The organism is Isoptericola sp. NPDC019693, from assembly GCF_044389085.1.
Taxonomy (GTDB): domain Bacteria; phylum Actinomycetota; class Actinomycetes; order Actinomycetales; family Cellulomonadaceae; genus Isoptericola.
Window position 1 is genome coordinate 104,664 of the sequence record NZ_JBIRXP010000008.1, and the last position, 57,671, is coordinate 162,334.

A 57,671-nucleotide genomic window follows, 5' to 3' on the forward strand; every position below is an offset into this window, starting at 1 on the left:
GCCCCCCCTGCGCCCCCCCCGGGCGCCCCCCCCCCCCCCCCCCCGGGGGGGGGGCGGTTTTGGGGGGGCACCCCGCCCCCCCCCCCCCCCCAACCCCCCCCCCACAACATGGTCGAGGGCGGCGCGGAGGGCGTCGGCGTCGTCGGGGACGGCGCCGACGCGCACGACGTCGGCCCCGGCGGCACGGGCGAGGGCGGCGAGCAGCAGCGAGTTGGAGTCCGGGATCCGTCCCTCGCCGGCCGCGCCGTCGTGGCTGGGCCGGCCGGCGGGCACCAGCTCGGACCCGGTCGACAGCACGGCGACGCGCGGGCGGCGGCGCACCGGCAGCGCCGTCAGCCCGGCCGAGGCCGCGACGGCGACGAGCGCCGGGGTGACGGCGTCGCCCTCCCGGCCGAGCAGGTCGCCGGGCCGCACGTCCTCGCCGCGGTGCCGCACGTGGGCCCGGTCCTGGCGCGCCAGGGTGACCTCGCGCTCCGTCGTCGGGCCGCCCGCGACGAACCGGCCCGTCGACGTGCGCTCCACCGGCACGACGGCGTCCGCCCAGCCGGGCACCGGGGCTCCGGTCATGATCCGCACCGCGGCGGGGTTGTGAGCGCGATTTCGGGGGGAATCGACCCTGGAATTGTCCCCGAAATCGCGCTCACAGCGGTCGGGGGGTGCGCCGGGGCGGAGGTCGCCGACGACGGGCAGGGTCACCGACGAGCCGTCGGCGGGCAGGTCGGCGCGGCGCACGGCGTAGCCGTCCATCGCGGCGGCGTCGAACGGCGGCACGAGCGCGGCGGCGTGCACGTCGGCGCCGAGCACGCGGCCGGGGCCCTCGAGGGCCAGCGCGGCCAGCGGCACCTCCTGCACCGGCAGCGGCGCGACCCGGGCCAGCACGGCGTCCACGTGCTCGGCCGTGGTGCGCGCCGTCGTGCGCGGGGTGCTGCGGGGCGTGCTCATGGGGCCACGCTAGGCCGACGACGTGTCGCACGTGCGGCGCGGACCTCACGGCCGGCCGGGGCACGGGGTGAGGGGGCGCGGGAACCGGGGACCGCTGTCATCCGGCGTTCGCCCGCACGCGCCTGCGCACCGGGCCGAGCGTGAACAGCAGGGTGAGCAGCGCCGTGAGGGCGAGCAGGCCGAACCCGATGCCGTAGTCGCCCCGTGCGCCGTACACGGCGCCCATGATCAGCGGCGGGATGAAGCCGCCCAGGCCGCCCGCAGCGCCGACGACGCCCGTCACGCCGCCGACCTTGTCGGGCGGCGCCATCTTCGCCACCAGGGCGAACGTCGCGCCCGACGACGCCCCGAGGGCCGCGGCCATCCCGAGGAACGCGATCGTGGCGCCCGGGATGAGCGCGGGCTGGAAGATGATGACCGCCGCGAACACCGTCACCACCGCGAAGCACGCGATCGACACGGGCACGCCGCCGATCTTGTCCGACAGCGTGCCGCCGATCGGCCGGCAGACCACCGCGAGCACGACGAAGCCGGCGGTGCGGAACGACGCGTCGCTGGCGCTGAGGTCGTACGCGTTCTGCAGGAAGGTCGGCAGGTACACGGAGAACGCGACGAAGCCGCCGAAGCCGATCGCGTACAGCCAGGACAGCTGCAGCGTGGCGGGGATCTTCAGGGTGGCCCAGGTGCGCGCCCACATGCCGCCGCCGGTGCCGGGCGACCAGGCCGGGGAGTCCTTCAGCAGGGCACGCGAGACCAGGGCGAACACCGCGAGGAACACCGCCACGATGATGAACGGGGCGCCGTCGCCCCACGCGTCGCGGATGGGCACCGTGGAGAACGACGCGATGGCCGTGCCGCCCATGCCCGCGCCGAAGATGCCGATCGCGGTGCCGCGACGGGCCGGCGGGTACCAGTTGTTGACGAAGGGGACGCCGATGGCGAAGGTCGTGCCACCCAGACCGAGGAAGAACCCGCCGATCAGCAGCCACGGCAGGCTGGTCGCGACGAAGCCGATGAACAGCACGGGGATGATCGTCAGCGCGCTGCACAGCGGGAACATCACCTTGGCGCCGAACCGGTCGGTGAGCGCGCCGATCGGGATGCGGCCGAGGGACCCGACGATCACCGGGACGGCCACCAGCACGGAGACCTCGAAGTCGGACAGGTGGTACAGCTGCCCGTAGCTGTTGCCCAGCGGGCCCAGCAGGGCCCAGGCCCAGAAGCAGATCGCGAACCCGGCCGTCGCGAGGGCGAGCTGCGTCGCGTTGCCCTGCACGGTCGGTGCGGCCGTGGCGTCGGCCGGTCCGGGCGTCGGTGCCGAGGTCATGGCGATCCTCCAGTCGTACGGGTGGTCAGCGGTGTCAGCGTGGTCAGCGGGGCGGCGTCGTCGGGTCCCACCCGGGCCGCGGCGCCCGCGACGACACCGACGCCTCGCGGGAGCGGTAGACCACGTAGGGCCGGAACGGGTACTGCACGGGGGCGGAGAACGCGTGCACCAGGCGGGTGAAGGGCCACAGCGCGAAGAGCAGCATCGCCGCCACGACGTGCACCTGGAACGCGGCGGGCACGCCCTCCATGAGCGCGGGCTGCGGCTGGAGGTACCAGAGCGAGCGGAACCAGGGCGAGATCGTCTCCCGGTAGTCGTACCCGTGCCCGCCCGCGAGGATCTGCGTCTGCACGGTCGCCCAGGCGCCCGAGAGCAGGGACGCGGCGAGGAACACGTACATCGTCTTGTCCATGCGGGTGGTCGCGAGGAACACCGGCCCGGTCGAGCGGCGCCGGTAGATGAGGATGAGCAGCCCCGCGACCGCGACGAGGGCCGCGAGCGACCCCATCGACGTGGCGATGAAGTGGTAGAACCCCTCGCTGACGCCCACGGCCTCGGTCCAGGTGTTCGGGATCACGAGCCCCAGGAAGTGGCCGAGCACCACGAACAGCAGCCCGAAGTGGAACAGCGGCGAGCCCCAGCGCAGCAGGCGCTTCTCGTAGAGCTCGCTGGACCGGGTCGTCCAGCCGAACTTGTCGTACCGGTACCGCCAGATCGATCCCACGACCAGGACGGCGAAGGTCACGTAGGGGAGCACGACCCAGAGGATGATCTTGTCGGCGGAGGCGTCCGTCAGGCCCATGGCAGGTCCTTCCCCTCGTTCGCGTACCCGGCGCCCGCGGTGCCCGGGTCTCCGTACCCGCTCAGCCCCACCAGCTCCGCGGGCGGCCCTGCGGCCACGAGGTCGGCGACGCGCTCGGCGGTGGCCGCGTCGACGGGCGGGAGGGTGAGGGTCACGGCCTCGACCGCCGCGGTCCAGGGCGAGCGTTGCGCGGCGAGGGCCGAGCGCAGCACCTCGATCCCGTCACGGTGGGCCGCGAGCAGCGCTCCGGCGATCCGGGCGCCGTCGGGCCCGCCGCGGGCGGACAGCTCCAGGACGGTCGGCAGGTAGTCGGGCAGCTCGTCGCCGGTCGTCTCGAACCCGGCGGCGCGGTACGCCTCGACGAAGCGCACCAGCGCGGCGCCCCGCTTCCGGGTGTCGCCCGCGGCGTAGTACGACAGGTACATGGCGCAGCGGCGCTTGAGGTCGAACGTCGCGACGTACTGGGCCTGCAGCGCGCCGGGGTCGCCGTCGAGCAGGGCGGCGGCGAGCCCGTCGAGGCGGTCCCGGACCGGCGCGGGCAGGTGCGCGACGGCGTCGCGCACGGTCGGCACCGCGGCGAGGACCGCGTCGTCGGGGTAGCCGAGCAGCACGGACGCGGCCATGTGCGCGACGGCGCGGTCGCCGTCGCCCAGCGGCACCGGCGCGAGCGGGTCGAGGCTCTTGGCGCGGACGCCGGGCCGCGGCAGGAACGCCAGGCGGCTCATCGCGCGCTCCCGTCGAAGCCGCCGGGCTCCTCGTTCGTCGCGTCCTGGCGCCCGCCGGGCAGGGTGCCCGGGTCGCCCGCGTCCTGGCCGCCGGCGTCGTCCGGCGGGAAGAGGCCCGACGGGCGGCCGCGGCCGTCCCAGTTGAGCAGGTTGACGCGGCTGGGCGTGGACGGCGTGTGCGGTGAGTCGGCCGTCTGCCGCGCGGCGAGCACGTGGAAGTTCTCCACCGCGACGGGGGTGGGCCGGCCCGACGACGAGCCGAACGGCCCGGCGCCGGTCATGCCCTGGCCGCCCATGCCGGGCCCGCCCTCGAAGTCGAGCGAGCAGGCCATCTCCTCCAGCTCGCGCGCCACCTCGGTGTGCGCGGTGGGGATGACGTACCGCTCCTCGTACTTCGCGATCGCCAGCAGGCGGTACATCTCCTGCACCTGGTCGCCGGTCATGCCGACGGCCGCGGCGTGCTCCTCAGGGAACTCGCGGCCCAGGTTCACCTCCCGCATGCCCGACCGCATCGCGGCGAGCCGGCGCAGCACCCGCTCGACGGGGCCGGTGTCGCCCGCGGTGAACAGCCCGGCGAGGTACTCCAGCGGGATGCGCAGCTGCGAGATGGCGGCGAACAGGGTGCGCCCGTCCTCGCCGTCGTTGCCGGAGCTGGCCACGACGTCGACGACGGGGGACAGCGGCGGGATGTACCAGACCATGGGCAGCGTCCGGTACTCCGGGTGCAGGGGGAGCGCGACCTCGTACTCCGAGATGAGCTTCCAGATCGGGGAGCGCTGGGCGGCCTCGACCCAGTCGTCGGGGATGCCCTCGCGGCGGGCCGCGGCGACCACCTCGGGGTCGTGCGGGTCCAGGAACACCGACCGCTGCGCGGCGAGCAGGTCGTGCTCGTCCTCGGTGGCTGCGGCCGCGCCGACCTTGTCCGCGTCGTACAGGACGAGGCCGAGGTAGCGCAGGCGGCCGACGCACGTCTCGGAGCACACGGTGGGCAGGCCCACCTCGAGGCGGGGGTAGCACAGCGTGCACTTCTCGGCCTTGCCGGTCTTGTGGTTGAAGTAGACCTTCTTGTACGGGCAGCCGGTGACGCACATGCGCCAGCCGCGGCACTGGTCCTGGTCCACGAGCACGATGCCGTCCTCGACCCGCTTGTACATCGCGCCCGACGGGCAGGAGGCGACGCACGACGGGTTGAGGCAGTGCTCGCAGATGCGCGGCAGGTAGAACATGAACGTCTGCTCGAGCTCCTCGGCCACGTGCTCGCTCATGTGCTTGAGGATCGGGTCGTCCTGCATCGTCGCGGTGGACCCGCCGAGGTCGTCGTCCCAGTTCGCCGACCACTGGATGCTCATGTCGTCGCCGGTGAGCAGCGACTTCGGCTTCGCCACCGGGGTGTGCTCGCCCTGCGGGGCGCTGAGCAGCATGTCGTACTCGTACGTCCACGGCTCGTAGTAGTCGTGGATCGACGGGAGCTTGGGGTTCGCGAAGATCGACGCGAGCTTCTTGGCCCGCCCGCCGGCGCGGAGCTTGAGCTTGCCCCGCTTGGTGCGCACCCAGCCGCCCTGCCAGGTGTCCTGGTCCTCGTAGGTGCGGGGGTAGCCGAGGCCGGGGCGGGTCTCGACGTTGTTGAACCAGACGTACTCCGTACCGGTGCGATTCGTCCACGCCTGCTTGCACGTCACCGAGCACGTGTGGCAACCGATGCACTTGTCGAGGTTCATCACCATCGACATCTGCGCCATGACCTTCACGAGTACCGCACCTCCTGGCTGCGACGCCGGATGACCGTGACCTCGTCCCGCTGGTTGCCGGTGGGGCCGAGGTAGTTGAACGCGTAGGTGAGCTGCCCGTACCCGCCCGCGAGGTGCGTCGGTTTGAGCAGGATCCGGGTCAGGGAGTTGTGGATGCCGCCGCGGCGGCCGGACGTCTCGGCGAGCGGCACGTCCACCGTGCGGTCCGTGGCGTGGTGCATGTACACCGTGCCCTCGGGCATGCGGTGGGAGACGACGGCGCGGGCGACGACGACGCCGTTGCGGTTCACCGCCTCGATCCACTCGTTGTCGGCCACGCCGATCTTCGCGGCGTCCGCGGGGCTCATCCAGATGTTCGGGCCGCCGCGCGACAGCGACAGCATGAACAGGTTGTCCTGGTACTCCGAGTGGATGGACCACTTGGAGTGCGGTGTCAGGTAGCGCACGGCGACGGCGGCGTGCCCGGTGCCGCTGCCGTCGGGGCTCCCGTCGTCGAAGGCGCCCGGCCGGGGCGAGTCGCCGAACAGGCGGTGCAGGTCCAGGGGCGGCCGGTACACCGGCAGCTGCTCGCCCAGCTCGATCATCCAGTCGTGGTCGAGGTAGAAGTGCTGGCGGCCGGTGAGCGTGTGCCAGGGCTTGAGCCGTTCCACGTTCACCGCGAACGCCGTGTACCGGCGCCCGCCGTGCTCCGACCCGGACCACTCCGGGGAGGTGATCACCGTCGTCGGCCGGGACTGCACGTCCGGGAAGGTGACGCGCTTGGCCTGGTCGTCGGCGGCCAGGTCCGCCAGCCGCTGCCCGGTGCGCTTCTCCAGGTGCTCGAAGCCCTGCACCGCGAGGCGGCCGTTGGTGGTGCCCGACAGGGCCAGGATCGTCTCGCACGCGTGGGTGTCGCGGTCCAGGCGCGGGCGGCCGGCCGCGGGGCCGGACGTCACCAGGCCGTTGACCTGCCCGAGCTTGCGCACCTCCTCGTCCGGCATGAACGCCACGCCCTTGGTGGCCATGCCCTTGGAGTCCGTGAGCGGCCCGAGCGCGGCCATCCGCGCGGCGAACGCCGGGTAGTCGCGCCGCACCACCTGCAGGCGCGGCATCGTCACGCCGGGCACCAGCTCGCGCTCGGTGACCGGCGCGCCCGCGTCGGTGAGCGTGCCGTGCGGCACCGCGAGCTCGTCGGGGGAGTCGTGCAGCAGCGGCGTGGCGACCAGGTCCTCGCGCACGCCCAGGTGCTCCTCGGACAGCTGGGAGACCAGCCGTGCCAGCATGTGGAACGTGTCGAAGTCGGTCCTCGTCTGCCACGGCGGGTTGATCGCCGGGTTGAACGAGTGCACGAACGGGTGCATGTCCGTGCTCGACAGGTCGTGCTTCTCGTACCAGGTGGCCGCCGGGAGCACGACGTCCGAGAACAGCGTCGTGCTGGTCATGCGGAAGTCCATCGTGACGAGCAGGTCGAGCTTGCCGCGCGGCGCCTCGTCGTGCCAGGTCATCGACGCGGGACGGCGGCCCTCCGGCGCCTCGTCGGCGAGCACGGAGGCGTCCGTGCCGAGCAGGTGCTTGAGGAAGTACTCGTTGCCCTTGCCGGAGGAGCCGAGGATGTTGGCCCGCCAGATCGTCAGCACGCGGGGGAAGTTCGCCGGGTCGTCGGGGTCCTCGCAGGCGAACTTGAGCGTCCCGGCCTTGAGCTCGTCGACGACGTGCTGCTCGGGCTCCTTGCCCGCCGCGCGGGCCTCGTCCACGAGGTCCAGCGGGTTGCGGTCGAACGTGGGGTAGCTCGGCATCCAGCCGCGCTGTGCCGACTCGACCAGGGAGTCCGCCGTCGTGCGGCCCTTGAGGACCCCCGGCGCGAGCGGGGAGGCGAGCGCGTCGGCCGGCATCCCGTCGTACCGCCACTGGTCGGTGGCGAGGTAGAACCAGCCCGTGCCGATCATCTGCCGGGGCGGGCGCACCCAGTCCAGGCCGCCGGCGTACTGCGCCCAGCCGGTGATCGGGCGGCACTTCTCCTGACCGACGTAGTGCGCCCAGCCGCCGCCGTTGACGCCCTGGCAGCCCGTGATCGTGGTGAGCGTGAGGAACGCGCGGTAGATCGTGTCCGAGTGGAACCAGTGGTTCGCGCCCGCGCCCATGATGATCATCGACCGGCCGCCCGAGTCCTGCGCGTTCTGCGCGAACTCGCGACCGATCTGCGCGGCGTCCGCGGCGCGCACGCCGGTGATCTCCTCCTGCCAGGCGGGCGTGCCGGGGGCCGTCGCGTCGTCGTAGCCGGTGGGCCACTCGCCCGGCAGGTCCAGGCCGATGTCCCGAGCCGTGCGCTCGACGCCGTACTGCGCCAGCAGCAGGTCGAACACCGTCGTCACCAGGTGCCCGCCCACGCGGCGGGTCGGCACGCCGCGCGTCAGCACCCCCTTGCCGCCGAGGTGCGCCTGCTGCGCGCCGTCGTCCGAGTCGGGGACGACGTCGAATCGGGGCAGCAGGACCGCCGCGGAACCCTCCGGGCCGCCCGGGGCGTCCGCCACCGACAGCACCGGGTCGACGTCGCCCAGGTCGAGGTTCCACTTCCCCTCGCCCGCCTCGCCGTACCGGTCGGCGAGGGTGCCGTTCGGCGCCACGACGGCGCCGTCCGCGCCCAGCAGCAGCGTCCGGAAGCTCGGGTTCGCCGTCGCCTGCGCGCCCGGCAGGACGGCGTCGTCCACGTCCGCGGCGGTGAGGAACTTGCCCGGCACGTACGCGGTCTCGCCCGACTCCGTGGCACGCTCGTCCAGCCGCACCAGGAACGGCGCGTCCGCGTACCTCTTGAGGTAGTCGACGAACGGCGCGGTGCGCTTCTCGACGAGGAACTCGCGCAGGATCACGTGCCCCATCGCCATCGCGAGGGCGCCGTCGGTGCCCGGCTGCGGCGCGAGCCACTGGTCGGCGAACTTCGTGTTGTCCGCGTAGTCCGGGGAGACCGAGACCACCTTGGTGCCGCGGTAGCGGGCCTCCGCCATGAAGTGCGCGTCCGGGGTGCGGGTCACCGGGATGTTCGAGCCCCACATGATCAGGTAGGAGGAGTTCCACCAGTCCGCGGACTCCGGCACGTCCGTCTGGTCGCCGAACACCTGCGGTGAGGCGACCGGCAGGTCCGCGTACCAGTCGTAGAACGACAGCATCGTGCCGCCCAGCATCTGCACGAACCGTGCCCCGACCCCGTGCGACACCATCGACATCGCGGGGATCGGGGAGAAGCCCGCGACCCGGTCCGGCCCGTGCGCCTTGATCGTGTGCACGTGCGCCGCCGCGACGATCTCCGCCGCCTCGTCCCACGTCGCCCGCACCAGCCCGCCCTTGCCGCGCGCGCCCTTGTACGCCCGGGCCGTCTCGGGGTCGGAGGTCAGCCGCTCCCACGCGAGCACCGGGTCGCCGCCCACCGCGGCCTTCGCCTCCCGGTACGCGCGCAGCAGGACGCCGCGCACGTACGGGTAGCGCACCCGCGTGGGCGAGTACGTGTACCAGGAGAACGCGGCGCCGCGGGGGCACCCGCGCGGCTCGTACTCGGGGGAGTCCGGCCCCACCGACGGGTAGTCCGTCTGCTGGGTCTCCCACGTGATGATGCCGTCCTTGACGTACACCTTCCACGAGCACGACCCGGTGCAGTTCACGCCGTGCGTGGAGCGCACCACCTTGTCGTGCGACCAGCGGTCCCGGTAGAAGACGTCGCCCTCGCGCCCGCCCTTGAGGAACAGCTGGCGCAGGTCGTCCGACACCTCACCCCGGCGCAGGTGGCTGCCGAGCCTCAGGAGGGCGTCGGCCGCCCCGGTCGGCGGAGCCGCCCCCGGGTGGGACGTCACGGGTGGGCGGGTGGTCGACATGCGCGCTCCTGGGGCTGGGGGACCGTAGAGTCACTGCTTCGCATCATGGGTCCGGACCTGCGACAGCGCATGTCGAAACCGCCTGCTCACAGGCGCCCCGGGCCGGCTGTGCGTTCGTGCTCACGCGCATTTCACGCCTCGACGACCCGCAGCGAAACACCTCCTTCCTAGCGTCGGGGTACCGGCCCGACGACGCGCCGGCGGTACTCACCCACCGCCCGCCTCGTCGGGCCCGCGCACAGGAGGACACCGATGGTTGCTCCGACCGCTGCCCCCGCCCCGGCGGCCGCACCCCCCGGCACGCACGCCCGCGCCGGTCGCTGGATCGACGACTGGCGCCCCGAGGACCCGGCGTTCTGGGCCGCCGGCGGCCGTCGCGTCGCACGGCGAAACCTGGCGCTGTCCGTGTTCGCCGAGTTCCTCGGCTTCTGCGTGTGGGCGCTCTGGTCGATCGTCGTGCCGCAGCTGCCCGCCGCCGGGTTCACGCTCACCACCGACCAGATGTTCTGGCTCATCGCGGTCCCGTCGTTGGTCGGCGCCACCCTGCGCATCCCGTACACGCTCGCGGTGCCGGTGTTCGGCGGCCGGACGTGGACGGTGGTCTCGGCGTCGCTGCTCCTGATCCCCACGCTGGCGCTGGCGTTCGTCGTGCAGCGGCCGGAGACGTCCTTCGGCGCGCTGCTGGCCGTCGCGGCGCTCGCGGGCTTCGGCGGCGGCAACTTCGCCTCCTCGATGGCGAACATCTCCTTCTTCTTCCCCGAGCGGGAGAAGGGTGCGGCCCTCGGGTGGAACGCCGCGGGCGGCAACCTGGGCACCGCCGTCGTGCAGCTCGTCGTGCCGCTGGTGATCGTCACGGGCGCCGGCGTGGCGCTGGAGCGCGCGAGCCTCGTCTTCGTGCCCTTCATCGTGCTCGCGGCCGTCCTCGCGTGGCGGTTCATGGACAACCTGTCCGCCGCGAAGGCCGACCCGCGGTCGTTCGCCGTGGCGGTGCGCGAGCCGCACACGTGGGTCATCTCGTTCCTGTACATCGGCACGTTCGGGTCGTTCATCGGGTTCTCCGGCGCGTTCCCCACGCTCCTGGCCGGCCAGTTCCCCGAGGTGAGCCTCTCGCTGGCGTTCCTCGGGGCGCTGGTCGGGTCGGTCGCTCGGCCGCTCGGCGGGATCCTCGCCGACCGCGTCGGCGGCGCCGTCGTCACCGTCGGCTGCTACGCCGTGATGATCGCCGGGGCGGTGGGAGCGATCTCCGCGCTCGGGAGCCACAGCTTCGGCCTCTTCTTCACGTCGTTCCTGATCCTCTTCGTGGCCACCGGTGTCGGCAACGGGTCGGTGTACCGGATGATCCCCGCGGCGTTCCGGGTCGCCGGGAAGGGGCGCGACGCCGCGGCGACAGCCCGCTCCGCCGCGGGCTGCATCGGCATCGCCGGCGCCGTCGGCGCGCTCGGCGGCTTCCTCGTGCCGCGCGGCTTCGCGATCTCGACGTCGATGACCGGGTCGCTGGTCGCCGCCCTGTGGGTGTTCGTCGGGGCGTACGCCGTGATGGCCGTGGTCACGTGGGCGGTGTACGCCCGGCGTGGCACGGCCATGCGGACGGCCCGCGTATGACGTCGACCCACGAGTTGTCAGACGTGCAGCGCACCGGGGTGGTCCCTGCGTCTGACAAGGTCGCGACCCACTGCCCCTACTGCGCGCTGCAGTGCGGCATGGACCTCGCACCGACCGGGCCCGCGGGCCCCGCACCGGAGGGCCGGGCGGCGCTGCCCGTGGCGGTGACGCCGCGGCAGTTCCCCACCAACGGCGGCGGGCTGTGCCAGAAGGGCTGGACCAGCGCGACCGTGCTGCGAGCGCCCGACCGGCTCACGACGCCGCTGGTGCGCGGGGCCGACGGCGCGCTCGCGCCGGCGTCGTGGGACGACGCGCTCGACCTCGTGGCCGCCCGGCTCACGGGGCTGGCCGCGGAGCACGGACCGCAGGCGGTGGCGGTGTTCGGCGGGGGCGGGCTGACGAACGAGAAGGCGTACGCCCTCGGCAAGTTCGCCCGGACCGTGCTGCGCACGCCGTTCATCGACTACAACGGCCGGTTCTGCATGTCCTCGGCCGCCGCCGCGGGGAACCGGGCGTTCGGCCTGGACCGCGGGCTGCCGTTCCCGGTGACGGACCTGGCCGGGGCGGACGCGATCCTGCTGCTGGGCTCCAACGTGGCCGAGACGATGCCGCCGTTCGTGCAGCACCTGGCGGGCGCACGGGCGGCGGGCGGCCTCGTCGTCGTCGACCCGCGCCGGTCCGCCACCGCCCGCCTCGCCGGGCCGGGCGAGGGGGTGCACCTGCAGCCTGTGCCGGGGACGGACCTGGTGGTGCTGCTGGCGCTGCTGCACGTGCTGGTGGCCGAGCGGCTCGTGGACCGCGAGTACCTGGAGGCGCGGACGACGGGGTTCGACGACGTCGCCCGGTCGGCCGCCGCCTGGTGGCCGGAGCGGGCGGAGACGGTGTGCGGCGTGCCCGCGGAGGAGCTGCGCCGGGTGGCGCGCCTGCTGGCCGCGGCGGCGCCGTCGCGCGGGGGCCGCGGGGCCTACGTGCTCACCGGGCGCGGCGTCGAGCAGTCGGCGCAGGGCACCGCCACGGTGACGGCGGCGATCGACCTGGCCCTCGCGCTCGGGCTCGTGGGCCGGGTGGGGTCGGGGTACGGCTGCCTGACCGGACAGGGCAATGGCCAGGGCGGGCGGGAGCACGGACAGAAGTGCGACCAGCTGCCCGGATACCGCAAGATCGACGACCCGGCGGCTCGCGCGCACGTCGCCGGGGTGTGGGGCGTGGACCCGGCCACGCTGCCCGGGCCGGGCGTGCCCGCCGTCGAGCTGCTGACCTCGCTCGGTGCGCCCGGCGGGCCGCGGGCGCTGCTGGTGCACGGCTCGAACGTCGTCGTGTCCGCGCCGAACGCCGACCGGGTGCGCGGGCGCCTGGCCGCGCTCGACCTGCTCGTCGTGTGCGACGTCGTGCCGTCCGAGACGGCGCTGCTCGCCGACGTCGTGCTGCCCACCACCCAGTGGGCGGAGGAGGAGGGCACGATGACCAACCTCGAGGGGCGGGTCATCCGCCGGCGCCGCGCCGTCGACCCGCCCGGCGACGCCCGGTCCGAGCTGTGGATCCTCGCCGAGCTGGCGCGACGGCTCGGGTCGGACGTCGCCTTCCCGACCGACCCCGCCGTCGTGTTCGACGAGCTGGCGCGCGCGTCGGCCGGCGGCGTCGCCGACTACTCCGGGCTCAGCCACGCCCGCCTCGACGCGCACGAGGCCGCCGACGGCGCCGGTCTGTACTGGCCCTGCCCCGCCACCCCCGCCGACCTGTCAGGACGAGCGCGGGCTATACCCTCCGCAGGCCCTGACAACTCGCGGGGGGAGCACCCCGGGACGCCGCGCGTGTTCCTCGAGCGGTTCGCGACGCCGGACGGCCGGGCGCGGATGGTCGCGGTCGACCACGCCGGCCCGTCCGACGACGTGCGCCCCGACGCCCCGACGTACCTGGTCACCGGCCGGGTGCTCCAGCACTACCAGTCCGGCGCGCAGACGCACCGCGTGCCGGAGCTGGAGCGGCTGGTGCCCGAGCCGTACGTGGAGCTGCACCCGCTGCTGGGCCTGCGGGTCGGCGTGCCGGACGGCGGACGCGCCCGTCTGACCTCGGCGCGCGGCGTCGTCGAGGCGACGGCCCGCTGGACGGACGCCGTCCGCCCGGACACCGTCTTCATGCCCTTCCACTGGAGCGGCGCGGGCAGCGTCAACCGCCTCACCACCGACGCCGTCGACCCGGTCTCCGCCATGCCCGAGTTCAAGGTCTGCGCCGTGTCCGTGACGCCGGCCGACCCCGCCGTCGCCGCGGCGGCGCAGCACGTCGAGACCGTGGAGGTCCCCGCATGAGCGACCCGCAGCTCGACCCGCAGCGTGGCCTGCGCGTACCGCACCGGGTGGTCGTCATCGGTCACGGCATGGTGGGCGCGCGCCTCGCCGACGAGCTCTCCCGGCGCGACGCCGACGGCGCGCTCGACGTCACCGTGCTCGGCGCCGAGCCCTACGAGCCGTACAACCGCGTGCTGCTGTCGGACGTCGTCGCCGGGCGCACGGACGTGGCGGCGATCGGCATGCCCATGGTCGACGACGGCCGCACGCGCGTCCTGCGGGGCACGGCCGCGGTGAGCGTCGAACGGGACGCCCGCGTGGTGCTGGCCGACGACGGCACCCGCCATCCCTACGACCACCTGGTCCTCGCCACCGGTGCCGCCGCGCGCCTCCCGGACGTGCCCGGCCTGGGTGACGACCCGGCGTCCCTGCCGGCCGGGGTGCACGCTCTGCGGACGCTCGACGACGCGCGCGAGGTCGTCGCCGCCACGGTGAACACCCCGCGCGCGGTAGTAGTCGGCGGCGGGGTGCTGGGGGTGGAGGTGGCGCTCGGGCTCGCCGGGAGGGGGCTGCCCACCACGCTCGTGCACGGGGCGGGCGCCCCGATGGACCGGCAGCTCGACGACGAGGCGGGTGCCGTGCTGCGCGCGGGCCTGGAGGCGGCGGGCGTGAGCGTGCGCACGCGGGTGCGGCCGCAGGAGGTGCTCGTCGTCGGCGGCCGGGCCGTCGGGGTGCGGCTCGACGGCGCCACGACCGAGCCGGGGGAGTCGCTCGGCGCGAGCCTGGTCGTGCTCGCCTGCGGCACGGAGCCGGAGACGTCCTTGGCCCGCCGGGCCGGGCTCGCCGTCGAGCGGGGCGTCGTGGTGGGGCCGGATCTGGCGTCGGTCTCGGACGGCCGGGTGTTCGCCGTCGGGGACTGCGCCCAGCCGCCGGAGGGCTCACGCGGGCTGGTGGCCGAGGGCTGGGACCAGGCGCGGAGGCTCGCCGAGCACCTCGTGGCGCTCGCGGCGCGGCCGCGGCCGGCCGCGGAGGAGTCGTCGGGGCCGCGCGAGCACCTGCGGCTGCCGGGCGACGGCACGGCGCCGTCGATGGCGGTGCGCCTCGGCACCCTGCTGTCCTCGCGGGCGCCGGGGGCGGGCGACGGGGCCGTCGACGCCCGGGGTACCGACGTGGTCAAGGTCAAGGCCGGGCCGCTGAGCGTGGTCGCGATGGGCCGTAGCGGCTCCGGCCGGGTCCCGGTGCCGGGCGAGCGGGCCGTGCGCCTGGGCGACCCTGTGGCGGGCCGCTATGTCGAGGCCGTCGTGGCGGACGGCGTCCTGGTGGGCGCCACCTGCGTGGGTGACGCCCGCGTGGCCGCCGACCTGACGGCGGCCTACACCCGCCGCACCCCCGTCCCGGCGGACCCGGCGTTCCTGCTGCTCACGCCCGTCATGCCCGCCGCGGAGCCGGCGTCCAGCCCCGAGCACATGCCCGACGACGCCACCGTCTGCCGCTGCAACGGCGTCACCAAGCACGACATCGCGGCCTGCGTGGCGGACGGCGCGACGTCCAAGGACGACGTCGCCCGCGCGACCCGCGCCACCACCGGCTGCGGCAGCTGCACGGAGGCCGTGTGCGGCCTGGTGGACTGGCTGGCCGGCGCGCGGACGGCGGGGGAGGCGGTGCCCGGGGCGATGACGACGTCCGCCCACGCCTCGTAGGGGTCCCGCGTGAGCGACGACGCCTGTGCGTTCTGCGAGGTACACCGGCGACCTGACAGCGCGTTGTCCACAGGCTTTCCGAAACCCTAGAACAGGTGTTCGAATCTCGCTAGGCTGGGGTCATGACGTCGCGCCAGTCCACCGCAGCCTCGCGGCTGGACGCTGCGCTGGATCGGGCGGCGGACGAGCAGGTCGCGGCGAACGCGGCGGCGGGACGGCGGACGGTCGCGTTGGCCGAGGTACTCGAGGTGGCGACGGCGGCGCCGGAGTCGATGCTGGACGTCACGGTCGGACGGGTCGAGTCGGCGACGGCGGAGCGGCGGGGTTCGGTCGCGCACCGGGCCCTGGTCGCGGAGGTCTCGTGTGCGCTCGGGGTGAGCGAGCATGTCGCGCAGGGGTGGCTCGCGGACGCCGGGGTGCTGGCCTCGAAGGCGACGGCGACGCTGGATGCGTTGTGCTCGGGGTCGATCTCCTACCGGCATGCGGCCAAGCTCGCGGACGTGGTCGCGGACCTGCCGCCCGCGGTGGCCGCGCAGGTCGAGCGGGCGGTGCTGGGCCGGGCGGAGACCTTGACGGCGGCACGGTTCGGGGCGCTGGCCCGGGCGGCGCGCGACCGGCTGCACCCCGTGCCGGCGGAGGTCCGCCAGGAGGCCGCCGCGTTGAAGGCCGATGTCTGGGTCGACGACGGCGCCGACGGGATGTCCTGGCTGACCGCGCACCTGCCCACCCCGGTCGCCCGCGCCGTGCACGACCGCCTCACCCGGACCGCCACGCGAGCGAAGGGCTCCGGCGATCCCCGCGGTGTGGGGCAGCTGCGCGCCGCCACGTTGACCGCCCTCCTGCTGGACGGCGACGCCATGAGCAGCTCGCACCACCCGGGCGACCAAGGTGACCCGTCGGGCCGGGACCCAGATCCTCGGCGCGCACCATCAGTCAACCCAGAGCCGCCACCCGACGTGCCACCTGATCCGTTGGCCGTCCTGGCCCGCATCGTCCGGCCGGTGGTGCACGTGACCGTGCCGGTCAGCACTGTGACCGGTGCGGGCGAGGGCTCAGGCCAGCTGGACGGCGCGACCCCGATCGACGCGGAGACGGCACGCCACCTCGTCGCGCGCGCCCCGACGCTGCGGCGCGTGGTGACCGACCCGGTGACGGGGGCGATGCTCACCGTGGACCGGCGCAGCTACGTCGTGCCTGCGGACCTGCGCGCCTTCCTCACCCAGCGTGACGTGACGTGCCGGTTCCCCGGCTGCCGCGTGCCCGCGCGCCGCTGCGACGTCGACCACACCACCGCGTGGGCCGACGGCGGCGCCACCGACGCCGCCAACCTGGCCCACGTGTGCCGCAAGCACCACACCCTCAAGCACGAGTCCCGGTGGCAGGTCGAACAGCTCGACGCCGGCGTCCTGGCCTGGACCTCACCCCGCGGCCGCACCTATCTCACTCGTCCCGGCACCGCCGACCACACCCTGACCCAGCTCGACACCTGGGCCACCGAGGCTGAGCACCTGGCCCGCGTTCTGCCCCCTGAGGCCGCACCCCCGCTCGGTCCGGCACCCGTCAGCACACCGGTCAGCCCCCACGACGACGGCGATCCGCCGTTCTGACAGACGGCGGCCGGCGGCGTGTCAGACGTTCAGGTCGTACGGCACCCCGAGGGCGGCCCTGAGCTGCCCGCGCATGGCCGCCGTCGCGCTACGCCTCCGCCGGTCGGGTCCACTCGAGCGTGTAACGGAAGAACAGACGCTGGCGGAACCGGGCGCCCGGCAGCACGCGCCGGGCGGTGTCGCGCACCTCGCCGTACGTCTCGCGCGAGTCGCGCAGGGGAACGACCGGGCCGTGGTCCGCGTCCCGCGCGGCGTCGGGCCCCGTCCGTCCCCGGCGCGCGTGCTTGACCATGCCGACGACGGGGTTGGTGAAGGACGAGACCAGGTCGACAGCGAGGTCGCGCGGCGCGCCGATCCGGGCCAGTCCGACGACCAGCAGCCGCCCCCCGGGCGCCAGGACACCGGCGGCGTGCCGCAGCGTGGGCTCGAGGTCCATGTGGTGCAGCGACGCGACCATCGTCACGACGTCGAACGAGCCGTCGGCGGGGACGTCCTCGAACCGGCCGTGGCGGGCGGTGACACCGGGGTCGTCGGCGAACCGGGCGCGGGTGGCCTCGACCATGGGCTCGTCCACGTCGAGGCCCACCACCGTGGCGCCCGCGGCCCGCAGGCGGCCGACGAGGGTGCCGAGGCCGCAGCCCACGTCGAGCGCGCGGCGTCTGCGGCGCGGCAGCCGGCGCAGGATCCAGCCGTGGAAGTGGTCGTTGTGGTTCCACGGGTACCTGCCGTTGATCCGGCCGAGCCAGCGGCCGACGGCGCGCACCACCGGGTTCGTCGTCGTGCGCGGGTCGAGCCGCGTCGTCGGCTGTGTCGTCGGCTCCGTCGTCGGCATGGACAGCGAGGGTAGCGTCACGACCGTGCCGAGCCTCGTCCTGCTGTGCGGCCCCGCCGGGGCGGGCAAGTCCGCGCACGCCCGCCGCTACGCGGCCGACGGTTTTGCGGTCGCCTCTGTCGACGAGATCGCGTGGGCCGCCGGGCACCCCGCGGTGCACCCGCTGCCGGACGACGCGGCACGCCGGGTGGCGGACGCCCTGCGGTCCCGGGTCGAGACGCTCCTCGCCGAGGGCCGCGACGTCGCCGTCGACTCGTCGTTCTGGTCGCGCGCGTCGAGGGACGAGTACCGGGCGCTCGGCGCGACGCACGGCGCGGACACCCTCGTCGTCTACGTGGAGACGCCCCGCGACGTCGCCCTCGCCCGCGTGGCCGCGCGCACCGCCGCCCACCCGCACGACGTCGTCCTGGCACCGGAGACGGCCGCCGCCTTCCACGACGGCTTCGAGGTCCCGACTCCGGACGAGGGGCCGCTGCAGGTGGTCCGGGGCTGGTGACCGTGCTCCTCTCGCGCGCCATGTTTCGCGCGTGAGGCAGATGTTCCCGTGAGGTAACCCCGGCCTGACGGCCGCGACACGGCGGTTTCCTAGCGTCAGGGCCATGAACGAGACGCAGGGCACGCACCCCAGCTCCCGGCCGGACCCGCGGCACGTCGTCGTCGTGGGCGGCGGCATGGTCGCCCAGCGGTTCGTCGAGGCCCTGCGGGCCCGGGACGACGCCGGCGCGTGGCGGGTGACCGTCTTCGCCGAGGAGCCGCGCAAGCCGTACGACCGCGTGGGCCTCACCCGCTACTTCGAGGTGCGCGACGCCGAGGAGCTCACGCTGGGCGACCCGGCGCTGTGGGACGACCCGCTGGTCGAGCTGCACCGCGACTGCGCCGTGGCGTCGATCGACCGCACGGCGCGCACGGTCACCGACCGCCTCGGCCGGGTGCACGCCTACGACGAGCTGGTGCTCGCCACGGGGTCCAGCGCGGCCATGCCGCCCATCGACGGCAACGACCTGCCCGGCGTCTTCGTCTACCGCACGATCGACGACGTCGCCGCCCTGCGCGGCTGGGTCGAGGCCAAGCGCGAGGCGGGCCGCGTCGAGACGCGCGGCGGCGTCGTCGAGCGGCCGGTGCGGGGCGCCGTCGTCGGCGGCGGCCTGCTGGGGCTGGAGGCCGCGGGCGCGCTCAAGGCGCTCGGCGCGCAGGCCACGGTGATCCAGTTCGGCACGCACCTCATGGACGTGCAGATCGACCTGGGCGGCGGGCACGCGCTGAAGCGGCTCATCAACGACAAGGGCATCTCGGTCCGCACCGACACGGCGACGAAGGCGATCCGGCCGCACCGCCGCACGGGGCACGTGGGCCGGATGGACTTCGCCGACGGCGGGCGGCTCGACGTGGACGTCGTCGTGATGGCCACCGGCGTGCGGCCCCGCGACGAGCTCGCCCGTGCGGCGGGCCTGGAGGTCGGCGCGCGCGGTGGCGCCGTCGTCGACCTCTCCTGCCGCACCGCCGACGAGCATGTGTGGGCGATCGGCGAGGTCGCGTGCATCGAGGGCCGCTGCCTCGGCCTGGTGGCCCCCGGCAACACGATGGCGGAGGTCGTGGCCGACCGGCTGCTGGGCGGCGAGGCGACGTTCCCCGGGGCGGACACGGCCACCAAGCTCAAGCTGTCCGGGGTCGACGTCGCGAGCTTCGGCGACGCCCACGGGCGCACCGAGAAGTCGGTCGAGATCGTGTGGGCCGACCCGCTGCGCGGCATCTACAGCAAGCTGGTGATGGCCGACGACGCGCGCACCCTGCTGGGCGGCGTCTTCGTCGGCGACGCGACACCGTACGCGTCGCTGCGGCCGATGCTCGGCGCCGAGCTTCCCGGCGACCCCAGCGCGTTCCTGCTGCCCGAGGGTTCCGGCGGAACCCCCGCCCTCGAGCTGCCCGACGACGCCCAGGTGTGCTCCTGCAACAACGTCTCCGCGGGCACGATCCGCGGCGCCGTGAACGGGTCGTTCGAGGGACACGCGTGCACCGACGTCGCGGGCGTCAAGGCCTGCACCCGCGCCGGCACGACCTGCGGCGCGTGCCTGCCGCTGGTCACGAAGCTCACCAAGGCAGAGCTCACCAAGGCCGGCGTCGAGGTCAGCAACGCCCTGTGCGAGCACTTCGAGCTCTCCCGCGCCCAGCTCTTCGACGCCGTGCGCGTGGCCGACCTGCACACGTTCAGCGAGATCATCGCCCGCTTCGGGCGGGTGCCCGACGGCGCGAGCGACGCCGGCCGCGGCTGCGACATCTGCAGGCCGACCGTGGCGTCGATCCTGGCCAGCCTCGGCAACGGGCACATCCTCGCGGGCGAGCAGGCCACGCTGCAGGACACCAACGACCACATGCTCGCCAACATGCAGAAGGACGGCACCTACTCGGTGGTGCCGCGCATGCCGGGCGGCGAGGTGACGCCCGAGGGGCTCATCGTCGTCGGGCAGGTCGCCAAGGACTTCGGCCTCTACACGAAGATCACCGGCGGCCAGCGGATCGACATGTTCGGCGCCCGCGTCGAGCAGCTCCCGGAGATCTGGCGGCGGCTCGTGGACGCCGGCTTCGAGTCGGGGCACGCGTACGGCAAGTCGCTGCGCACGGTGAAGTCGTGCGTCGGGTCCACCTGGTGCCGGTACGGCGTGCAGGACTCCGTGGGCATGGCCGTCGAGCTGGAGCTGCGCTACCGCGGCCTGCGCTCGCCCCACAAGCTCAAGCTCGGCGTCTCCGGCTGCGCCCGCGAGTGCGCCGAGGCGCGCGGCAAGGACGTCGGCGTCATCGCCACGGACAAGGGGTGGAACGTCTACGTGGGCGGCAACGGCGGCCAGACGCCGAAGCACGCCCAGCTGCTCGCGGAGGACCTCACGTCCGCGGAGCTGCTGCGCACGATCGACCGGTTCCTCATGCTGTACATCCGCACCGCCGACCGGCTGCAGCGCACCGCCCCCTGGGTGGAGGAGTACGAGGGCGGGCTCGAGGCGATCCGCCAGGTGGTGATCGAGGACTCGCTCGGCATCGCCGCCGACCTCGACGCCGCGATGGCCCAGCACGTCGAGGGGTACGAGGACGAGTGGAAGGCCGTCCTGGAGGACCCGGAGAAGCTGGCCCGCTTCGGCTCGTTCGTCAACGCCCCGACCACCCCCGACCCGACGCTCGCGTACGTCCCCGAGCGCGGGCAGAAGCGGCCCGCGACGGCGCAGGAGATCGCCTCCGGCAGCGCCGTCCCCGAGCTCGTCTCCGCCCTCACCAGCCCCGTCCTCGTCGCCGGCCCCACCCTGGAGGTGCGCGCATGACCGCCCTGACCCCGAGCCCGACCGGCACCGCCCTCGTGGATGGCCCCGGCTGGACCGCCGTCTGCCCGCTGGGCGCCCTGGCCCCGGAGCGCGGCGCCGCCGCCCTGGTCACCGGCTCCGACGGCGAGGAGCTGCAGGTGGCGCTGTTCCGCCTGCTCGACGGCACGGTCTGCGCGGTGCAGCAGCTCGACCCGTACTCGGGCGCGCACGTCATGTCGCGCGGCATCGTCGGCACCCGCGGCGGCACGCCCACCGTGGCCTCGCCGGTGTACAAGCAGGTCTTCGAGCTGCACACGGGCCGCTGCCTCGACTCCGCGGGCAAGGAGCCGCGCGCCGGGCTGGCCGCCGACCTCGCGTCCTACCCGGTGTCCGTCACGGACGGCGTCGTGCACGTGGGGATCGGATGACGACGCCCGGTGGCGCGACCGGTCGCGTCACCCTCGTGGGGGCGGGGCCGGGCGCCGCGGACCTGCTCACCTACCGGGCCTGGCGCGCCCTGACCACCGCCGACGTCGTCGTCACCGACCGCCTCGTGCCGCGCGAGGTGCTCGACGACCTGGACCCCCGGGTCGAGGTCGTCGACGTGGGCAAGACGCCCGGGCGGCACACCCTGCCGCAGGGGGAGATCGACGCCCTGATCGTGGCCCGCGCCCTCGCCGGTCAGCGGGTGGTGCGGCTCAAGGGCGGCGACCCGTTCGTGTTCGGTCGCGGCGGGGAGGAGGTCGCGGCCTGTCGCGCGGCGGGGGTGCCTGTCGACGTCGTGCCCGGGGTGTCGTCCGCGCTCGCGGCGCCCGCGCTGGCCGGGGTCCCGCTCACGCACCGGGGAACGACGACGGCGTTCCACGTCGTCACGGGGCACACGCGGGAGGGTGTCCTCGGCGACGGGGCGGACGTGCTCGACGACGTCTCCGTCGCGTGCGTGACCTCCCGCGCGGCGACGCTCGTCGTGCTCATGGGCGTGGCCGCGCTGCCGGGGATCGTGGCCCGCCTGCTGGACGCGGGCGCGGCGCCGGGCACCCCCGTCGCTATCGTGGAGCGAGGTTCGCTGCCCGACCAGCGGGTCACGCGCGTCGCCCTCGACCTGGCCGCCAAGCGTGCCGAGGAGGTCGGGGTCCGCGCGCCGGCCGTGGTCGTGATCGGCGACGTGGCGGACGAGCAGCTGCTGGAGGTCGTGGGTGACGCAGGAGGAGCCGCAGGGCGGGCCGGTGGATGATGCTGCCGGGCGCAGGGCCCGGCCGTCGCTGGGCCAGGTGATGGCCGGCTGCACGGTGCTGGTGACCGCCGACCGCCGGTCGGGGGAGCTGGCCGCCGCGCTGGAGCGCCGGGGTGCCGCCGTGCGGCACGCGCCGGCGCTGAGCATGATCCCGCACGTGGACGACGACGCCCTGATCGCCGCGACGCGTGCCCTCGTCGCCGACCCGCCGGACGTCGTCGTCGCGACCACCGGCGTCGGCTTCCGCGCCTGGATCGAGGCGGCCGACGCGCACGGGCTCGCCGACGACCTGCTCGCCGTCCTGGGCCGCTCGCGGATCGTCGCGCGCGGCCCGAAGGCGCGCGGCGCCATCCAGGCCGCGGGGCTGCAGGCCGACTGGGTCGCGGAGTCGGAGACGTCGGCCGAGGTCGCCGAGGTGCTCCTCAGCGAGGGCGTGAGCGGCCTGCACGTCGCCATCCAGCACCACGGCGCCGGGGCCGACGGGCTCGACGCGGTCTTCGAGAAGGCGGGCGGCCGCGTCTCCGCGCTCGTCGTCTACCGCTGGGGCCCGCCACCCGACCCGGCCGCGGTCGAGTCCTCGGTGCGCGCCGCCGCGGCGGGGGAGATCGACGCCGTCGCCTTCACGTCCGCGCCCGGCGCCGAGGCGTGGCTGCGCGCCGTCGAGGCCCAGGGGCAGCGTGACGAGGTCGTGGCGCGCTTCGCGGACGGATCGATGGTCGCCGCCGCCGTCGGGCCGGTCACCGCGCGGCCCCTGGAGTCGCGGGGCATCCCGACGCTGCAGCCCGAGCGCGGCCGGCTCGGAGCGCTGGTGCGCTCGATCGTGGGGCACTACGAGCACCTGGAGTCCGTGGCCCTCGCCACCGTCGCCGGGCCGCTCGTCATCCGCGCCCGCGTCGCCGTCCTGGACCAGCAGGTGCTGCCCCTGTCGCCCACGGGCGTCGAGGTGCTGCGGCTGCTCGCGTCCGCGGGCGGCGACGTCGTGGCGCGCGACCGCGTGCTCGACGTGCTGCCCGGCTCCTCCCGGGACCCGCACGCCGTCGAGGTCGCCGTCGCGCGCCTGCGCGACGCGACCGGCCGCCGCGACCTGATCAAGACCGTGGTCAAGCGCGGCTACCGCGTGGAGCTCGCGCACTCGTCATAGACGCTGAGCGCGTCCGATGGGCAGTTCTGCCCGTGGTGCATCAGGAGTGACCCTGGCTACTCTCTTCGGGGCGAGACAGGGTGAGAACCGGTGGCTGACCTGCGGGGGGACCTGGACATGAGGCTGGACATCAGCGTGGCGACGGCATGAGGCCGGCGGACTGGTCGCCGGTGGGGCTGGATGCTGATCCGACGCCGGGGGATCCGGTGCTGGTGCTGGCCGGGGGTCAGGACTATCTGGAGGTCGCGGGCTCGATCGACGACGCGGCGGGGGCGATGTCGCGCCTGGACGTGGCGGGCACGATCTCGCAGGCCGTGGACGCGTTGATGGAGACCAAGGAGGACACGGTCTCGCAGATCCGGCGGGCCCATTCGCGGTATCAGGCCACGGGTGAGGCGCTGGTGGACTACGCCCAGGCCCTGGAGCGCGTGCAGGCCGAGACGCTGGCCGCCCTGGAGCAGGCCCGCTCGGCCAAGGATGCGGCGGACTCGGCCGCGGGGTCGCGGGACCGGTACCAGGACCTGGCCTACGGCGCCACGGACGCCGAGGAGAAGCGGGAGTTCCAGCAGCAGGCGGACGCGGCCGGCGGGAACGCGGACGACGCGAACGGCCAGGTCGCCGCCGCAAGATCCGACATCGAGTCCGCGGTCGCGGACCGGGACCGGGCCGCGAACGACGCGGTTTCCCGGATCGAGGACATCACCTCCGGTGACGACCTGAACGACTCCTGGTGGGACGACTGGGGCTCCAAGGTGGTGGCCGCGATCGCGGACATCGCCGACATGGTCTCGATGGTCGCGGGGCTGCTCGCGATCGTGGTCGCGTTCATCCCGATCGTGGGCACCGCGCTGGCCGGGGTGCTGATCGTCGTCGCGGCCGTGGCCGCGATCGTGTCGGCGCTCGCGAACATCACCCTGGCCGCCACCGGGGAACGGTCGTGGGCCGAGGCGGGCATCGCGATCGCCGGCGCCGCCCTGTCCGTGATCGGGCTGGGCGGTGCGGCCAAGGCCGCCACCGGGCTGTCGAAGGCCGCGTTCAAACAGGGCATGAAACAGGGTGCGAAGAAGGCGTGGTGCAAGGTCGGGTTCGGCACCTGCTTCACCGCGGGCACCCTGGTGCGCACGGTGGATGGTGACAAGCCCATCGAGGAGATCCGGGCCGGGGACAAGGTCTGGGCGCACGACCTGGCCACCGGCCTCGACGAGCTGCAGCTCGTCATCGAGACGTTCGTGCGCACCACCACCACGCTCTACCACCTGACCATCGGCGGGCACACCGTGACGACCACGGACGAGCACCCGTTCATGGTGGCCAACATGGGCTGGATCCTGGCCCGGGACCTGCAGCCCGGCGACATCCTCGTCACCAGCGACACCACCAGCGGCGCGGGCACCGTGACGCTGGACCGGATCGACGTCGAGCACCGCGACGAGCATGACCCCGACGGCCCCGTCGCCGTCTACAACTTTCACGTCGAGACCCACCACAACTACTTCGTCCTCGCCGGCGACCTGCCCGTCCTGGTCCACAACGCCGGCGCGCACGGCGGCCCCGGTGGCTGGCCCGACGAGGTGATCGCTTCGCGGGCTGCCGCAGGGAGCCCATTGCGCAAGGTGCCGGACGACGCCGAGATGCTTCCGTTCGCACCGCACGCCGGGGGCGGCGCGCAGAAGGGCGTGAACTTCAAGTGGACCGATGCCGAAGGAAAGACTCACCGCTTCCGTGCGCACGACGCCGACGGCACAGCGCCGCCTGGGTCGAACGCCGCTGAGGGCCCCATCTACCGTCACAGGGTCGGCAACAAATGGGAGATGGAGAACGGCGAGTTCGCCCACCCGCAGGCTCACAACCAGAACAGCCCCAACTACAACCCGGAACAGGCCAACGCGACCCACATCCCGTGGCCGAGCGACGTCCCGCTCCCGTGGTCGTGAACATAGAGGAGAAAGCCACGATGGCTCTTGAAACGCAGCACATCCGTGAGCTCGCGGCAGAGCTTGCCGCGCCCTTGCCTCGAGGTCGCGAGCTCGCGGCGGAGAAGGCCGCGGCATGGACCTCGGAGACCATGCCGTCCGCACTGGCCGCAGCTCTTGCTCGTCTGCTCGAGGTCTCCCTCTCCCTCGAGGACGACGAGACGGCCATGGAAGCGCAGCTCAACGCGCTAGGCGAGATGTCGGGCTACGGACTCGTCCCCAAGGACGTCATCAGTCGAGTGCTCTCGAGCCGGGAATGGGCGTTTCCCTGGGCCACCGACCTCGTCGACGGATTGCGCGAGGACCTTCCCGTCGCGCCCGAGGCGGAGTAGACCGCTGGAACAGCACGCTGACGTGACGACTCTGCACGACGAGCGCCCGAGCAGCCTGCTCGACCCGCAAGAGATCGCGCTCCTGTCCCGAGCGCTGTTCGAGTGGGGCGGCCCTGCTCACGCCAGCGACCTCGTCGGCTCCGGGACGGACTGGCGCACGACGACCGGCATGGACGACGACGAGACGATCCGGCTCCTGCGCACGATCCAGCGCAAGCTCGGTCGGGTCGTCCGGCCCTTTTACGGCACGACGCCCGGGTCGCCGTCCTGACCCGTCCCTCGGCGTGCGGGCTCAGGACGAGGCGTCACCCCGGGTAGACGTCCACCTCCGCCGCCTTGACGGACAGCCACACCGACGTGCCGGGCGTGAGCGCGAGCTCGGCGGCGGCCTGCGGCGTGACGTCGGCGGCGAGGTGGTCGGTGCGCACGCGCACCAGGTCCCCGCGGGGCTCCAGCGAGCGCACGGTGCCGCGGAAGATGTTGCGCGGCGAGCCGTGCCGCTCGTCGAGGTAGACGGAGACGGCGGCGGGGCGGAAGACGGCGGTCATGGGTGCGCCGATGGGGGCGTCGGGGGCGCCGTGGCCGTGCGCCACCTCGCCCGCGGACGTGCGGACGCCGTCGCCGGTCCACGACCCGGTGAGCAGGTTGAGCCCGGCGATCTTCGCGGCGAACGCGCTGCGCGGGCGGCTCAGCACCTGCGCCGTCGGGCCGCGCTCGACGACGCGCCCGCCCTCGATCACGGCCACCTCGTCGGCCAGCAGCAGGGCGTCGAGCACGTCGTGGGTGGTGATGATCGCGGTCTGGTCGGCGAGGAGGCGTCTCAACGCCTGCCGCAGCTCGGGGGTGACGTCGACGTCCAGGGCGGCCATCGGCTCGTCGAGCAGCAGCAACCGGGGCTCGGCCGCGAGAGCGCGCGCGACGGCCACGCGCTGCGCCTGCCCTCCGGACAGGGTCGCCGGCGGGCGGTCGGCGAGGTGCGCGAGCCCGATCTGGTCGAGCCAGCGGCCCGCTGCGACGTCCGCCTCCCGGCGCCGGGTGCCCTGGGAGCGCGGCCCGAAGGCGACGTTCTGCCGCACCGACAGGTGCGGGAACAGCAGCGGCTCCTGCGCCAGGAGCGCGACCTGCCGGGCGTGCGGCGGCACCCAGCCGCGGGTGCGGCCGCCCTCGGCACGCACCAGCGGCCGCCCGTCGAGGGTGACGTGCCCGTGGTGCGGGTGCAGCGTGCCGGCCATGATGCCGAGCGCGGTGGACTTGCCCGCGCCGTTCGGGCCGAGCAGCGCGAGGGTGCGACCCTCGGCGACGTCCAGCTCGACGTCGAACCCGCGGGCGGGCAGCGTGGCAGCGAAGGAGAGGGTCACAGGGCGCTCCTGCCGAGCTGCCCCCGCCGGGTGGCCACGATGACGAGGACGGCGACCACCACGAGCAGCAGGGACAGCGCCACCGCGGCGTCGGGGTCGGTCTCGCGCTGCAGGTAGATCTCCAGCGGCAGGGTGCGCGTGACGCCCTGCAGGCTGCCCGCGAAGGTGATCGTCGCGCCGAACTCCCCGAGCGCGCGGGCGAAGGACAGCACCGCCCCCGACAGCAGGCCCGGCCACACGAGGGGGAGGGTCACCCGCCGCAGCACCGTCGTCGGGCGGGCGCCGAGCGACGCCGCCACGACCTCGTACCGGGCGCCCGCGGTGCGCAGCGCGCCCTCGAGGCTCATCACGAGGAACGGCAGCGCGACGAACGTCTGCGCCAGCACCACCGCCGTCGTGGAGAACGCGATCTGCAGCCCCGCGACCTCGAGCGTCTCGCCGAGCAGCCCGCGTCGCCCGAACGTGTACAGCAGCGCGATGCCGCCCACCACGGGCGGCAGCACCAACGGCACCATGACGAGCGATCGCAGCAGGTCGACGCCGGGGAAGCGGGCCCGTGCCAGCACCAGGGCCATCGGGACGCCGAGCACGAGGCATACCACCGTGCTCGCCGCCGACGTCTGGAGGCTCAGCACCAGAGCCGCGCGCGCCGACTCGCTGGTGACCAGCGACCAGTAGCTCGACCAGTCGACCCGCGTGGCCATCGCCACCAGCGGCAGCACCACGAACAGGCCGCCCACCGCGGCGGGCACGAACGCCCACCGCGGCAGGCTGACGGCGGTCTCGGTGCGGGTCACGACCGTCAGGGTGCCGCGAAGCCGAAGCCGGACAGCGTCTGCTGCCCGTCGTCGGACAGCACCAGGTCGACGAACTGCTGCGCGAGGTCGGCCTGGTCGGTGTCGGCGACCGTGGCGACCGGGTAGGTGTTCACCGCGCTGGAGGACTCGGGGAACGCGATGCCCTCGACGTCGTCGCCCGCGGCGGCGACGTCCGTGACGTAGACCAGCCCGGCGTCCGCCTCGCCCGCGATCACCTTGCCGAGCACGTCGGTGACGCTCTGCTCCTCGCTGACGGGCTTCAGGTCGAGGCCCGCGGCGTCGGCCACCTTGGCGGACGCGGCGCCGCACGGCACGGCCGGCGCGCACAGCACCAGCTTCATGCCCGGGGCAGCGAGGTCCTGGAGGGACTCGACGCCCGCGGGGTTGCCCGGCGGGACGGCGATCTCGAGGGTGTTCGTGGCGAAGTCACGCGGCTCGCCCACGAGGCCGTCGGCCGTCAGCTTGGCCATGTTCGCCGTGTCGGCGGAGGCGAAGACGTCGGCGGGCGCGCCCTGCTGGATCTGCGCCACCAGGTCCGACGACCCGGCGAAGCTCAGCCGCACGTCCACCCCGTCGTGCGTGGCCTCGAACTGCTCGGCGAGGTCCTCGAACGAGCCCTGGAGCGACGCCGCCGCGAACACGGTCAGCGTCGTCCCCTCGTCCCCGGACGCCGCGGAGCCGCAGCCCGCGAGCCCCCCGACGGCGAGCGCCGCCAGCCCGGCGGCGAGACGCCGCCTCATGCCTCCGCCTCGATCACGACCGTCGTCGACTTGATGACCGCCACCGCCACGGAGCCGCGCTCGAGCCCGAGGTCGCGCACGGCCTCGGTGCTCATGAGCGACACGACGCGGAACGGCCCGCACTGCAGCTCGACCTGCGACATGACCTCGTCGCTCCGGATGTCGGTGACGAGCCCGACGAAGCGGTTGCGCGCCGAGCTCTTCATCCCGCCCGGGAGCGCCGGGACGGTCGCGTGCTCGCGCGCCACCATCGCCACCTCGTACCCGTCCACGACCTTGCGTCCCGACGCGTCGGTGGTGGACCCGAGCAGGCCCCGGTCGATCCACCGGCGCACGGTGTCGTCGCTGACGCCGAGGTACACGGATGCTTCCGAAACTCGCATGTGCGGCACAAGGGGAAGCATAGACCCGCAACTGCGGGATGGGGGTGGCGTCGCGCCTGGTGGGTCGTGCACACCCTGAGTCCGGAGGGGGACGTGAACCCCTACGCCCGACGGCGGGAGCGCGGACGTGGAGCTCTGCCGGGAACCAGGGGCGACGGGGGACATAGGCTGGCGCCCGTGCATGACGACGTGACGCAGCGGCGGTCCGTGGCCGACCATGCCGCCGCGGTGGCGGAGCTGGTGGCGCCCGCCCTGGCCGCGGCGCGCGGGCGGGCGTCCGCGCGGGTCGACGTCGCGACGCTGCTGACGCAGGTCGGCGCCGGCGCCGGGCTCTCGCCGCGCGTGCTGGCCCGCGACGCCGTCGCGGCCGTGGCGCTGCCCGGCTTCGACAACTCCCAGATGGACGGGTACGCGGTGCGCGCGTCCGACGTCGCGACGGCGACGCCGCAGACCCCGGTGGTGCTGCCCGTCGTCGCGCCCGTCCCCGCAGGGACGCTGCCGCCGCCGCTGGAGCCCGGCACGGCGGCGCCCGTGATGACCGGGGCGCCGGTGCCGGCCGGGGCGGACGCCGTCGTCAGGATCGAGGACGCCGACCCGCCGTCGTTCCCGGTCCCCGAGACCGCCGCGACGGTCCGCTTCGCCGCCCCCCTCGACCGGGGCACCTTCGTGCGCACCGCGGGCTCCGACGTCGCGGCAGGGGACGTGCTGGTCCCCGCCGGGGCGCCGCTGGCGGCGCCCCAGCTCGGCGCGCTCGTCGCCGCGGGCGTCACGACCGTCGAGGTCGCCGCACCGCCCCACGTGCTGCTCGTCTCGACGGGCTCGGAGCTGGCGCCGGCCGGCGCGCCGCTCGGCCCGGCGCAGGTGCACGACGCCAACGGTGCCGCCCTCACGGCGGCGCTGGCGCAGGCGGGCGCCCACGTCACGACCCGCGTGGTGCCCGACCGGCCCGACGCGCTGCTCCGCGTGCTCGCCGACGCCCCCGGCGACGTCGCGCTCGTCGTCACGACCGGCGGCGTCTCGGCGGGGGCGTACGAGGTGGTGCGCCAGACCCTCACCGGCGCCTGGTTCGGCCACGTCGCCGTGCAGCCCGGCGGGCCGCAGGGCCTCGGCACGGTCGCCCTCGGGTCGGGACAGGACGTGCCGCTCGTCGCGTTCCCCGGCAACCCGGTGAGCGCGTACGTCTCGTTCGAGCTCTTCCTGCGCCCGGTGCTCGCCGCCGCGACGGGGGCCTCGCCGGCCCGCCGGGCCACCGGCCGGGCACCGCTCGCCGAGCCGCTGGACTCGCCGCCCGCGCTGCACCAGGTGCGGCGCGGTGCCCTCGACGCCGACGGCCGCGTGCGCATGACCGGCGGGCCCGGCTCGCACCTGCTGACGCACCTCGCCGCCGCCACCGTCCTCGTGCACGTCCCTCCCGGCGTCGCGCACCTCGACGCCGGCGACCTCGTCGACTACCAGGAGCTCCGTTGACCGACCCGACCGACCCGACACAGGGCCTGTCCCACTACCGCGCCGACGGCGCGGCGCACATGGTCGACGTCTCGGCCAAGGACGTGACGAGGCGCGAGGCCACCGCGACCGGGGTGCTGCGCACGCGCGCCGACGTCGTCGAGCGCATCGCGTCGGGCGACCTGCCGAAGGGGGAGGCGATCGCCACCGCACGCGTCGCCGGGATCCTGGGCGCCAAGCGCACCCCCGACCTCGTGCCGCTGTGCCACCCCCTGCCGATCTCCGGCGTGGAGATCGACGTCGTGCCGGCGGGCGACGGTCCCGGCACCGTGGGGATCACCGCGACCGTGCGCACCACCGGCCGCACCGGCGTGGAGATGGAGGCGCTCACCGCCGTCACCGTGGCCGGGCTGACGCTGTACGACATGATCAAGGCCGTCGACAAGGCGGCTGTGCTCACGGACGTGCAGGTCGTGGCGAAGTCGGGCGGGAAGTCGGGCGACTGGACGCGCGAGGCGACAGCCTCCGGGACGGACGGGGAGGGCGCATGAGCGAGAGCGAGCGCGTGTCGCGGCACGGGCACGACGGCGGGGGGCGGCCCGAGCGCCGCGTCGCCGTCGTCGTCGCCTCGGACCGCGCGGCGGCGGGGGAGTACGAGGACCGCTCCGGCCCGGCGGCGGTCGCGTGGTTCGCGGCCCGGGGCTGGCGCACGTCGCCGCCCGTCGTCGTGCCCGACGGCGAGCCCGTCCGCGAGGCGCTCGCGGCGCTGCTCGTGTCGGCGCCCGACGAGGTGCCGCACCTCGTGGTCACGAGCGGCGGCACCGGCCTGGGCCCCCGCGACCGCACCCCCGAGGCGACCCGCGCCGTCCTGGACCGCGAGGTGCCGGGGATCGCGGAGCTCGTCCGCGCGCGCTCGCTCGCGCCGGTCGACCCCGCGAAGCGGGCCGTCCCCGCGGCGGCGCTGTCGCGCGGCGTGGCGGGCGTGGCCGGCCGCACGCTGGTGGTCAACCTGCCCGGTTCCGTCGGCGGCGTGACCGACGGCCTCGACGCCCTCGCCGACGTGCTCGAGCACGCCGTCGACCAGCTCTCCGGCGGCGACCACCCCGCGCCGCCGGTCGAGCCCGCCGGGGCGCCGGAGGCGGTGGTGCTGCGCGCCGACGTCGTCGACTCGCCCCTGGACCCGCTGGTCGCGGAGCTCGGGGCGCTGGTGCGTGACGACGCGTGCGGCGCGGTCGCGACGTTCTCGGGCTACGTGCGCGACCACGACGGCGGGCGCGGGGTGCTGCGCCTGCACTACGAGGCGCACCCGGACGCGGCGGCGGTGCTGCGGACGGTCGCGGAACGGGTCGCGCGTCGCACGCACGCGGCCACCGGCGACCGCGTGCGCGTCGCCGTCGTGCACCGCACCGGAGACCTGGGGATCGGGGACGTCGCCGTGGTGGCCGCCGTCGCCGCGGGGCACCGGCAGGCGGCGTTCACCGCCGCGTCCGACCTGGTCGAGGAGCTCAAGGCCGAGGTGCCGATCTGGAAGGAGCAGGGCTTCGAGGACGGCACGTCGGAGTGGGTCGCGTCGCTGGGCTGAGCCCGTCACCCAGGCCGCTGCGGCGTGCTGCGCCAGCAGGTCACCGGCTGTTCACCTGCGGGTCGGTGTCGCGACGGCCGCCCGCCATCGGTGCTCCCTACGTTCGGGCAGGTCACCCCCTGTCCCGACACTGCTCATCCTCAGGAGTGCCCGATGACGATCGCCCCCGAGTCGCGCCCGCTGCTGGAGCTCGCGGCCACGCCTCACGACCCTCACTACGCGCGCGGCAAGCGCAGCCCGGTCACCTGCCGGCTCAAGTGCGCCGACGCCTGCTCGCACCCCGCGCCCAACGCGTCCGCCAACGAGTACTTCCGCGACGTCGCGGCGCGCGCGCTGTCGCGTCGCGTCATGCTCGGCGGGCTCGCCGCCGCGGCCGCCACCGTCGTCGTCGGCGCCCAGGTGGCGGGCGCCCCCGGCGCGAGCGCCGCGACCGCCGCGGGCCGCGGCCACGGCGCGGGCAAGGGCCTCGCGTTCGGCGCCATCGCGCCGCAGGACGCCGCGGTGGACGCGTTCGTCGTCCCCGAGGGCTACGAGTGGTCGCCGATCATCCGGTGGGGCGACCCGATCCTGCCCGGCGGCCGCGCGTTCGACGCCGCGCACCAGACGCCGGAGCAGCAGGCCAAGCAGTTCGGCTACAACGTCGACTACCTCGACATCCTCCCGGCCGACCCCGACGACGTGCAGCCGCGCGGCGGCAAGACCAAGCGCGGGCGGCGCGGCCTGCTCGTGAGCAACCACGAGTACACCAACGCCGGCATCATGTTCGACGACTCGTACGACGCCGCCACCCGCCGCGCGATCGAGCGCGCCGCCTGGGGGCTGTCGGTCGTCGAGGTGCGTCGTGACCGCGAGGGCTCGCCGTGGACGTACTCGCGGATCAGCCGCTACAACCGCCGCATCACCGTGGACACCGAGTTCCGCGTGGACGGCCCGGCCGCGGGCTCGTACCTGATGAAGACGGTCGAGGACCCGAGCGGCACCCGCGTGCGCGGCACCCTCAACAACTGCGCGGGCGGCACGACGCCGTGGGGCACCGTCGTCTCCGGCGAGGAGAACTACAACGCGAACTTCCGCGTCAACGGCAAGGACCCGCGCGACGCGCGGTACGGCCTCAGGGACGCGGCCACCAGCTACGGCTGGGAGCTCGACGACCCGCGCTTCGACGGCCGCAACCCGGGCTACGAGTACGAGAGCCACCGCTTCGGCTGGATCGTCGAGGTGGACCCGTACGAGCCCGACGAGGCCCCGGTGAAGCACACCGCGATGGGCCGCTTCAAGCACGAGGGCGCGAACGTCATCCTCTCGAAGCGCGGCCACGCCGTCGCGTACATGGGCGACGACGAGCGCTTCGACTACGTGTACAAGTTCGTGTCGAAGAACCGCTTCCGCGAGGGCAGCAGCCGCTGGGCCCGCCGGCACAACAAGACCCTGCTGTCCGAGGGCGACCTGTACGTGGCGCGCTTCACGGGCGACTCGCCGGCGTCGGAGATCGACGGTACGGGCGCGGTCCCGTCCGACGGCGCCTTCGACGGCACGGGCGAGTGGGTCCCGCTGGTCAAGGACGGCGAGTCGCAGGTGCCCGGCATGACCACCGAGGAGGTGCTCGTCTTCACCCGCCTCGCGGCGGACGCCGTCGGCGCCACCAAGATGGACCGCCCGGAGGACGTGGAGCCCAACCCGCTCACGGGCCGCATCTACGTGGCCTGCACCAACAACACCGACCGCGGCAAGGCGGGCAAGGAGGGCGCCACCGAGCCCAACCCGCGCACCACCAACCGCGACGGCCACTTGGTCGAGATCATCGAGGACCGGGGCGACCAGACCGCCACCACGTTCACCTGGAACCTGCTCCTCGTCGCGGGCGACCCGGCCGTGAACGGCTCGACGTACTTCTCGGGGTTCCCGGCCGACAAGGTGTCGCCGATCTCCTGCCCGGACAACCTCGCGTTCGACGCCGACGGCAACCTGTGGATCTCCACCGACGGCCAGCCGTCGACGATCCAGAAGTGCGACGGCCTGTTCAAGGTCACGCTCACCGGGCGCGAGCGTGGCCGTGTGGAGCAGTTCCTGTCCGTGCCGCGCGACGCCGAGACGTGCGGGCCCATCGTCGACTCGCGCGACGGGATGGTCTACGTCAACGTCCAGCACCCGGGCGAGGACGGCACCTTCGCCGCTCCGAACTCCTACTTCCCGGACTACCTCGCCGAGGGCGAGCGGGCCCCCGCCGGCGCCTGGCGCGGCCCGCGCCCGTCCACGGTGCAGGTCTACAAGGCCGGCCGTGGCGAGCACCCGGGCAAGGGCAACGGCAGGGGGAACGGGAAGGGCAACGGGAACGGCAGGGGCGACGACGGCTGGGACGGCCCCGGGCCGTTCCCGTGGCCCCGTCACCGCTGACGCCGAGGTAGTCCAGCCCCCGCCGAGGTAGTTCAGCTCCCGCCGAGGTAGTGGTCCAGACCACTACCTCGGCGGGAGCAGAACTACCTCGGCGGGGGCTGGACTACCTCGCGGTGTGTGGAACTACCTCACGGGGCCCGGGGGAACAGTTCGTAGACTGGGGGATCGTGACCACCCCCGAGGCGCCCGCCGGCGCCTACCTCGACCACGCCGCCACGACCCCCATGTCGCGGGCGGCGCTCGAGGCGTACGTGGCCGAGGCCGGCCGCACCGGCAACGCGAGCTCGCTGCACTCCGCCGGACGCGCGGCGCGGCGGGCGGTCGAGGAGTCGCGCGAGTCCGTCGCCGCCTCGCTGGGCGCCCGCCCCAGCGAGGTGATCTTCACCGGCGGCGGCACGGAGTCCGACAATCTGGCCATCAAGGGCATCTTCTGGGGGCGGCGCCGCACGGACCCGCGCCGCACCCGGGTGCTGGTGTCCGCCGTCGAGCACCACGCTGTGCTCGACCCGGCGTTCTGGCTGGCGGGGCACGCGGGCGCGGAGATCGTGCTGCTGCCCGTGGACGGCGACGGGCGCCTCGACCTCGCGGCCCTGAGGGCCGAGCTCACGGAGCACGGCGACGAGGTCGCCCTCGTGTCGGTCATGTGGGCCAACAACGAGGTCGGCACGCTGCAGCCGGTGCGCGACGTCGTCCGGCTGGCGCACCAGCACGGCGTCCCCGTGCACACCGACGCGGTCCAGGCGGTGGGCCAGGTCGAGGTCGACTTCGCGGCCTCGGGCGTGGACGCCATGACGGTCACGGCGCACAAGCTGGGCGGCCCGCTCGGCGTCGGCGCGCTGCTCGCCCGCCGCGACCTGCCGCTCGAGGCGGTGCTGCACGGCGGCGGGCAGGAGCGCGGCGTGCGCTCCGGCACGCTGGACGTGCCCGGGATCCGGTCGTTCGCCGTCGCGCTGGCCGAGACCGTCGCCGCGTGGCCCGAGCGTGCCGCGGCCCTGGGCGCCCTGCGCGACCGGCTCGTGGCCGACGTGCGCGCCGCCGCACCGGAGGCGGTGCTGCGCGGACCCGACCCGACGTCCGCCGAGGGCGCGGCCGCGCGGCTGCCCGGCAACGCGCACTTCACCTTCCCCGGCGCGGAGGGCGACTCCCTGCTCTACCTGCTGGACTCCGCCGGCGTGCAGGCCTCCACCGGGTCGGCCTGCCAGGCGGGCGTGCCGCAGCCCTCGCACGTGCTCCTCGCGATGGGCGTGCCTGAGCTCGAGGCCCGCGGCGCGCTGCGCTTCTCCCTCGGCGCGACATCGACCGAGGACGACGTCGCGCGCCTCGTCGCCGCGCTGCCGCAGGTGGTCGAGCGGGCGCGCGCGGCCGGGCTCGTCTCCGCGCCGGCCCGGGCCGGGGGTGCGGCATGAGGGTGCTGGCCGCCATGTCGGGCGGCGTCGACTCCGCCGTCGCCGCGGCGCTCGCGGTCGAGGCCGGCCACGACGTCGTCGGGGTGCACATGGCACTGAGCCGCAACCGCGACCAGTTCCGCACGGGCTCGCGCGGCTGCTGCTCCATCGAGGACGCCGGCGACGCGCGCCGGGCCGCGGACGTCCTCGGCATCCCGTACTACGTCTGGGACCTCTCCGAGCGGTTCGAGGAGACCGTCGTCGCCGACTTCCTGTCCGAGTACGAGGCAGGCCGCACCCCGAACCCGTGCGTGCGCTGCAACGAGCACATCAAGTTCGAGGCCCTGCTCGACAAGGCCACCGCGCTCGGCTTCGACGCCGTCGCGACAGGGCACTACGCGCAGGTCGTCACGCGTGAGGCGCCCGACGGGACCGTGGTCCGCGAGCTGCACCGTTCGCCCAACGACGAGAAGGACCAGTCGTACGTGCTGGCCGTCATGGGCCCGGACCGGCTGGCGCGCTCGATGTTCCCGCTCGGCGGCTTCGCCTCCAAGGCGGAGGTCCGGGCGGAGGCGGAGCGGCGCGGGCTGTCCGTGAGCGCCAAGCCGGACTCCTACGACATCTGCTTCGTGGCCGACGGCGACACCCGCGGCTTCCTGCGCGACCGGCTCGGCTCGCGCCCCGGGGAGGTCGTCGACACCGACGGCACCGTCGTCGGCGAGCACGACGGCGCGTACGCGTTCACTGTCGGCCAGCGCAAGGGGCTGGGGCTCGGCCGCCCCGCCGCCGACGGGCGCGCGCGGTACGTGGTGGACGTGCAGACGTCGACCAACACCGTCGTGGTGGGCCCGGCCGAGCTGCTGAGCGTGGACCGGATCGGGGCCGGGAAGGCCGTGTGGCTCGCCGCCCCCCACGAGCGTGCCGACGGCGTGTGGATCGACGACGTCGAGGTACAGGTCCGTGCCCACGGCGCCCCCGTGCCCGCCCGCGTCCGCTCGACGACGGCGGACGGCGTCCCGGCGATGGAGGTAGAGCTCACGGGCCGTGCGCTGCGCGGGGTCGCCGCCGGCCAGTCGCTGGTCGTGTACCGCGGCACCCGGGTGCTCGGCCAGGGGACCGTCGCGCGGGCCTGGCGCGCCTGACGTCGCGCCCAGCGGCTCAGCCCCGCGCGAGCCGCTGCCGGTGCGCCTCGTAGAGCACGATCGACGCCGCGTTCGAGGCGTTGAGGGAGCTGGCGGAGCCCGCCATGGGGATGGCGACGGTGACGTCCGCCGCCTCGCGCCACCCCTTCGACAGCCCCGCCGTCTCGTTGCCGACGGCGAGCAGCACCGGGCCGGTGAGGTCGACGTCGGCGGGTGCGGCGTCGCCGTCCTCGTCGGTCGCGACGACAGTGACCGGCGTCCCCGCGTCGCGGCGCGCGCCCACCCAGTCCAGGACCTCGCCGTGCGAGGCGGCCCGGACCACGGGGAGCGCGAACAGGGAGCCGGTCGTGGCGCGCACGGACTTCGGGTCGTAGGGGTCGGCGGCGTGGCCGGTGACGACCAGCCCGTCGGCGCCGAACGCGTCGGCCGACCGCACCACGGCGCCGATGTTGCCCGGCTGGGTGGGCCGGTCGAAGACGACGCCCAGGAACGCCGGCCCCACGGGGATGCGGGCCAGGTCGTCGGCCGGCATCGCGACGACCGCCAGCAGCTCGCTGGCGCCCTCGTCCTTCCCGGAGAGCTCGGCGAGCAGGTCGGAGGACATCGCGATCGTCTCGGCGCCCGTGGACTGCAGCACCTCCTGGGCCCACGACGACAGCCGGCGGTCCGTCTCGTGCAGCAGCGCGCGCACCTGCCAGCCGTGCTCGACCGCCATCGTGATCGGGCGCACGCCCTGCACCAGGAACTCCCCGGCGCGGCCCCGCTTGGTGCGGTTGGTGAGCAACGTCTGCAGCTGCTGGAAACGGGCGTTGCGCACGGTGATCCGCATGGGCGCAGTCTCCCACGCGCGGAGCCGGGTCAGCGGCGCAGCTCGTGCTCCCACCACACCTGGTCGCGCATCACCCAGTGCTCGGCCTCGAGCCCGTCGGCCACCCGCACCAGGTGCATCTCGCGCACGGTGAAGCGCCGGTGCGACGGCGCGACGCCGAGGAAGAACCCCGAGTGCAGCGCGCTGAACGCGACGTGCAGGGCCACCAGGTCGCCCTCGGTGACGGCGTGCAGCACCTCGACCCGCTGCTCGTCGAACGCGTCGTGGAACCAGTGCATGGTGGCCACGAGCGCGTCGGGGCCACCCGCGCAGCCCGGCAGGACGTCGTGGTTGCGGAAGCCCGGCGCGAGCTGCCTCCGCAGCACCGCCTCGGCGCCCGAGGGCATCGCGTTCGCGTGGACGCGCGTCGCGACCGCGCGCGGGGTGGACAGCACCGGCCGCGACCCGCCCGCGGGTGGCCCGGGCGGCGGCGTGATGACCCGGCCCGCGGGTGCCGCGGGCGCCTGGTCGAGGATGACGGACATCGGGACTCCTTCGTCGGACCGTTACCGTGCTCCTACCCTTCGAGAGCAGCGAGCCGTCGCGTCGTGACGCGGTGGGAGAGGTGACACACGTGGTGAACTTCGCGGACGGACCCACCGGGCACGGGAGCCGGGCGTGACGGCGGTCTCCGGGCACGGCCCGTGGCCCGGCGGCCCGCGCGACGAGCTCGTGGCGCAGCAGACCGTGCTGGACGACCTGGCGTCGCTGCCCACCGGCGTCGACGCGGTGCCGTTCCTGGTCCAGCTCACCGGGCGCGGGCCCGGGGCGGACGCCGTCGGGCGGACGGCGTCGCTGCTGGCCGAGATGCCGGTCGAGCTCGGCCCGCACGGCTGGAAGCTCACCGACCACCCGGGCGCCGACGTGCGTCGCGCCGAGGCCCTGCTGCGGGAGGACCTGTCCGCCCTGGCGGTGGCGGCCGTCGGGCACGAGGGCCCCGTCGCCGTCGAGCTCACGGGGCCGTGGACCCTCGCCGCGCAGCTCTGGTCGGCGCGTGGCGACCGCGTCCTGGCCGACGGCGGCGCGCGCCACGACCTGTCGCTCGCGCTCGCCGAGGCCGTGCGCGCGCACCTGGCGGACCTGCGCGTGCAGGTTCCCGGCGCGACGCCGGTCGTGCAGCTCACCGAGCCCCTGCTCGGGCAGGTGCACGCCGGCGTGCTGGCCAGCTTCTCCGGCTACTCCCGCCTGCGGGCGGTGCCCGGGCCCGATGTCGTCGAGGGGCTGCGGCCCGTGATCGACGCCGCGCACGACGCCGGCGCACGCGTCGTCGTGCACCTCGGCGCCACGTGGGTGGGGGTGCCACCCGTCGCCCTCGCCGGGGCGGACGCCGTCGGGCTGGACCTGGCGGACGTCGGCGGTGCGGGCAGTGCGGGCGGAGCACCCGGCTGGAACGAACGCGCCTGGGAGCTGCTCGCCCGCGCCACCGAGCGGGGCATGGGCCTGTGGGCCGGGCTGCCGCCCGCCACCGTCTCGCAGTGCTCCGGGCCGCAGCTCGGCGAGCTCGTGCGCCTGGTCGCCGAGCCGTGGCGCCGCATCGGGCTGCCCGCGTCCGGGCTGGCGGACGTCACGCTGCTCGCCGCGCCGCGCCGGGACCTCGCCGACGCCGACACGCACCGCGCGGAGCTCGCCAACCTCGGGCGGGTGGCGGAGGCGCTCGCGGAACGGGCGGGGGACTGAGCCCGCCCCGAGCCCGCCCTGAGCCCGCCTTGAGCGGGACGAACCCGGGACGGTCGTGGGACCGATCCGCGAAGATCTCGCCGAGGCGCGGCGCGTGCTCCCGGAGGCCCCCCGCGACTGCGTAGGCTGATCCTCGGCGTCGGCCCGCAGGGGGAAGGCGTCCGCGACCCGACCCCGACCCGCGAAGGACGCCCGTGACCAGCCTCCGAGCCGTGCTGTTCGACCTCGACGGCGTGCTCACCCCGACCGCCGAGGTGCACATGCGGGCGTGGGAGCGCCTGTTCGCGCCCTGGTGCGAGGCCCGCGGCCTCGCGCCGTACACGTCCGCGGACTACTTCGCGCACATCGACGGCAAGCCGCGGTACGACGGCGTGGCCACGTTCCTCGCCTCGCGCGGCGTCGAGCTACCGCGCGGCACCGCCGACGACGCGCCCGGGGAGGACACCGTGTGCGCGCTCGGCAACCGCAAGGACGCGATCGTCAACCGCATGTTCGACGAGGAGGGCATCGCGCCCTACCCCGGCTCCGTGCGCTTCCTCGACGCCGTGACCGCCGCGGGGGCGCAGGTCGCCGTCGTCTCGTCGTCGCGCAACACGCCCGCCGTGCTCGCCGCGGCCGGGCTGGCGCACCGCTTCGCCGTGGTGGTGGACGGCAACGTCGCCGCCCGCGAGCACCTGGCCGGCAAGCCCGCGCCCGACACCTACCTCCGGGCCGCCGCCCTGCTCGGCGTCCCGGCCTCCGAGGCCGTCGTCGTCGAGGACGCCCTGTCCGGGGTGCAGGCCGGCGCGGCCGGGCCGTTCGGGCTGGTGCTCGGCGTCGACCGCGGCGTCGGGGCCCAGGCCCTCGCGGCGCACGGCGCGGACCGCGTGGTCGCCGATCTCGGCGAGCTGGACGCGTCGATCCTCGACGAGCCCGCCGACCGGCAGGGGGGCCGGGCATGATCCGCCGCACCGCCGACGAGCAGCGTTCCATCGACCGTCTGCGCTTCCCCGCCGAGCCGTGGCGTCTCGTCGAGGCCGAGTTCTCCGCGGAGGACCTCGGCGTGACCGAGTCCCTCTTCGCGGTGGGCAACGGCTACCTCGGGATGCGCGGCAACGTCGAGGAGGGGCGCGAGTCCCACTCGCACGGCACCTTCGTCAACGGATTCCACGAGACGTGGCCCATCCGGCACGCCGAGGAGGCGTACGGCTTCGCCAAGGTGGGCCAGACCATCGTCAACGCGCCGGACACGAAGGTGATCCGGCTGTACGTGGACGACGAGCCGCTGCTGCTCCCGGTCGCGGACCTCGTCGACTACGAGCGGTCGCTCGACCTGCGTGACGGCGTCCTGCGCCGCGAGGTGCTGTGGCGCACGCCGTCGGGCAAGCGGGTCAAGGTGAGCTCGCAGCGCATGGTGTCGTTCGTCGAGCGGCACCTGGGCGTCATGACGTTCGAGGTCACGCTGCTGGACGCCGACGGGCCCGTGGCGATCTCGTCGCAGATCCTCAACCGGCAGGACGGCCAGGACGAGTACCACGTGCCCGCCGCGTCCCTGGGGGAGGGGTTCGACCCGCGCAAGGCGGAGGCGTTCGCCGGCCGGGTGCTGCAGCCGCAGACCCGCTGGGGCGACGACGAGCGCCTGGTGCTGTCGTACCGCTGCACCAACTCGGGCATGACGATGGCGGTCGCCGCCGACCACCGCCTGGAGACCGTGGACGAGTGGGACGTGCGCACGCAGGTCGACGACGACCTCGCGAAGCACGTGTTCCGGGTCGACGCGAAGGCCGGGCACACGATCCGCCTCACCAAGGTGGTCACGTACCACACGTCCCGCGGCGTCCCGACGCGCGAGCTCGTCGACCGCTGCCGCCGCACCCTGGACCGCGTGCGCTCCGGCGGCATCGAGGAGCAGTTCACCCACCAGCGCACGTGGCTGGACGACTTCTGGGCCCGGTCGGACGTCGAGATCGCCGGCCGCCCGGAGATCCAGCAGGCGGTGCGCTGGAACCTCTTCCAGCTCGCGCAGGCGACCGCGCGGGCGGAGGGCTCCGGCGTCCCCGCCAAGGGCCTGACGGGCAGCGGGTACTCGGGGCACTACTTCTGGGACACGGAGATCTACGTGCTCCCGTTCCTCACGTACACGAGCCCGCGGTACGCCCGCAACGCCTTGCGGTTCCGCTACCAGATGCTCGACGCCGCGCGGCGCCGGGCCAAGGAGCTGTCGCAGAAGGGCGCCCTGTTCCCGTGGCGCACCATCAACGGCGAGGAGGCGTCGGCGTACTACGCGGCGGGCACCGCGCAGTACCACATCGACGCCGACATCAGCTTCGCGCTGGTGCAGTACGTCCGGGCCACGGGGGACACCGACTTCCTGCGGCGCGAGGGTGTGGACGTCCTCGTCGAGACGGCGCGCATGTGGGAGGACCTCGGCTTCTGGCGCGCCAACGGCGACGACAACTTCCACATCCACGGGGTCACCGGCCCCGACGAGTACACCACCGTGGTGAACGACAACCTGTTCACCAACGTCATGGCGCGCTTCAACCTGCGCGCGGCGGCGTTCGTCGTCGAGCGCATCCGCGAGGACTTCCCGGACGACTACGCCCGCCTCGCCGACCGGCTGTCGCTGGGCGTGCACGAGACCACCGAGTGGACCCGCGCCGCCGACCACATGTCCATCCCGTACGCCGAGGGCATCGGGATCCACCCGCAGGACTCCCACTTCCTGGAGCGGGAGATCTGGGACCTGGCCGCCACCCCGGTCACCAAGCGGCCGCTGCTGCTGCACTACCACCCGCTGGTGATCTACCGGTACCAGGTCCTCAAGCAGGCGGACGTGGTGCTCGCGCTGTTCCTGCAGGGGCAGCACTTCTCGGCGGAGCAGAAGCTGGCCGACTTCGAGTACTACGACCCGCTGACCACCGGTGACTCGACGCTGTCCGGCGTCGTCCAGTCGATCGTCGCGGCGGAGGTCGGCTACCACGAGCTCGCGCTCGAGTACTTCGTGTCCTCGTTGCTCGTGGACCTCGCCAACCTGCACGACAACGCGGCCGACGGCGTGCACGTCGCGTCGGCCGGGGGCACGTGGTCGGCGCTCGCGTTCGGCTTCGGCGGCATGCGTGACCACGACGGCGTGCTGTCGTTCGACCCGCGCCTGCCGCAGGGGTGGTCGGCGCTGACGTTCCGCGTGCAGTGGAACGGCTCGCGCCTGCGCGTCACGGTGCGGCCGGACGAGCTCGAGCTCGCGGCCGAGACGGGTGACGGGGCGAAGGTGCTGGTGCGCGGCGAGCAGGTCACGGTCACCGCGGACGAGCCCGTCGTCGTGGCCCTCGACGGTCAGGGCCCGGTGCGGCCCGGCCGTCCCAGCCTGCGCGCCCTGTCCGGCAACCGCCGCGAGGACGGCACCCTCATCACCGCGACGGTGCCCCACTCCTGACGCCACGCCCCCGGGAGCTCCGGTCCGGTCGGAGCCCCCGGGGGTGACGTTTGTCGCGCCCGGGGACGGCGGGTACATTCGTCGTCGATGCGCATCGATGCGCATCGACGACCGACCGACGGCGCGGACGGGGGACGACAGTGGCCAGGATGCCCACGAGCGCCGACGTCGCGCGCGAGGCCGGGGTGTCGCAGTCGACGGTCTCGTACGTCATGAGCGGCAAGCGCCCGATCTCCCCGGAGACCCGCCGGCGCGTGCAGGACGCCATCGACCGGCTGACCTACGAGCCGCACGCCGGGGCGCGCGCCCTGGCGGGGCACCGCACGAGCACCATCGCGGTCGTCGTGCCCGTCAACCCGGAGTCCGGCGCGCAGCGGCTCATGATGTTCGTCGAGGAGATCCTGCTGGCCGCACGGCGTCGCGACCACGACGTCCTCCTCGTGACCGCCGACGAGGGCCCGGCCGGGCTGCGCCGCGTCGCGGGCCGCTCGCTGTGCGACGCCCTCGTCGTCATGGAGGTCGGCACCCACGACGACCGCGCGGACGTGGCGCGGGAGCTGCCGCTCCCCGTCGTGTTCATCGGGATCCCCGACGACGCCGCGGGCCTCGACTGCCTCGACTTCGACTTCGAGGCGGCCGGCCGGCTGCTCGTGGCCGAGCTGGCCGGCCTGGGGCACCGGACGGTCGACGTGCTGGGCTGGAGCCCGGACGTCGCCGCCCACGGCATCAACTACGTCACGCGGTTCGAGCGTGGGGCGCGCGCGACGGCCGCGGAGCGCGGCGTCGAGGTGCGCTGGCACCGGCTGTCGGGCGGGCCGGACGTGCGGCGGGCGGTCGACGGCGCCCTCGCGTCCGACGAGGTGCCCGGGCTCGTGCTCGCCACCGCGATCCCCGAGACGCTGCGCGCGCTGGCCGACCGCGGCCGGCTGCCCGGACGGGACGTCGACGTCGTGGGTCTGGCCCTCGACGCCGAGGCGGAGCCGTACGGCCTCACCGCCACGTCGCCGCAGCCGCGCGACGTCTCCCGACGCGCGATGCAGCGCGTGTTCGCGCTGCTCGACGGCGAGGCGCCCCGCGGCCGCGAGCAGGAGCTCGTGCCGGCGGTCCTGGTGCGGCGCGCGTCGACGCGTGCCGCACGACCGACCGGGTAGCCCGGTCCGTACCGCGACCCGACCCGAGGTCCGTCCCGAGACCCGTCCGAACGAAGGAGACACCATGTCTGCACCGACGACCGCACCGATCCGCGTCACCGTCTGGGGCGAGAACCGCCACGAGCAGCTCGAGCCGGAGGTCGCCGCGCGCTACCCCGACGGCATGCACGGCGCCGTCGCGCAGGGCATCGAGGAGAACCTCGGGGCCGGCGTGCGCGTGCGCACCGCCACGCTCGACGACCCGGAGCACGGGCTCACCGAGGAGGTGCTGCGCGACACCGACGTGCTCACCTGGTGGGGCCACGCCGCGCACGGCGAGGTCTCCGACGAGGTGGTCGAGCGGGTGCACCGCCACGTGCTGGAGGGGATGGGGCTGATCGTCCTGCACTCCGGCCACTGGTCGAAGATCTTCATGAAGCTCATGGGCACCACCTGCACCCTGCGGTGGCGCGCCGAGCACGACCGGGAGCTGGTGTGGACCATCGACCCGACGCACCCGATCGCCCAGGGCGTCCCGCACCCCATGATCATCGAGGAGGACGAGATGTACGGGGAGTTCTTCGACGTCCCCGCGCCGGACGAGACCGTCTTCCTCAGCACGTTCTCCGGCGGCGAGGTCTTCCGCTCGGGCATCACCTACCGGCGCGGCTTCGGCAAGATCTTCTACTTCCGCCCCGGCGACCAGGAGTACCCGACGTACTTCCACGACGGGGTCCGCAAGGTCATCTCCAACGCCGTCGAGTGGGCCGTCACCCTGCGCCCGGAGCGCACGGCCCCCACGCTGCTGCGCTACGAGACCGAGGACTTCTACCGCGGCCAGGGCTACGGCGGCGCGCTGAGCGACGAGGCACGGGCCGCGGCGGCGGAGGCCGGGCTGTGAGCACCCCGCTCGTCCTCGTCGGCGCCGGCGGGATGGGCCGGGCGTGGCTCGCGGCGATCCAGGCCGAGCCGGGGGCCGAGCTCGCCGGCGTCGTCGACCTCGACCTCGACGCCGCCCGCGGGGCGCTGGCGGACGCCGGGCTGGCGGGCGTCCCGGTCGGGACGGACGCCGTCGCGCTCGCCCGGGAGACCGGGGCGCGCGCCGTCGTGAACGTCACCGTCCCGGCCGCGCACCACCCCGTCACCACGGCCGCGCTGTTCGCGGGGCTGCCCGTGCTCGGCGAGAAGCCCGTGGCCGAGTCGGTGCCGCGGGCGCTCTCGCTCGCCGCGGCCGCCGAGGTGACCGGGGAGCTCTTCGTCGTGAGCCAGTCGCGCCGCTACAACCGGCAGCTCTTCGCGTTCCGGGAGCAGGCGCGCACCCTGGGCGACCTGGGGGTGCTCACCACGGAGTTCTTCAAGGCGCCCCGTTTCGGCGGGTTCCGCGACGCGATGGCGCACCCGCTGCTGCTCGACATGGCGATCCACCCCTTCGACACCGCCCGGTTCCTGCTCGGCGCCGAGCCCGTCTCGGTGTACTGCGAGGAGTTCAACCCGTCGTGGAGCTGGTACGACGGCGACGCCGCGGCGACCGCGGTCTTCGAGATGACGGGCGGGGTCCGGTACGCCTACACGGGCAGCTGGTGCAGCCCTGGCCGCGAGACGTCGTGGAACGGGGCCTGGCGGCTGTCGGGGCGGGACGGCACCGCGCTCTGGGACGGCGACCACGAGCCGGTCGTCGAGGGGCCGCACGACGTGTCGCTCGACAGGTCGAGCGACACCGCGGAGGGCGCGGACCCCGGCGACGGGATCGCCGGCTCGCTGGCGACCTTCCTGGCGGCGCTCGACGGCGGCCCGACGCCCATGGGCGAGGTGCACGAGAACGTGCTCAGCCTCGTCATGGTGGCCGCGGCCGTCGAGTCGGCCGCCACCGGCGCGAAGGTCCTCGTCGACGACGTGCTCGAGCGCGCCTACGCCGAGGCCCTCGCCACGGAGACGCGGGAGGACGTGCGCGCGCAGCTCGCGTCGTGGTCCTCGGTGCGCGCGGCCCTCGCGCCGGCCTGACGCCGGGCCCCGGCGGGCGAGTCCGCCGGGACCCGGCCGGTCAGGCGAGCCGGTCGCGCAGGAACGTCCACGCGAGGGCGGACATGTGCGCGGCCTGGGCGTTGTTGGCGGCCCCGCCGTGGCCGCCCTCGACGTTCTCGTAGTACGTCACGTCGCCGCCCGGGCCGCCCGCGGCAAGCATCAGCGCGGCCATCTTGCGCGCGTGCCCCGGGTGCACGCGGTCGTCCTTGGTCGACGTCGTGAAGAGCACCGGCGGGTAGGCGCGGCCGCCGTCGAGCAGGTGGTACGGCGAGAAGGTCCGCACGAACTCCCAGTCCTCGGTGTCCGGGTCGCCGTACTCGGCCACCCACGACGCGCCCGCGAGCAGGTGCGAGTAGCGCTTCATGTCCAGGAGCGGCACCTGCACGACGACGGCGCCGAACAGCTCGGGGTACTGCGTGAGCATGTTCCCGGCCAGCAGCCCGCCGTTGGAGCCGCCCTGCGCGCCGAGGTGCTCGGGCGTCGTGATGCCGCGGGCCACGAGGTCGCGCGCGACGGCGGCGAAGTCCTCGTAGGCCTTGTGGCGCCGCTCGCGCAGCGCGGCCTGGTGCCACGCCGGCCCGTACTCCCCGCCGCCGCGGATGTTCGCGACGGCGTACACGCCCCCGCGGGCGAGCCACGCCCGCCCGACCGTGCCGGAGTAGCCCGGCAGCAGCGGGATCTCGAAGCCGCCGTACCCGTACAGCAGCGTGGGGGCGGTGCCCGGCACCCGGGCTGCCGAGCCGGGCTCGGCCGGCTCCACCAGGTCCTGGCGGCCTACGACGAAGTACGGCACGCGGGTGCCGTCGTCCGACGTCGCGAAGTGCTGCACCACGACCATTCCGTCCGCGTCGAAGTACGCGGGCGCGGCCTTCAGCGGCTCCGGCTCGCCCGGCTCCGCGCCGGGGCCGGCGAGGCTCGACAGCGCGAGCGTGGACGGCGTGAGGTAGCCCGTGGTCGTGACCCAGACGTCGTCGCTGTCCAGCGGGTCGACGGCGCGCACGCCGACGGTGAGCAGCCCGCCGCCGAGCGGCAGCTCCGAACGCGCCCACGGCGCTCCGGCCTCCGTGTCGAGGGACGCGCCGGCGGGCGGGGTGAGCACGTGCACGGTGTTCTTCACGTCGTCGAGCACGTTGACCACCAGGTGGTGGCGCGTCCACGCGGCGCCGACCAGCGACGTCGACGGCGTGGGCTCGAACAGGACGGTGAGGTCGCGCGAGCCGGCCAGGAACGCGTCCGCGGGCGCGGCGAGCAGGGAGCCCGCGCGGTACGTCGTGCCGGCGGGCGCCCAGTCGTCGCGCAGCTCGACGAGCAGCCACTCGCGGTGGAAGCCGACCTCCGCGGACTCCGGCACGTCGATCTTCACGAGCCGCTGCTCGGGCGTCCCGACCGCCTCGACGAGGTACGTCTCGGACCGGTAGAACGCGATCGAACGGCTCACGAGGTCGCGCTCGAAGCCCGGGGTGCGCGAGCGCCGCGCGGAGATGTACATGTCGTCGTCGGTGCCCTCGTACACGACGACGGCGTCCTCGATCGGGGTGCCGCGGCGCCAGAGCTTCGCGATGCGGGGGTACCCCGACGGCGTCGTCGTGCCCGGGCCGAAGTCCGTGAACGCGTACACCGTGTCCTCGTCCGCCCAGGCGAGGCCGCCCTTGGCGCCGGTGACGCCGTCCGCCCGGGCGGTGTCGCGCTCGAACCCGCCCTCGGACGCCGGCACGAAGCGCTTGGCCACGAGGTCGAACTCGCGCGTGACGTCCGCGTCCGACCCGCCGGGGGAGAGGTCGACCAGGGCGCGGCGCCAGGGCTCGCCCGCCGCGAGCTGCTCGGGCGTCGGGCGCAGCAGCGACGCGCCGTGCCACACCCAGCTCTCGCCCTCGGCCGCCGCGAGGGCGTCGAGGTCGAGCACGGTCTCCCAGTCCGGGGTGTCGGAGCGGTACGACTCGAGGGTGGTGCGCCGCCACAGGCCGCGCTCGTGCGCGGCGTCGCGCCAGAAGTTGTACAGGTGGTCGCCGATCCGGGAGACGTCGGGGATGCGCTCGTCCGAGTCGAGCACCTCGCGGACCGCCGCCTCGGTCTCCGCGAAGCCCGGGGCGGCGCCGACGGTCGTGTGCGCGTGCTCGTTGCGCGCGCGCACCCAGGCCAGCGCCTCGGTGCCCTCGACCTCCTCGAGCCACCCGAACGGGTCCGGCCGGGCCGGGGCCAGCGGGGTCGGCGGGGCGGCGGCGGGGGCTGACGGTGCGGCGGTGTCGACGTGCTCGGCGGTCATGCTCGGCACCCTAGCCGCCGGGCGCGCCGAGGGGTGTCGGTGCCTTTCACCCGGGGGTGCCCGTGGTAGAAACTCCTGGTCAGGGCATTGATCCCGCTATGGACGTTCCAGGGGTTTCGCGGAGAACGCCGCTTTCCGAGCGGGCCGGTCTCGCCGCCGAGACCCGATCCTTCCACCCACGGGGGTGCGGTGAGCACGACGACCTCTGCCGGCTCGCGCGCGACGACGCGCGTCGCTGCCCGGCTTCCTGCCCAGCTCTGCGCGGCCGCGGCGGTCCTCGCCGTCGCGGCCGTCCCGGTGCTCGGCGACAGGCTCACGGCCGCGGGCACCGCGGCGCTCGCGGGCGTGGCGGCGCTGCTCGTCCTCGTCGCGGTCGTGGCGCTGTCGCGCGCCGCCGCGCGCGGGGACCGCGACGGGGCCGCCCTGCGGACGGAGCGCGACGCGCTGGCCGCAGAGCTCGCCACCGCCGCCGGGGCGCTCGACGACGCGACGGCCGAGCTCGCGCGGACCCGAGAGGCCCGGGAGGACCAGCGCGCCGCCGTCGAGACCGCCGTCGTCGCCCTGGGGCGCAAGGTGCAGGCGTCGGCACACCGCATCCAGGAGGAGGCGGCGCGCATGGTGCAGCGGCACACGGCGGACCCGGACGTGCTGCAGACGTCCATGCGGATCGACCACGCCGCGGCACAGCACGCGCGCCAGGCGCAGAACCTCGTCGCGCTCTGCGGCCGTCGGCCCGGTCAGACGTGGGACGACCCGCTCGCCCTGCCCGACGTCGTCCGCGCGGCGGCGGGCCGCATCACCGCGTTCCAGCGGGTCGAGATCTCCGGCGACCCCGGCCTGGCCGTCGTCGGCCGGGCGGTCGAGCCGGTCGTCCACGTCCTCGCCGAGCTGCTCGCCAACGCGACGCAGTGCTCGCCGCCCAGCACCCAGGTGCTCGTCGCGGTCCGGCAGGTGCAGCGCGGTGCCGTCGTCGAGATCGACGACTGCGGCGTCGGCATGGCCGCCCGCGAGCTGGAGCGGGTGCGCGCCGTCGCGTCGGGCGCACGTGCCGTCGGCATCGCCGACCTCGGCGAGGTGCCGCAGACCGGCCTCGCGGTCGTCGGGGGGTACGCCCGTGCCCTCGGCCTGCGCGTGGACCTCGCGGAGTCCGTGTACGGCGGCCTGCGCGCCGTCGTCATGGTGCCCGCGGAGCTCGTCACCGCGGCGGCCGCGGCACCGGACACGCTCGCCCCGAGCATCGACGAGGCCTGGCCGGAGCGGATCGCCCCGGACGATCGTCCGGCGCCAGCCCCCGCGCCGGCTCCCGAGGCCCCCGCCACGGCCCCGGGGCCCCAGGGCGCCCCCTCTCTCCCGCAGCGACGCTCGCGCCGCGGCGGCGACCTGGCCACGGGGGCCCAGCGGACGGTGCCCGCGGCGCCGTCCGCCGCCCCGGCCGCCGTCGTCCCGGCGCAGACCGCGGAGGAGGCCGGCGCCTGGATCGGGGCGTTCTTCTCCGCGGACCGTCTCACCACCACCACCGCGACCACCCACGTGACCGCCCCCGTGACCGACACAGCATTTGTCGACGGGCCCGCCGACGGGCCCGAGGAGGGGCCCGCCGGTCCGGCACCGACCACCGACCATCCCAGCCAGCAGCCGTCCGCCGTGCCGGACGTGACCTCGGAGGACTCATGACGACGCCGACCACCGACGCGACGCCCGCGCCCGCGCACCCGGACAGCTGGATGCTCGACCTCGTCGCCGGGGTGCGCGGCGTGCGGCACGTCGTCGTGCTCAGCTCGGACGGGCTGGTCAAGGTGCGCACGGACCTGACGCCCCCGGACACCGCCGACAAGGTCGCGGCCGCGTGCGCCGGCCTCGTCGCGCTCGGCATGAGCATGGGCCGGGAGTTCGGCGCCGGGGACGCGCTGCGCCAGGTGCTCGTGGAGTTCGACGGCGGGTTCCTCTTCGTGCGGGGGGCCGGTGACGGCTCGCGCCTGGCGGTCGTGACGGACGCGGCCGTCGACCCGGGGCTCGTGGCGCAGCAGATGCAGGCCCAGGTGCTGATGATCGGCGAGCGGACGCTCGGCACGGACGCGCTGCGCCCCGCCCCCGGACGGGCCGGACGGGCCACCGTGCCCGCGTCCCCGGCGGCCGCCGAGGAGACGCGATGACGAGCGGGTACCGCGACCATCCGGTGCGCTCCTACGTCCTCACGGGCGGGCGCGCGCACCCGAGCCGCAACACGCTGCGCCCCGAGACGCTGCTGTGCGCGGTGGACGACGGCCGGGAGCTCCCGGTCGGGGCGGGACGGCACGAGCGGGCCCTGCTCGAGACCTGCCGCGGCACGCTCGCGCTGGCCGAGCTGGCCGCGTACCTGCGGCTGCCGACCAGCCTGGTCGCGGTGCTGGCCTCCGACCTGCTCGACGCCGGCTACCTCGCGGTCCGCTCGTCCGTGCTGCCGGACCTGCCCGCCGTCGACCTGCTGGAGGAGGTCCTCGATGGTCTCCGCCGGTTCTGAACGGACCGACCCGGGGCAGGTCGACCCCGCGGCGCTGCACCTGGCGCCGACGGTCGAACGGTCGGTCAAGGTGCTCGTCGTCGGCGCGTACGGCGTCGGCAAGACGACGCTCATCGGCGCGGTGAGCGAGATCCCCGTGCTGAGCACCGAGGAGACGATCACGGCCGCCAGCGCCGGCGTGGACCCCCGCCTGGGGGAGAAGTCCACGACGACGGTCGCGATGGACTTCGGTCGCGTGACGGTGGGCGGCACCACGGCGCTCTACCTCTTCGGGACGCCGGGGCAGAAGCGGTTCTGGGACCTGTGGGCGGGCCTGGCGGACGGCGCGGTCGGCGCGCTGGTCGTCGTGGACACTCGCCGCCTGGAGGACAGCTTCGAGGTGCTGGACCAGCTCGAGGAGCACACCGCGCTGCCGGTCACGGTCGTGGTCAACGAGTTCCCGGACGCGCCCCGGCACGCCACCGACGCCGTGCGCGCCGCGCTCGACCTGCCGCCGGGCACCCCCGTCGTCGCCGGCGACCTGCGCGAGCGTCGCCAGGCCGTGGAGGCGCTCCAGGCGCTCGTCGCGCACGCGGTGCGCCTCGCCCGGGCGGGCGAGGCGGCATGAGCCTGACCGGCGCGGTGCGGGTCGTGCGTCTCGAGGACGTGGCCGACCGGCCGCTGCTCGCCGACCTGACGGGTGACCCCGACCCGGCCGCGCGCTACGAGGCCCTGCGCTCGCGGTGGGGATCGCTCGCGCCCGTCGACCTCGAGCCCGGCGTGCCCGCGTGGCTCGCGCTCGGGCACGGGGAGGTGACGGCCGTGCTGCGCAACGAGGCGTCGTTCTCCCGTGACGTGCGGCACTGGCGCTACGAGGCGCAGGGGCTGCTCGGCCGTCGTTCGGCGACCCGCGCGGTGCTCGCGTCGCGCGACGCCGCCCACGACCGGGACGGCGCGGAGCACCGACGCCTGCGCACGCCCCTGGCCGACGCGCTCGACGCGGTGGAGGACAAGCGCGTGCGCCGCACGGCGGACGTCGCGTGCGCGTCCGTGCTGGGTCGGCTCGCCGCCCGCGGCACGGCCGACCTGGTGGCGGAGTACGCCGTGGACGTCCCCGTGCGGGTGCTGGCCGACCTGCTCGGCATGACGCTCGCGGACGCGCGCCGGATGCACGAGCTGACCGTTGCCCAGCGCTCCGGCACCGAGGACGCGTACCCGGCGTCCGTCGAGGCGGAGGACCTCCTCGCGGGCTTCGTCGCGGGACGGCGCGCCGAGCCGAGCGACGACCTGACCTCCGCGCTGCTCGCGCACCCCGCGCACGAGAACGACCTCGAGGTGATGGGTGCTGTCGCGCTCGTGTTCGCGACCGCGCACGACGCCGAGATCGCGTGGATCGCCACGGCGGCGCAGCGGCTGCTCGCCGACCCGGACCTCACCGCCCGCCTGCACGGCGGGCGGCTCTCGCTCGACGACGCGCTCGACGAGGTGGCCCGCGACGCGCCCCCGCTGCCGCACCTGCGGCCGCGCTACGCCCTGGCCGACGGCGAGCTGGGCGGCCAGGCGATCGCGGCGGGCGACGCCGTCGTGCCGGCCGTGGCGGCGGCCAACGCGGACCGCGCCGTCCGTGGCGCCGCCGACGCGTGGGAGCAGGCCGACGCGCGCTTCCACCTCACGTGGGGGACGGGCGCGCACGCGTGTCCCGCGCACCGCACGGCGCCGCTGATCACGCGGACCGTCGTGGGGCACCTCCTCGCCCGGGTGGCGGACCTGGAGCTCACCGTCGCGCCGTCCGACGTCCGGCCCGTGCGCTCCGCGTGGGTGCGCTATCCGCGGGAGCTCCCGGTCCGCTTCCGGTGACCGCCCGCGTCAGCCGAGCCGCGCGCGCAGCCGGCCGGGCAGGTGCCGGTAGGCCTTCGGGTCCACCGGCGCCAGCCACTGCCCGGCGCGGGTGGCCGCGGGCAGCTGCAGGTCGAGGTCCGCCAGCATCTCGTCGATCTGGTGCAGCGAGAACGGGATGACGTTGGTGCCGCGGGCGTGCTTGCCCTCGGTGCGCTTCTCCATCCAGTCGACCCGGCTCGCCACGTGCGCGCGGCGGTCCTCGATGGACGGCACGTCCACGGCGCCGGCCAGGTGGGCGGCCGTCCACAGGGCGGCGACCTCGGCCGACAGCGGGCTGAACAGCGACGAGTTGTACCCCGCGAACGTCAGGTGCGGCACGTCGTGCGGCAGCACCTGCCGGTAGAGCTGGAAGTTGCCGCGGTCGTCGAGCAGGCGCGCCTGCAGGTCGTCGTCCAGGAACGGCACGCGCTGGTGGAAGCCCGTGCCGCACACCACGAGGTCGGCGCGCACGGTGGTGCCGTCGTCGAGCACCGCGACCGGGGCGCCGTCGTCGTCGACGCCGAGGCGCTCGACCTCGGCCTCGCGGTGCACGTGGATCTTCCCCTCGGACACCTGCTCGTAGAAGCCGTCGGTGGCGAGCGAGACCGTGGAGCGGGCGATGTCGGCGAACTCGCCGCGCGGCACCAGCCCGAGCTCCCGCAGGCGCAGCTGCTTCGTGGACACCGCGCCGACGCTGGACAGCATCGACCGCCGCACGCCGTCGCCGGGCCCGTGCAGGAACTTCTCCATGCCGCCGGACAGGGTCTCGTAGCGGAACAGCCCCTCGCCCATCCGGGTCAGCAGGAGGTACTTGTAGTTGAGCGCGTTGCCGAGCCGCTTCGGCAGCTTCCACAGCAGGTGCCGCGCGACGACCCGCGTGCCGGCCGCGACGGGGGCGACCTCGGCGGCGACGTCGCACGCCGACTTGCCGTACCCGACGACCACGACGTGCTTGCCGCGCGCGTCCTCGAGGGACGTGAGCTGGCTGGAGGCGATGACCTTGCCGCCGGCGCGCAGCAGCTGGGCGAGGCCCTCGAAACGGGGGATCACGGGGTCGGAGAAGATGCCGTTCGCCACCACGACGTGGTCGAAGCGCTCGGGCTCGCCGACCGGCTCGCCCGCGTGCCGCGCGGTGACGAACCACCCGTCCTCCGCAGGGGTGAGCTCGGCGCGCACGACCTCGGTGGACAGCCGGAGCGTGCCGCGCAGGTCGTGGAGGTCCACGTAGCGCTCGAGGTAGGCCTGGACCTGCTGGCCGCTGGGCCACTCGGGGTAGTCCTTCGGCATGGGCAGGTCGGAGAACGCGTACGAGCCCTTGTTGTTCTGCGTCGTGAGACCCGAGTAGCGACGGCTCGCGCTCCACACGCCACCGACGTCGGGGGCCTTGTCGAGCACGGTGACGTCGTGCCCGAACTCACGGAGGACCTTGGCACTGGCCAGGCCGGCGAAGCCGGCACCGACGACGGCGATCTTCATGGGCGTCCCTGAGGTTGGTCGATATAGGTCAAAACGCCAAAATTGTAGCGGGCTGGACATCGTCGCGGTAGGGCTCTCGAGGGGTGCGCCCGGCGTCGGCACTGTCGCCCCGGGCGTCGGTGTGACCGATCCTGCTGCCCGAGGACTTGTGGTCAGACCACAGTTGGTGAAGACTTTCACAAGGAGGTCGCTCGACAGATGCCGGCTTCCGACGCCGGGACGCGGCTGAACGCCGCGCAGGCCAGGGCCCGACGGACGGGCCCCGGGAGGGGACACTCGTGAGCACGACCGCCAGCACCACCGCCACCGCACCAGCCACCGCACCAGCCGATGCCGCCACCACGGCCGGCACGGGCCCGACGGCGCACGACGAGATCGACGCGCTCGTCGCCCGCGGCCTGAAGGCCCTGCGCCAGTACGACGCCTTCACGCAGGAGGACGTCGACCGGATCGTCAAGAAGGCGTCCGTCGCGGCGCTCCACGAGCACGGGCGGCTCGCGCGGCTCGCGGTCGAGGAGACCGGGCGCGGCGTCTTCGAGGACAAGGCGACGAAGAACATCTTCGCGTGCGAGCACGTGCCGCACTCGATGGCGAACCTCAAGACCGTCGGCGTGATCGGCCGCGACGACCTGCGCGGCATCGTCGAGATCGCCGAGCCGGTCGGGGTCGTCGCCGGCATCACGCCGGTCACCAACCCGACGTCCACCGCGATCTTCAAGGCGCTCATCGCGCTCAAGACGCGCAACCCGATCGTCTTCGCGTTCCACCCCGGCGCCCAGGACAGCTCCGTGGAGGCGGCCCGGATCGTGCGCGACGCCGCTGTCGCCGAGGGCGCGCCCGCCGACTGCATCCAGTGGGTGACGCGCCCGTCCCTGGAGGCCACCTCGGCCCTCATGAACCATGACGGCGTGTCGCTCATCCTCGCGACCGGGGGCAACGCGCTCGTGCGGGCCGCCTACTCGGCCGGCAAGCCGGCCCTCGGCGTCGGCGCGGGCAACGTGCCCGCGTACATCGAGCGGACGGCCAAGCTCGGCCGGGCGGTCAACGACATCGTGCTGTCCAAGGGCTTCGACAACGGGATGGTCTGCGCCTCCGAGCAGGCCGTGATCATCGACGACGAGATCTACGACGACGCGATGGCCGAGCTGGGCCGGATGCACGCCTACCGCGCCACCCCGCAGGAGAAGGCGCTGCTCGAGCGCTTCGTCTTCGGCGTCGAGGCCGACTCCGCGAACTGCGCCGGGGCGCGGCTCAACGCCGCCGTCGTCGGCAAGAGCCCGCAGTGGATCGCCGAGCAGGCGGGCTTCACCGTGCCCGCGGACACGTCGGTCATCCTCGCCGAGTGCGCGGCGGTCGGACCTGCCGAGCCGCTCACCCGCGAGAAGCTCAGCCCGGTGCTGGCCGTCCTGCGGGCCACCTCGACCGACCACGGCGTCGCGCTCGCGGCCCAGATGGTGGAGTTCGACGGCCTGGGGCACTCGGCCGCGATCCACACCCAGGACGAGGCCCTCGCCGAGCGGTTCGGGCACGAGGTCAAGGCCGTGCGCGTCCTGTGGAACCAGCCGAGCGCCCTCGGCGGCATCGGCGACATCTACAACGCGCTCATCCCGTCCCTCACGCTGGGCTGCGGCTCCTACGGGCACAACTCGGTGTCGAACAACGTCAGCGCGGTGAACCTGCTCAACGTCAAGCGCGTGGCCCGGCGCAACAACAACATGCAGTGGTTCAAGGTGCCGCCCAAGACGTACTTCGAGCCGAACGCCATCCAGTACCTGGTGGACATGCCCGGCGTCGAGCGCGTCACGGTCGTCACCGACCGGGTGATGAGCCAGATCGGCATCGTGGACAAGGTCCTCGACGTCCTGCAGCGGCGGGCGAACCCGGTCGCCGTCCAGATCATCGACACCGTCGAGCCGGAGCCGAGCGTCGAGACCGTCGAGCGCGGGGCGCAGCTCATGCGCGACCACCGCCCGGACACCATCGTCGCGATCGGCGGCGGCTCGCCCATGGACGCCGCCAAGGTGATGTGGCTCCAGTACGAGCACCCGGAGGTCGCGTTCTCCGACCTGCGCGAGAAGTTCTTCGACGTGCGCAAGCGGGCCTTCCAGTACCCGCCCCTGGGCGACCTGGCCCGCCTGGTGTGCATCCCGACGTCCTCGGGCACGGGCGCGGAGGTGACGCCGTTCGCCGTCATCACCGACCACGCGACGGGGTACAAGTACCCGCTCGCCGACTACGCGCTCACGCCGTCGGTCGCCATCGTCGACCCCGAGCTCACCCGCACCATGCCCGCGAGCCTCGCGGCCGACTCCGGGTTCGACGCGCTGACGCACGCCACCGAGGCGTACGTGTCGGTCTACGCCAACGACTTCACCGACGGCATGGCCCTGCACGCGATCAAGCTGGTCTTCGAGAACATCGAGGCGTCGGTGACGCGCGGCGAGGCGGCGCCCGAGGCGCGCGAGAAGATGCACAACGCGGCCACGATCGCCGGGATGGCGTTCGGCAGCGCGTTCCTCGGCATCGTGCACGCGATGGCCCACACCGTGGGCGCGACGTTCGGGCTGGTGCACGGCCGGACCAACGCGGTCTTCCTGCCGCACGCGATCCGCTACAACGGCCAGGTGCCCACCAAGGTGACCGGCTGGCCGAAGGCGGAGCGGTACGTCGCCCCGGAGCGCTACCAGGAGATCGCGAAGCACCTGGGGCTGCCGGCGTCGACCCCCGAGGAGGGCGTCGAGTCCTACGCCCGCGCCGTCGAGGAGCTGCGGGCGAAGGTGGGCATCGAGTCGAGCTTCGCCGAGCAGGGGGTCGCGGAGCGGGAGTTCGTGGGCGGCCTCGACGCGCTGGCCATGCGGGCCTACGAGGACCAGTGCGCCCCGGCGAACCCGCGACTGCCGATGCTCGAGGACATGAAGGACATCATGGTCGCCACGTACTACGGCACGAGCCGCGAGGAGGTCCGCGACCGGCGCCTGGCGCTGGAGCAGGTGCCCGTGGACGCCTGACGCGCACCGCCCCGCGGATGTCGGCGGCGCGCGCGATGATGGGCCGGTGAACGACACCACGACCGAGCCCGCCACGACCCCGACCGGCGCCGCCGTGCACGACGAGGCCGAGGCCAGGCGCCGGTGGTCCGAGCTGGTCGCCCTGGTCGAGGAGGACCAGCGCGCCTACTACGAGGACGATGCCCCGAAGGTGTCGGACGCCGAGTACGACGCGCGGATGCACGAGCTGCAGGCGATCGAGGCCGTGCACCCCGCCCTCGCCACGCCGGAGTCGCCGACGCAGCGGGTGGGCGGGGCGGCCGCGAGCGGCTTCGCCACGGTCGAGCACGTCGAGCGGATGCTCAGCCTCGACAACGTGTTCTCCGTCGACGAGCTGCGCGCGTGGGACGCGCGTGTCGCCCGCGACCTGGGCGCCGAGCACGTCGGCTACCTGTCCGAGGTGAAGATCGACGGGCTCGCGATCGCCCTGCTGTACGAGAAGGGCCGCCTGGTCCGGGCGGCGACCCGCGGCGACGGCCGCACGGGCGAGGACGTCACGCAGAACGCGCTGCGGATCGCCGACATCCCGCGGCGGCTGGCGGGCGACGGCCACCCCGACCTCGTCGAGGTCCGGGGCGAGGTCTTCATCCCCGTCGCGTCGTTCGAGCGCCTCAACGCGCTCCAGGCCGAGCTGCGCGACCGCGTCGTGGCGGACGCCCGCGAGCGGCACGGCGGCCGGTCGGCGGCCGCGCGCCCGTTCGACGAGGAGCGCGCCCGCGTCGCCGCGCTGCGCCGCTTCCCGCAGTTCGCGAACCCGCGCAACGCGGCCGCCGGCGGGCTGCGTCAGCT

The 57,671-nt window shown here is 74.6% G+C and carries 46 protein-coding genes (1 of these 46 only partly in view); 31 read left to right on the forward strand and 15 right to left on the reverse strand.

What is annotated here, in order from left to right; all coding sequences use genetic code 11:
• The 6 genes from ACH436_RS19835 to ACH436_RS19860 all read right to left on the reverse strand — a co-directional run.
• On the reverse strand, positions 1–942 hold a 942-nt coding region (locus ACH436_RS19835), incomplete at its 3' end, for a molybdopterin-binding protein (protein WP_430561923.1).
• A 97-nt stretch (positions 943–1,039) separates the two neighbouring features.
• The gene (locus tag ACH436_RS19840) at positions 1,040–2,269 is read right to left on the reverse strand and encodes a nitrate/nitrite transporter (RefSeq protein ID WP_430561924.1); all 1,230 of its coding nucleotides are present in this window, start codon (positions 2,267–2,269) and stop codon (positions 1,040–1,042) included.
• Between the two features lie 43 nt (positions 2,270–2,312).
• Positions 2,313–3,071: a respiratory nitrate reductase subunit gamma gene (gene narI, locus ACH436_RS19845; RefSeq protein WP_430561925.1), complete on the reverse strand. Its 759-nt coding sequence runs from the start codon at positions 3,069–3,071 to the stop codon at positions 2,313–2,315.
• Positions 3,062–3,796 carry a nitrate reductase molybdenum cofactor assembly chaperone gene (gene narJ / locus ACH436_RS19850; protein ID WP_430561926.1) on the reverse strand — a complete coding sequence of 245 codons (735 nt, stop codon included), beginning with the start codon at positions 3,794–3,796 and terminating at the stop codon, positions 3,062–3,064. The genes narI and narJ overlap by 10 nt, the downstream gene beginning before the upstream one ends.
• Positions 3,793–5,544: a nitrate reductase subunit beta gene (narH, locus tag ACH436_RS19855; RefSeq protein WP_430561927.1), complete on the reverse strand. Its 1,752-nt coding sequence runs from the start codon at positions 5,542–5,544 to the stop codon at positions 3,793–3,795. Before narH ends, narJ begins: the two co-directional genes overlap by 4 nt.
• On the reverse strand, positions 5,541–9,386 hold the full coding sequence (locus ACH436_RS19860) for a nitrate reductase subunit alpha (protein WP_430561928.1): 3,846 nt from the start codon (positions 9,384–9,386) through the stop codon (positions 5,541–5,543). The genes narH and ACH436_RS19860 overlap by 4 nt, the downstream gene beginning before the upstream one ends.
• Positions 9,387–9,638: 252 nt before the next feature.
• Between ACH436_RS19860 and ACH436_RS19865 the strand changes: the two genes are divergently transcribed.
• From ACH436_RS19865 to ACH436_RS19880, 4 genes are all read left to right on the forward strand, one after another.
• On the forward strand, positions 9,639–10,988 hold the full coding sequence (locus ACH436_RS19865; protein ID WP_430561929.1) for an MFS transporter: 1,350 nt from the start codon (positions 9,639–9,641) through the stop codon (positions 10,986–10,988).
• Between the two features lie 98 nt (positions 10,989–11,086).
• Positions 11,087–13,294 carry a molybdopterin oxidoreductase family protein gene (locus tag ACH436_RS19870; RefSeq protein WP_430561980.1) on the forward strand — a complete coding sequence of 736 codons (2,208 nt, stop codon included), beginning with the start codon at positions 11,087–11,089 and terminating at the stop codon, positions 13,292–13,294.
• Entirely contained in the window at positions 13,291–14,973 is a 1,683-nt protein-coding gene (locus tag ACH436_RS19875) for an FAD-dependent oxidoreductase (RefSeq protein WP_430561930.1), read from the forward strand. Before ACH436_RS19870 ends, ACH436_RS19875 begins: the two co-directional genes overlap by 4 nt.
• 122 nt (positions 14,974–15,095) lie before the next feature.
• Positions 15,096–16,580 carry a DUF222 domain-containing protein gene (locus ACH436_RS19880; protein ID WP_430561931.1) on the forward strand — a complete coding sequence of 495 codons (1,485 nt, stop codon included), beginning with the start codon at positions 15,096–15,098 and terminating at the stop codon, positions 16,578–16,580.
• 88 nt (positions 16,581–16,668) lie between these two features.
• On the opposite strand, the gene ACH436_RS19885 is transcribed toward ACH436_RS19880, so the two are convergent.
• Positions 16,669–17,412 (reverse strand): class I SAM-dependent methyltransferase, encoded by a 744-nt coding sequence (locus ACH436_RS19885; RefSeq protein ID WP_430561932.1) that lies wholly within the window; start codon positions 17,410–17,412, stop codon positions 16,669–16,671.
• A gap of 25 nt (positions 17,413–17,437) precedes the next feature.
• Here ACH436_RS19885 and ACH436_RS19890 point away from each other — a divergent pair, with 25 nt between their 5' ends.
• The 8 genes from ACH436_RS19890 (at position 17,438) to ACH436_RS19925 (ending at position 25,650) form a co-directional block, all read left to right on the forward strand.
• Positions 17,438–17,908, forward strand: coding sequence for an AAA family ATPase (locus tag ACH436_RS19890; RefSeq protein ID WP_430561933.1), 471 nt, complete (start codon positions 17,438–17,440; stop codon positions 17,906–17,908).
• Positions 17,909–18,011: 103 nt separating this feature from the next.
• Entirely contained in the window at positions 18,012–20,720 is a 2,709-nt protein-coding gene (gene nirB / locus ACH436_RS19895) for a nitrite reductase large subunit NirB (RefSeq protein ID WP_430561934.1), read from the forward strand.
• A complete protein-coding gene (gene nirD, locus ACH436_RS19900; RefSeq protein WP_430561935.1) occupies positions 20,717–21,127 on the forward strand; it encodes a nitrite reductase small subunit NirD in 411 nt (136 codons plus the stop codon). The genes nirB and nirD overlap by 4 nt, the downstream gene beginning before the upstream one ends.
• Positions 21,124–21,933, forward strand: a complete 810-nt coding sequence (cobA, locus tag ACH436_RS19905) for a uroporphyrinogen-III C-methyltransferase (RefSeq protein ID WP_430561936.1) — start codon at positions 21,124–21,126, stop codon at positions 21,931–21,933. Before nirD ends, cobA begins: the two co-directional genes overlap by 4 nt.
• A gap of 40 nt (positions 21,934–21,973) precedes the next feature.
• A complete protein-coding gene (locus ACH436_RS19910) occupies positions 21,974–23,074 on the forward strand; it encodes a uroporphyrinogen-III synthase (protein ID WP_430561981.1) in 1,101 nt (366 codons plus the stop codon).
• Between the two features lie 146 nt (positions 23,075–23,220).
• Positions 23,221–25,008 (forward strand): polymorphic toxin type 30 domain-containing protein, encoded by a 1,788-nt coding sequence (locus tag ACH436_RS19915; RefSeq protein WP_430561937.1) that lies wholly within the window; start codon positions 23,221–23,223, stop codon positions 25,006–25,008.
• Positions 25,009–25,028: 20 nt separating this feature from the next.
• A complete protein-coding gene (locus tag ACH436_RS19920) occupies positions 25,029–25,379 on the forward strand; it encodes a hypothetical protein (protein WP_430561938.1) in 351 nt (116 codons plus the stop codon).
• Positions 25,380–25,401: 22 nt separating this feature from the next.
• Positions 25,402–25,650, forward strand: a complete 249-nt coding sequence (locus tag ACH436_RS19925; RefSeq protein ID WP_430561939.1) for a hypothetical protein — start codon at positions 25,402–25,404, stop codon at positions 25,648–25,650.
• Between the two features lie 34 nt (positions 25,651–25,684).
• On the opposite strand, the gene ACH436_RS19930 is transcribed toward ACH436_RS19925, so the two are convergent.
• From ACH436_RS19930 to ACH436_RS19945, 4 genes are read right to left on the reverse strand one after another with little or no spacing between them, the layout of a single operon-like run.
• Positions 25,685–26,737: a sulfate/molybdate ABC transporter ATP-binding protein gene (locus ACH436_RS19930; RefSeq protein ID WP_430561940.1), complete on the reverse strand. Its 1,053-nt coding sequence runs from the start codon at positions 26,735–26,737 to the stop codon at positions 25,685–25,687.
• Positions 26,734–27,543: an ABC transporter permease gene (locus ACH436_RS19935; RefSeq protein WP_430561982.1), complete on the reverse strand. Its 810-nt coding sequence runs from the start codon at positions 27,541–27,543 to the stop codon at positions 26,734–26,736. Before ACH436_RS19935 ends, ACH436_RS19930 begins: the two co-directional genes overlap by 4 nt.
• Complete coding sequence (modA, locus tag ACH436_RS19940; protein WP_430561941.1) at positions 27,540–28,295, reverse strand: molybdate ABC transporter substrate-binding protein; 756 nt, start codon at positions 28,293–28,295, stop codon at positions 27,540–27,542. The genes ACH436_RS19935 and modA overlap by 4 nt, the downstream gene beginning before the upstream one ends.
• Positions 28,292–28,687 (reverse strand): molybdopterin-binding protein, encoded by a 396-nt coding sequence (locus ACH436_RS19945; RefSeq protein WP_430561942.1) that lies wholly within the window; start codon positions 28,685–28,687, stop codon positions 28,292–28,294. Before ACH436_RS19945 ends, modA begins: the two co-directional genes overlap by 4 nt.
• Before the next feature lie 168 nt (positions 28,688–28,855).
• On the opposite strand from ACH436_RS19945, the gene glp reads away from it, so the two are divergent.
• The 6 genes from glp (at position 28,856) to mnmA (ending at position 36,627) form a co-directional block, all read left to right on the forward strand.
• The gene (gene glp, locus ACH436_RS19950; protein ID WP_430561943.1) at positions 28,856–30,145 is read left to right on the forward strand and encodes a gephyrin-like molybdotransferase Glp; all 1,290 of its coding nucleotides are present in this window, start codon (positions 28,856–28,858) and stop codon (positions 30,143–30,145) included.
• Positions 30,142–30,675, forward strand: a complete 534-nt coding sequence (gene moaC, locus ACH436_RS19955) for a cyclic pyranopterin monophosphate synthase MoaC (RefSeq protein WP_430561944.1) — start codon at positions 30,142–30,144, stop codon at positions 30,673–30,675. The genes glp and moaC overlap by 4 nt, the downstream gene beginning before the upstream one ends.
• Entirely contained in the window at positions 30,672–31,706 is a 1,035-nt protein-coding gene (locus ACH436_RS19960) for a molybdenum cofactor biosynthesis protein MoaE (RefSeq protein ID WP_430561945.1), read from the forward strand. The genes moaC and ACH436_RS19960 overlap by 4 nt, the downstream gene beginning before the upstream one ends.
• A gap of 153 nt (positions 31,707–31,859) precedes the next feature.
• On the forward strand, positions 31,860–34,100 hold the full coding sequence (locus tag ACH436_RS19965; RefSeq protein WP_430561946.1) for a PhoX family protein: 2,241 nt from the start codon (positions 31,860–31,862) through the stop codon (positions 34,098–34,100).
• A gap of 224 nt (positions 34,101–34,324) precedes the next feature.
• Positions 34,325–35,506, forward strand: coding sequence for a cysteine desulfurase family protein (locus tag ACH436_RS19970; RefSeq protein WP_430561983.1), 1,182 nt, complete (start codon positions 34,325–34,327; stop codon positions 35,504–35,506).
• The gene (mnmA, locus tag ACH436_RS19975; protein WP_430561947.1) at positions 35,503–36,627 is read left to right on the forward strand and encodes a tRNA 2-thiouridine(34) synthase MnmA; all 1,125 of its coding nucleotides are present in this window, start codon (positions 35,503–35,505) and stop codon (positions 36,625–36,627) included. Before ACH436_RS19970 ends, mnmA begins: the two co-directional genes overlap by 4 nt.
• Positions 36,628–36,643: 16 nt before the next feature.
• Here the strand turns inward: mnmA and ACH436_RS19980 are convergent, their stop codons facing one another.
• The gene (locus tag ACH436_RS19980) at positions 36,644–37,456 is read right to left on the reverse strand and encodes a TrmH family RNA methyltransferase (RefSeq protein WP_430561948.1); all 813 of its coding nucleotides are present in this window, start codon (positions 37,454–37,456) and stop codon (positions 36,644–36,646) included.
• A 29-nt stretch (positions 37,457–37,485) separates the two neighbouring features.
• Positions 37,486–37,980, reverse strand: a complete 495-nt coding sequence (locus tag ACH436_RS19985) for an ester cyclase (protein ID WP_430561949.1) — start codon at positions 37,978–37,980, stop codon at positions 37,486–37,488.
• Between the two features lie 133 nt (positions 37,981–38,113).
• Between ACH436_RS19985 and ACH436_RS19990 the strand changes: the two genes are divergently transcribed.
• From ACH436_RS19990 to ACH436_RS20015, 6 genes are all read left to right on the forward strand, one after another.
• Positions 38,114–39,172, forward strand: a complete 1,059-nt coding sequence (locus tag ACH436_RS19990; protein WP_430561950.1) for a hypothetical protein — start codon at positions 38,114–38,116, stop codon at positions 39,170–39,172.
• Positions 39,173–39,366: 194 nt separating this feature from the next.
• Positions 39,367–40,113 carry an HAD family hydrolase gene (locus ACH436_RS19995; RefSeq protein WP_430561951.1) on the forward strand — a complete coding sequence of 249 codons (747 nt, stop codon included), beginning with the start codon at positions 39,367–39,369 and terminating at the stop codon, positions 40,111–40,113.
• Positions 40,110–42,587 (forward strand): glycoside hydrolase family 65 protein, encoded by a 2,478-nt coding sequence (locus ACH436_RS20000; protein ID WP_430561952.1) that lies wholly within the window; start codon positions 40,110–40,112, stop codon positions 42,585–42,587. Before ACH436_RS19995 ends, ACH436_RS20000 begins: the two co-directional genes overlap by 4 nt.
• 149 nt (positions 42,588–42,736) lie before the next feature.
• On the forward strand, positions 42,737–43,738 hold the full coding sequence (locus ACH436_RS20005) for a LacI family DNA-binding transcriptional regulator (protein ID WP_430561953.1): 1,002 nt from the start codon (positions 42,737–42,739) through the stop codon (positions 43,736–43,738).
• A 64-nt stretch (positions 43,739–43,802) separates the two neighbouring features.
• Positions 43,803–44,618, forward strand: coding sequence for a ThuA domain-containing protein (locus ACH436_RS20010; protein WP_430561954.1), 816 nt, complete (start codon positions 43,803–43,805; stop codon positions 44,616–44,618).
• The gene (locus tag ACH436_RS20015) at positions 44,615–45,718 is read left to right on the forward strand and encodes a Gfo/Idh/MocA family protein (RefSeq protein ID WP_430561955.1); all 1,104 of its coding nucleotides are present in this window, start codon (positions 44,615–44,617) and stop codon (positions 45,716–45,718) included. The genes ACH436_RS20010 and ACH436_RS20015 overlap by 4 nt, the downstream gene beginning before the upstream one ends.
• 40 nt (positions 45,719–45,758) lie before the next feature.
• Here the strand turns inward: ACH436_RS20015 and ACH436_RS20020 are convergent, their stop codons facing one another.
• The gene (locus ACH436_RS20020; RefSeq protein WP_430561956.1) at positions 45,759–48,002 is read right to left on the reverse strand and encodes a prolyl oligopeptidase family protein; all 2,244 of its coding nucleotides are present in this window, start codon (positions 48,000–48,002) and stop codon (positions 45,759–45,761) included.
• A 189-nt stretch (positions 48,003–48,191) separates the two neighbouring features.
• Here ACH436_RS20020 and ACH436_RS20025 point away from each other — a divergent pair, with 189 nt between their 5' ends.
• Genes ACH436_RS20025 through ACH436_RS20045 form a run of 5 tightly spaced genes read left to right on the forward strand, consistent with a single transcriptional unit; the run spans position 48,192 to position 52,338 of the window.
• The gene (locus tag ACH436_RS20025) at positions 48,192–49,676 is read left to right on the forward strand and encodes an ATP-binding protein (protein WP_430561957.1); all 1,485 of its coding nucleotides are present in this window, start codon (positions 48,192–48,194) and stop codon (positions 49,674–49,676) included.
• Positions 49,673–50,155, forward strand: a complete 483-nt coding sequence (locus ACH436_RS20030; protein ID WP_430561958.1) for a roadblock/LC7 domain-containing protein — start codon at positions 49,673–49,675, stop codon at positions 50,153–50,155. Before ACH436_RS20025 ends, ACH436_RS20030 begins: the two co-directional genes overlap by 4 nt.
• Positions 50,152–50,502: a DUF742 domain-containing protein gene (locus tag ACH436_RS20035; RefSeq protein WP_430561959.1), complete on the forward strand. Its 351-nt coding sequence runs from the start codon at positions 50,152–50,154 to the stop codon at positions 50,500–50,502. Before ACH436_RS20030 ends, ACH436_RS20035 begins: the two co-directional genes overlap by 4 nt.
• Complete coding sequence (locus ACH436_RS20040) at positions 50,483–51,109, forward strand: GTP-binding protein (RefSeq protein ID WP_430561960.1); 627 nt, start codon at positions 50,483–50,485, stop codon at positions 51,107–51,109. Before ACH436_RS20035 ends, ACH436_RS20040 begins: the two co-directional genes overlap by 20 nt.
• Complete coding sequence (locus ACH436_RS20045; RefSeq protein ID WP_430561961.1) at positions 51,106–52,338, forward strand: hypothetical protein; 1,233 nt, start codon at positions 51,106–51,108, stop codon at positions 52,336–52,338. Before ACH436_RS20040 ends, ACH436_RS20045 begins: the two co-directional genes overlap by 4 nt.
• 9 nt (positions 52,339–52,347) lie before the next feature.
• Here ACH436_RS20045 and ACH436_RS20050 read toward each other — a convergent pair whose 3' ends face one another.
• Entirely contained in the window at positions 52,348–53,835 is a 1,488-nt protein-coding gene (locus ACH436_RS20050) for a flavin-containing monooxygenase (protein ID WP_430561962.1), read from the reverse strand.
• Between the two features lie 278 nt (positions 53,836–54,113).
• Here ACH436_RS20050 and adhE point away from each other — a divergent pair, with 278 nt between their 5' ends.
• Both adhE and ligA read left to right on the forward strand, forming a co-directional pair.
• Positions 54,114–56,843: a bifunctional acetaldehyde-CoA/alcohol dehydrogenase gene (adhE, locus tag ACH436_RS20055; RefSeq protein WP_430561963.1), complete on the forward strand. Its 2,730-nt coding sequence runs from the start codon at positions 54,114–54,116 to the stop codon at positions 56,841–56,843.
• 46 nt (positions 56,844–56,889) lie between these two features.
• Positions 56,890–57,671 carry the 5' end (the start) of an NAD-dependent DNA ligase LigA gene (gene ligA / locus ACH436_RS20060; RefSeq protein WP_430561964.1) on the forward strand. Its footprint extends 1,723 nt past the window's final position, so the window shows 782 of its 2,505 coding nt (coding positions 1–782); its start codon is at positions 56,890–56,892; its stop codon lies off the right edge, out of view.

What these genes read in the sequence shown, in the direction of transcription:
- ACH436_RS19840 (WP_430561924.1), bottom strand. Translation starts at nt 2,269, where the DNA reads ATGACCTCGGCACCGACGCCCGGACCGGCCGACGCCACGGCCGCACCG.
- narI (WP_430561925.1), bottom strand. Translation starts at nt 3,071, where the DNA reads ATGGGCCTGACGGACGCCTCCGCCGACAAGATCATCCTCTGGGTCGTG.
- narJ (WP_430561926.1), bottom strand. Translation starts at nt 3,796, where the DNA reads ATGAGCCGCCTGGCGTTCCTGCCGCGGCCCGGCGTCCGCGCCAAGAGC.
- ACH436_RS19860 (WP_430561928.1), bottom strand. Translation starts at nt 9,386, where the DNA reads ATGTCGACCACCCGCCCACCCGTGACGTCCCACCCGGGGGCGGCTCCG.
- ACH436_RS19865 (WP_430561929.1), top strand. Translation starts at nt 9,639, where the DNA reads ATGGTTGCTCCGACCGCTGCCCCCGCCCCGGCGGCCGCACCCCCCGGC.
- ACH436_RS19870 (WP_430561980.1), top strand. Translation starts at nt 11,087, where the DNA reads ATGGACCTCGCACCGACCGGGCCCGCGGGCCCCGCACCGGAGGGCCGG.
- ACH436_RS19875 (WP_430561930.1), top strand. Translation starts at nt 13,291, where the DNA reads ATGAGCGACCCGCAGCTCGACCCGCAGCGTGGCCTGCGCGTACCGCAC.
- ACH436_RS19880 (WP_430561931.1), top strand. Translation starts at nt 15,096, where the DNA reads ATGACGTCGCGCCAGTCCACCGCAGCCTCGCGGCTGGACGCTGCGCTG.
- ACH436_RS19885 (WP_430561932.1), bottom strand. Translation starts at nt 17,412, where the DNA reads ATGCCGACGACGGAGCCGACGACACAGCCGACGACGCGGCTCGACCCG.
- nirB (WP_430561934.1), top strand. Translation starts at nt 18,012, where the DNA reads ATGAACGAGACGCAGGGCACGCACCCCAGCTCCCGGCCGGACCCGCGG.
- nirD (WP_430561935.1), top strand. Translation starts at nt 20,717, where the DNA reads ATGACCGCCCTGACCCCGAGCCCGACCGGCACCGCCCTCGTGGATGGC.
- cobA (WP_430561936.1), top strand. Translation starts at nt 21,124, where the DNA reads ATGACGACGCCCGGTGGCGCGACCGGTCGCGTCACCCTCGTGGGGGCG.
- ACH436_RS19910 (WP_430561981.1), top strand. Translation starts at nt 21,974, where the DNA reads ATGGCCGGCTGCACGGTGCTGGTGACCGCCGACCGCCGGTCGGGGGAG.
- ACH436_RS19915 (WP_430561937.1), top strand. Translation starts at nt 23,221, where the DNA reads ATGAGGCCGGCGGACTGGTCGCCGGTGGGGCTGGATGCTGATCCGACG.
- ACH436_RS19920 (WP_430561938.1), top strand. Translation starts at nt 25,029, where the DNA reads ATGGCTCTTGAAACGCAGCACATCCGTGAGCTCGCGGCAGAGCTTGCC.
- modA (WP_430561941.1), bottom strand. Translation starts at nt 28,295, where the DNA reads ATGAGGCGGCGTCTCGCCGCCGGGCTGGCGGCGCTCGCCGTCGGGGGG.
- ACH436_RS19960 (WP_430561945.1), top strand. Translation starts at nt 30,672, where the DNA reads ATGAGCGAGAGCGAGCGCGTGTCGCGGCACGGGCACGACGGCGGGGGG.
- ACH436_RS19965 (WP_430561946.1), top strand. Translation starts at nt 31,860, where the DNA reads ATGACGATCGCCCCCGAGTCGCGCCCGCTGCTGGAGCTCGCGGCCACG.
- ACH436_RS19970 (WP_430561983.1), top strand. Translation starts at nt 34,325, where the DNA reads ATGTCGCGGGCGGCGCTCGAGGCGTACGTGGCCGAGGCCGGCCGCACC.
- mnmA (WP_430561947.1), top strand. Translation starts at nt 35,503, where the DNA reads ATGAGGGTGCTGGCCGCCATGTCGGGCGGCGTCGACTCCGCCGTCGCC.
- ACH436_RS19980 (WP_430561948.1), bottom strand. Translation starts at nt 37,456, where the DNA reads ATGCGGATCACCGTGCGCAACGCCCGTTTCCAGCAGCTGCAGACGTTG.
- ACH436_RS19985 (WP_430561949.1), bottom strand. Translation starts at nt 37,980, where the DNA reads ATGTCCGTCATCCTCGACCAGGCGCCCGCGGCACCCGCGGGCCGGGTC.
- ACH436_RS20000 (WP_430561952.1), top strand. Translation starts at nt 40,110, where the DNA reads ATGATCCGCCGCACCGCCGACGAGCAGCGTTCCATCGACCGTCTGCGC.
- ACH436_RS20005 (WP_430561953.1), top strand. Translation starts at nt 42,737, where the DNA reads ATGCCCACGAGCGCCGACGTCGCGCGCGAGGCCGGGGTGTCGCAGTCG.
- ACH436_RS20010 (WP_430561954.1), top strand. Translation starts at nt 43,803, where the DNA reads ATGTCTGCACCGACGACCGCACCGATCCGCGTCACCGTCTGGGGCGAG.
- ACH436_RS20020 (WP_430561956.1), bottom strand. Translation starts at nt 48,002, where the DNA reads ATGACCGCCGAGCACGTCGACACCGCCGCACCGTCAGCCCCCGCCGCC.
- ACH436_RS20030 (WP_430561958.1), top strand. Translation starts at nt 49,673, where the DNA reads ATGACGACGCCGACCACCGACGCGACGCCCGCGCCCGCGCACCCGGAC.
- ACH436_RS20035 (WP_430561959.1), top strand. Translation starts at nt 50,152, where the DNA reads ATGACGAGCGGGTACCGCGACCATCCGGTGCGCTCCTACGTCCTCACG.
- ACH436_RS20040 (WP_430561960.1), top strand. Translation starts at nt 50,483, where the DNA reads ATGGTCTCCGCCGGTTCTGAACGGACCGACCCGGGGCAGGTCGACCCC.
- ACH436_RS20045 (WP_430561961.1), top strand. Translation starts at nt 51,106, where the DNA reads ATGAGCCTGACCGGCGCGGTGCGGGTCGTGCGTCTCGAGGACGTGGCC.
- ACH436_RS20050 (WP_430561962.1), bottom strand. Translation starts at nt 53,835, where the DNA reads ATGAAGATCGCCGTCGTCGGTGCCGGCTTCGCCGGCCTGGCCAGTGCC.